This window comes from Caenimonas sedimenti, assembly GCF_007833165.1.
In the GTDB taxonomy this organism is placed as follows: Bacteria; Pseudomonadota; Gammaproteobacteria; order Burkholderiales; family Burkholderiaceae_C; genus Ramlibacter; species Ramlibacter sedimenti.
Genome location: NZ_VOBQ01000005.1, coordinates 112,611 through 168,454, shown reverse-complemented (window position 1 = coordinate 168,454; position 55,844 = coordinate 112,611). Strand labels below are relative to the sequence as shown.

The window sequence follows — 55,844 nt, the reverse complement described above, 5'->3', positions numbered from 1 at the left end:
AACTCAATCTCGACCCGCACACCACGCTGCGCGAGGTGGGCCGGGTTCTCGTGCCGGAAGGCAAGGTGGTGATCTGCTGCCTGAACCCGGCCAGCCTGTGGGGCTTGCGGCAGCGCCGGGCCCACCTGTACCGGCGCTTCGGTTTCGGTGAACTGTTCCTGCCCGACGCCGGCGACTTCATCGGTTACCGGCGGCTGCGCGACTGGCTGCGGCTGCTGAGCTTCGAGGTCGAGTCCAGCACGTTCGGCTGCTGGCGGCCCGCGATGTCCAGCGACAAGTGGCTGGATCGCTGCGACTGGATGGACCCGCTGGGGCAACGCTGGTGGCCCATCTTCGGCGCCGTCTACTTCATGGTCGCCGTGAAGCGGGTGCGCGGCGTCCGGATGATCGGGCCCGCCTGGAGGACCTCGAAATCCATCGCGACGGCTCCCGTCCCGCTCGCCAACCGCAACCATCCCGCGCACCGCAGCGGCCCCGATCTCCCCGTATGAACCCAGTTGAAATCTATACCGATGGCGCCTGCAAGGGCAATCCTGGCCCCGGCGGCTGGGGCGTCCTGATGCAATCCGGCGCGACACGCAAGGAGCTCTATGGCGGCGAGGCCAGCACCACCAACAACCGCATGGAGCTGATGGCCGTGATCCAGGCGCTGGAGGCGCTGAAGCGTCCCTGCGCCGTCACCCTCTACCTGGACAGCCAGTACGTGCTGAAGGGCATCACCGAGTGGATGCCGGGCTGGAAAGCCAAGGGCTGGCGCACCGCCAGCAAGCAACCCGTGAAGAACGTGGAACTCTGGAAGCGCCTGGATGATCTGCTCCAGCAGGGCGGTCACGTGGTCGACTGGCGCTGGGTGCGGGGCCACAACGGCGATCCGGGCAACGAGCGGGCCGATGCACTCGCGAACCTGGGTGTCGGCCAGGCGCTGGGCCGTTGAGCTTCCGTTAGCATGCCAATGTAAAGTTGGAGCAAAAGCGGCACTGAACGTGCTTCTCGCCGCCTGCGTGGTGGAAGCTGCATAGGCAGCAAATCACCCTCCTGTTACATTGGGAAACGGGCGGCCAGACCCGTGCGCGCGCCTGCATCAATCATTTTCGACGGACTCAGCATCGCAATGGCTTCGAAGGCAATTTACACCGTGGTCGCCGTGGTCGGCATCGCCGCCGCATCAGGCGTCGCCTGGTGGGTCCAGAACAAGCCGGCAGGACAGGCCGCCCCCGGTGCGGACCGGCCCGCCGCGGGCGCGTCCGCGCCGGGCGGCACCGCCGCCCGCCCTCCGGCCGTCGAAGTCGCGCGCGTGGAGCAGGCGCGGATCACCGATGACGCGCAGACCGTGGGCAGCCTGCGGTCGCGGCAGAACGTCATGCTGCGCCCGGAAGTGAGCGGCCGGGTGACCGAACTCAATTTCCGTGATGGCGAACGGGTGCGCAAGGGCCAGTTGCTGGTGCAGCTGGACGACCAGCTGCCCCGCGCCCAGATCCAGCAAGCCCAGGCCGAACTCTCGATCGCCCGTGCGAACCACAAGCGCAACCAGGAGCTGGTGGCGCAGAACTTCATCGCGCAGCGCGCGGTGGACGAAAGTGCGGCCAACCTGCAGGTCGCGGATGCCAAGCTCGCGCTGGCCCAGGCCACGGCTGCGCGCCTGCGCATCCTGGCGCCGTTCGACGGCGTGGCCGGCATCCGCACGGTGAGCGTCGGCGACTACCTGAAGGATGGCGCGGACATCGTGAACATCGAGGACCTGGAGGCGATCTACGTCGACTTCCGCATGCCCGAGCGCTTCCAGGCCAAGATCCGCCGTGGCCAGCGCGCCGTGGTGAACATCGATTCGCTGCCGGGCCGCCGCTACGTGGCGCAGGTGCAGGCCATCGACCCGCTGGTGGATGCCAATGGGCGCTCCATCGGGATCCGCGGCTGCATCGACAACCGCCAGCTGCAACTGCGCCCCGGCATGTTCGCCCGCATCACCACGGTGTTCGGCGAGCGCGAGAACGCGCTGTTGATCCCCGAGGAGTCGCTGGTGCCGCAGGGTGGCCGGCAGTTCGTCCTGAAGGTCGTCGACGGGCCCGACAAGGACACCCGGATCGCCCGCCGCATCGAGGTGAAGGTCGGGATCCGCCGGCCGGGCAAGGTCGAAGTGCTGGAAGGCTTGCAGGCGGGCGACATGGTGGTCACCGCCGGGCAGCAGCGGGTCCAGCGCGACGGGATGCCGGTGCGCATCGTCGAATTGAACAGGCCGGCCGCGGAGATGCGCGAAGGCGCGGGTGGCGGTGGCGCCGGTGGCGCCGGCGCCGCAGGTGCCGTGCGTCCGGCCAGTGCCCCCGCCGACGGCACGCGTCCCATGGCGCCCGCTTCGGCGCCGGCGCCCGCGATGGCCCAGGCCGCGCCTTCCGCGCCCCGAGGCCCGCAGGGCGCGGGCGGCGGAGCCAGGCCGCAGGCCACCGGCCCCGATCCTTGCGTCGTCGCTGCCGCGGACACGCCACGCCCCCAGCGCGGCGCCCGCCCCGCCGGCGGCTGACCGGAAGAGCGCATGCAACTCGCCGAAATTTCCATCCGCCGCCCGGTCTTCGCGACGGTGCTTTCGTTGCTGATCGTGCTGGTGGGCGCGGTGAGCTTCAACCGGCTCACGGTTCGCGAATATCCCAAGATCGACGAGCCCGTGGTCACGGTGAGCGTGCGCTACCCCGGCGCTTCGGCCGAAGTGATCGAGTCGCAGGTGTCGAAGCCGCTCGAAGACTCCATTGCCGGCATCGACGGCGTCGACGTCATCACCTCCATCAGCCGGGCCGACCAGAGCCAGATCTCGGTGCGTTTCCGGCTCGAGAAGGACGCGGATGCCGCGGCGGCCGAGGTGCGCGACCGCACCTCGCGCGTTCGCAACCGCCTGCCCCAGGCGATCGAAGAGCCGGTGATCGCCAAGGTGGAGGCCGACGCCTTCCCCGTGATCTTCCTGGCATTCTCCAGCGACACCCTGAGCCCCCTGCAGATCAACGACCTCGTGAACCGGATCGCCAAGCCGCGGCTGCAGACGGTGACCGGCGTGGCCGACGTGCGCATCTATGGCGAGCGCAAGTACGCCATGCGCGTCTGGCTCGATTCCGAGAAGCTCGCCGGCTACCGCTTGACTCCGCAGGACGTGGAGGACGCGATCCGCCGCAGCAACCTCGAATTGCCTGGTGGCCGCATCGAGTCGCAGCAGCGCGAATTCAGCGTGACTTCGCAGACCGACCTGGTGCGCCCGGCGCAGTTCGGCGACATCACCATCAAGAGCGTCAACGGCTTCCCGGTGAAAATTCGCGACGTCGCCCGCGTCCAGGAGGCCGCGGCCGACGAGCGCAGCGCCGTGCGGCTGAACGGCCGCCCGGCCATTTCCGCCGGGGTGATCCGCCAGGCCACCGCGAACCCGCTCGACCTGTCGAACGGTGTGCGGGAGATGATCCCCAAGCTGAAACAGGACCTGCCAGCCGACGTCGGCATCGACATCGCCAACGACAACTCGGTGTTCATCGACCGGTCGATCAAGAACGTCTACCGCACCATCATCGAAGCGATCGTGCTGGTGGCGCTGGTGATCTTCGTCTTCCTGCGCACGTTCCGCGCGTCCATCATCCCCATCGTCACGATTCCGGTCAGCCTGGTCGGCACCTTCGCGATGATGGCGCTGGCGGGCTTCTCCATCAACACGCTGACGCTGCTCGCGCTGGTGCTGGCGATCGGGCTGGTGGTGGACGACGCCATCGTGATGCTGGAGAACATCTTCCGGCACATCGAGGAAGGGCTCGACCCGTTCTCCGCGGCGATCAAGGGCGCGCGCGAAATCGGCTTCGCCGTGATCACGATGACGATGACGCTGGTGGCCGTGTATGCGCCGCTGGCGTTCACGCCGGGCCGCACGGGCCGCCTGTTCGTCGAGTTCGCGCTGGCGCTGGCCGGGGCCGTCGTGGTGTCCGGCATCGTCGCGCTGACGCTCACGCCGATGATGTGCTCGCTGCTGCTGCGGCACAACCCGAAGCCGTCGTGGTTCGACCGCACGATGGAGAAGAACCTGGACCGCCTCTCCGACGGTTACGGACGCATGCTGCGCTGGATCGTCACGACCGGCTATCACCCGAAGCCGGGCGAAAAGGGGGCCGGGGTGCTGGCGCGCCGCTTCTTCCTGCAGGCCCGCTGGATCGTCGTCGGCCTCATGCTGCTGAGCGGCATCGGCATCTTCATCGTCTATCCCAGCATGCGCTCGGAGCTGTCGCCGCTGGAAGACCGGGGCGTGCTGTCGGCGACCATCACCGCGCCGGACGGTGCGACGCTCGAATACACGAATCGGTATGCCATGGAGCTGGAGCGCCTGGGCACGCAATACAAGGAGTTCGACCGCATCTTCGGCAACGTGGGCAATCCCTCGGTGTCGCAGGGCAACGTCACCTACCGCACCGTCGACTGGGACGAGCGCAAGCGCTCGACCATCGACCTCGCGCGTGAACTGGGTCCCAAATTCTCCGCCCTGGCCGGCGTGAACGCCATCCCCGTGACGCCACCGTCGCTGGGCCAGGGCTTCCGGGAGCGGCCGGTCAACTTCGTGATCCAGACCTCCGACAGCTACCAGAACCTGAGCCGCGTGGCCCGCGAGATCATGGACGAGATGGCGAAGCAGCCGGGCATCCTGCAGCCTGACGTCGACCTGCGCCTGAACAAGCCGGAGTTGCGCATCGACATCGATCGCGAGAAGGCCGCCGACCTGGGCGTGCCGGTCGACGTGGTGGCGCGCGCCATCGAAACCATGCTGGGCGGACGCAACGTGACGCGCTACAAGCGCGACGCCGAGCAGTACGACGTGATCGTGCAGGTGCAGTCCGCCGGCCGCACGACACCGGAGAACATCGACGCCATCTACGTGCGCGGCCGCAACGACACCGTGATCCCGCTCTCCGCGCTGGTCAAGACGCGCGAGAGCGTGAGCCCGCGGGAGCTGAACCACTTCGGCCAGCGGCGCTCGGCGACGATCACCGCCAACCTGTCGCCCGAATATTCGCTGGGTGAAGCCTTGAAGTTCATGGACGCGACCGCGGCCAAGGTGCTCAAGACCGGTTACAGCACGGACCTGAACGGCACCTCGCGCGAATTCCGCAACTCGCAGGGCGCGCTCGCCATCGTCTTCCTGCTGGCGCTGGTCTTCATCCTGCTGGTGCTGGCCGCGCAATTCGAGAGCTTCGTCGATCCGCTGGTCATCATGCTGGCCGTGCCGCTGTCGATGATCGGCGCGCTGCTGGCGCTGAAATGGTCGGGCGGTTCACTCAACGTGTACTCGCAGATCGGCCTGATCACGCTGGTCGGCCTGATCACCAAGCACGGCATCCTGATCGTGGAGTTCAGCAACCAGCTGCGCGAACACGGCATGGAAACCATCGACGCGCTGATCAAGGCGAGCACGCAGCGCCTGCGGCCGATCCTGATGACCACCGGCGCCATGGTGCTGGGCGCCTTGCCGCTGGCGATCGCCACCGGGGCCGGCGCCGAAAGCCGCCAACAGATCGGCTGGGTGATCGTGGGCGGCATGTCGCTCGGCACGCTGCTCACCGTGTTCGTGGTGCCGACGATGTATTCGATCTTCGCGCGGGCCAAGGTGCCGGGCGCCAAGACGGCGGTGGTGGTGGAGACGCCGGCACATCCGCACGACGACCTCGTCGCCAAATGAGCGGGGCGCCTTAAAGCGCGCCCTCGAACATCATCACGTCCACCTCGTCGCCGGCCGCAACGTTGCCCTGCTCGTGATGCAGAACGATGAGCCCGTTGGCCTGCACCATTGAACTGAGGACACCCGAACCCTGGTTGCCTGTGATGCGCACCTGGAGCGCGCCATCCGGGCCGGTCGAAACGACGCCGCGCTGATATTCCGTCCGGCCCGGCTTCTTGCGCAGCGCCTCGGCGCTGCGTGCCCTCAACAGCGGTGGCTGCGTGACCGTCGCACCCATCATCCGCAACAGGGCAGGGCGCACGAAAGCGAGGAAGGTCACCATCACGGCCACCGGGTTGCCCGGCAACCCGAACAGGACTGCGGAGCCGATGCGGCCCACCGCCATCGGGCGGCCGGGGCGCATGGCGATCTTCCAGAAGGCGACGTCGCCCAGCTGCTTCATCATGGCCTTGGTGAAGTCGGCTTCGCCGACGCTCACGCCGCCGCTGGTGATGATGGCATCGGCGCGGGCGGCGGCCTCCCGGAAGGCCGCCTCGAGCAGTGCCGGCTCATCACGCACCACGCCGAAGTCGATGACCTCGCAGCCGAGCCGCGCCAGCATGCCATGGACCGTGTAGCGGTTGCTGTCGTACACGGCGCCTTCGCGCGGTGCCTCGCCCAGGCTCAGGATCTCGTCGCCGGTGGAGAAGTACGCCACCCTCGGGCGCGGCGTGACCGGCACCTGCGCGATCCCCAGGCTCGCGATCAGCCCGCACGCCGCGGGACCCAGCCGCTCGCCGGCACGCAGGGCGGGCCGGCCCTGCATCACATCTTCACCCTTCAGCCGGCGGTTGTCGCCGGGCTGCAGCAGCTTCGCCGGGATCTGGACGCGGCCGTCCCCCGTGAGCCTGGTGAACTCCTGCGGCACCACCGTGTCCAGCCCCATGGGCATGATCGCGCCCGTCATGATCTTCACGCACTGTCCGGCGCCGGCCTGCCCCGCCCAGGCCTTGCCGGCCAGGGCGGTGCCCGCCACTTCGAGTTCGAGGGCGGTTCCACCGGCCAGCAGCGCGCCGTCGAAAGCGTACCCATCCATTGCGGAGTTGTCGTGCGGCGGCACCGAGACCGGAGAGATGACATCCGCAGCCAGTACCCGGCCCAGCGCGTCGATGACGGCCACGCTTTGGGTTTCGCGCAAGGGGTCGACCAGGTGCGCCAGGAAGTCGCCAACGCCGGCCGCGCTCAGCGCCTGGGGGTCGTAGCCCTGCAGGTGCGCCGCGATCTCGTCCAGCGACTTCGTCACGGCCGCTCGAGCTGGTGCAGTTCGGCCAAGGTGTTTGCGTTGGCGAAGGCACGTGCGTCCCCGGGGCGGTCGAACGGCACCACGACGGTCTTGTGCGTCGCGGTCCAGGCGTCGATCTTGCGGCCGCCCGCGTGGGTGAACTGCACCACGCTCTCCATCAATTCATGCCGCAACAGGCAGAACACCGGCTGCGTGCGGATGGCACCGTCGGCCTCGGCTGCCGCCGCCATCGCGATCTCGGCATCCTCGCGCTCGAGCGCTTCCGCCAGCCGCTCCACCAGGTCGGCTGGGAACAGCGGGGTGTCGCAGGGAACGGTGACCAGGAACTGCGTCTCGCAGCGCTCCAGCCCCGTCAGGAAGCCGGCGAGCGGGCCGGGGTAATCGGAGAGTCCATCGGGCCAGACCGGCACGCCGAAGGCCTCGTAGGCCGACAGGTTGCGGTTGGCGTTGATCATCACCTCGCCCACCTGCGGGCCCAGCCGCATCAGCGTGTGCAGGGCCAGGGGCATGCCGTTGAAATTCTGCAGGCCCTTGTCGACGCCGCCCATGCGGCTGCCGCGGCCGCCGGCGAGGATGACCCCGGTGATGTCGTCGCGGGAAATCATCCGCCGATGTAGCTCATCTCGACGCGGCGCTGGCCCGTGCCGGCGTCGGCGGGGAGGGTGCCGCGCAGTTCGGAATAGCGGTCGGCCCGGCCTTGCCAGATGTGGCCGATGGCCGACGCCAGCTCGTCGTCGCCGGCGCCACCGCGCACCAGGGCGCGCAGGTCGTAGCCGTTGCTCGCGAACAGGCAGAGATAGAACTTGCCCTCGGTGGACAGGCGGGCCCGGTTGCAGTCGCCGCAGAAGGCCTGCGTGACGCTGCTGATCAGGCCGACCTCGCCGGAACCGTCGGCATAGGCCCAGCGCTCGGCGGTTTCGCCGGGGGCGGCGGCATCCAGCGCGACCAGCGGCAGCTCCGCGGAGATGCGTTGCCGGACTTCGGCGGAAGGCAGGACTTCATCCATTCGCCAGCCGTTGGTCGCGCCGACATCCATGTATTCGATGAAGCGCAGCACCACGCCCGTGCCCTTGAAGCGGCGCGCCATCGGCAGGATCTCGTGGTCGTTCGTGCCGCGCTTCACGACCATGTTGACCTTGACCGGCCCCAGCCCGGCTGCGCGCGCGGCATCGATGCCTTCCAGCACCTGGCCTACCGGGAAGTCCACATCGTTCATGCGCCGGAACACCGCATCGTCCAGGCCGTCGAGGCTGACGGTCACGCGTTGCAACCCGGCCTCCTTCAGCGCCTTGGCCTTGCGCGCCAGCAGGGAGCCGTTGGTGGTCAGCGTCAGTTCGGGTGGCTCACCATCGGCGGTGCGCAGCGCGGCCAGTTGCGCAACCAGGATTTCCAGGTTCTTGCGCAGCAACGGCTCGCCGCCGGTCAGGCGGATCTTGCGCACGCCATGGGCCAGGAACTGGCGGGCGATGCGGGTGATCTCCTCGAAGCTCAGCAGCGAGGCGTGCGGCAGGTACTGGTAGTCCTTGTCGAACACTTCCTTGGGCATGCAGTAGCTGCAGCGGAAGTTGCAGCGGTCGGTGACGCTGATGCGCAGGTCACGCAGCGGCCGCCCCAGCGTGTCCGCCAGCAAGCCGGTGGCCGCGATCGGCCGCGCGGGCACGCTGGCCGCCAGCGCCGCGAGGCGCTGGTCGACGAGGGGGATCACGCGTTCGGCCATGCCGATATTGTGGACCAGTGAGCTATTGCGCGAAATGTCCGAGGTCAATGACCGCGAAGTGAACAACTAGACGCAACGCGCGCCGTCGACTTCGATGCATACCCCCGAGATGAACGCGGCTTCATCGCTGGCCAGGTAAAGCGCCGCATTGGCGACGTCCAGCGCCGTGGAGAAGCGCCCCAAGGGGATGCTGGCCAGGAATTTCGCCCGCCGGGCGTCGTCCACCGGCCCGCCCGCGAATTCGGCGGAAAGGCCAGTGTCCGGGTTGAACACGGGGTTGATGCAGTTGACGCGGATGTTCTCCGGCCCGAATTCGGCCGCCAGCGACTTGCTGGTGGTGATGACGGCGCCCTTCGAACCGTTGTACCAGGTGAGCCCCGGGCGGGGCCGGAGGCCCGCCGTGGAGGCGATGTTGATGAATGAGCCGCCCTTGTTGGCGCGGAACGCCGGCACGGCATGGATCGTGGAAAGGTAGATGCTCTTCATGTTGATCGCATAGACCTTGTCGAACTCGTCCTCGCTCACTTCCAGGGCCGGGCGGTTGCGGTGCGTCCAGCCGGCGTTGTTGACCATGACGTCCAGTTTGCCGTGGCGTTGCACGGCGGCTTCGACGAGGGCCTTCACATCGGCGGATTTCGTGACGTCGGCGGCGAAGAAGCTGGCCCGCCCGGCCGCGGCCCGGATCGCGGCCACGACCTTCTCGCCGCGCACGGCATCGATGTCGTTGACGATGACCTGGGCGCCCTCGGCCGCCAAGCGGTGCGCGATGCCTTCACCGATGCCGCCCGCCGAGCCGGTGACGATGATGGATTTGTCCTTGACCCGCATGAGATCTCCGTGTTGGTTAAAGCGTACGCCCGCGTGAAAACTACTCGCGCCTCGAAAGAATCGCCAGGGCCCTGTTACAAGCCCTGGACCCGCGGCTGTCTCTGCCACAAGCTTCGGCTGGTCGCCAATCTTAGAGGCTGGAGTACCACATGCCCATGGCCATCCCGAGACCATTCACCTTCTTGCTGCTGGCTGCCGTGCTGGCGGCCGGTCCGGCGCACGCGCAGGACACCGCGGAATCCAGACAGCTGGCGCCGGGGTTCACCACGCGACCCGCCGCGACCCGGCTGGTCGTCCTGCCGGCCGACATGGAGCTGTTTTCGATCAGCGCTGGCGGCGTGACCGAACCGCGGGCCGACTGGACCGAGGCGGCGCAGAAGCATTTCAGCGATGCCCTGCAAGCGCACAAGGGCCGCCTGGGCGTGCAGGCGCCCGCGCCCACACCGGCGCAGATGGACGAATTCTCGGACGTGCTGGCACTGCATCGCGCGGTGGCGGACGCCGTCTTCATCCACCACACGCAAAGCTCCATGCGGCTGCCGACCAAGCAGCGGCGGCTCGACTGGTCGCTGGGCAGCGAGTCGGTTCAGGCATTGCGGGAGCGGACGGGCGCCGACTACGCGCTCTTCACCTGGATCCGCGACAGCTATGCCAGCCCCGAACGCAAGGCGACGATGGTGGCCATGGCGCTGCTGGGTTCCTTCATGCTCGGCGGCGAACAGGTGGGTTACGCCTCGCTGGTGGACCTGAAGACCGGCCGCGTGGTGTGGTTCAACGAACTCAGCAGGATGTCCGGCGACCTGCGCGAGCCCCAGCCTGCCGCCGAAACCGTGGAGGCCCTGCTGAAGGGTTTCCCCAAGCAGCAATGAACGCAACATCCGACGCTTCCCGCCGCGGCTTCCTGCGCTCCGCATGCCGCCATTGCCTGGGCCTGGGCGCCCTGGCCGGACTGCCCGCGCTCGCGCAGGACCTGAAGAGCGGGGTGCTGCCGCCCCGCTTCGCGCGCCCCGCCAAGGACACCGACGAGGGCGGACTGTGGGGCCTCATGGACCGCGAGGAGACGCGCATCAAGCGCAGCCCGCTGGTGATCCGGGACCAGGCCCTCACGACCTATCTGGCAGACCTGGTCTGCAAGCTCACCGACGGCCATTGCCCCGACATCCGCGTGCACGCGCTGCGCATGCCGCACTTCAACGCCACCATGGCACCCAACGGAATGATGGTGGTCTGGACCGGCCTGCTGCTGCGCGCGGAGAACGAGGCGCAGCTGGCGGCCATCCTCGGCCATGAGCTGGGCCATTACCTGGAACGCCACACCGTCGAACAGTTGCGCGCCGCGAAGGACCGCGCGGTGCTGGCGCAGCTGGCGGGCCTGGTCGGCGGCATCGGCGGCGTGGTCGGCCAGGTCGGCCTCATGGCGAACGCATTCGCTTTCTCGCGCGAACATGAGTCGCGCGCCGACCGGCTCGGCATGCGGCTGATGCAGCAGGCGGGCTATGACGGCCGCCAGGCCGCCCTGGTCTGGGACAACCTGCTGGCGGAGATGAAGGTGACGGGGGGCGCCGATGCCGGCAAGAACAACGACCTGCTGGCGACCCACCCGGCAACCTCGGAACGGCGCGACGAGCTGCTGACGCTGGCTGGCGCGCGGGGCGGGGAGCAGGGCGAGGAGCGCTATCGCAAGACGATGGCGCCGCTGCGCTTCGGCTGGCTGCAGGACGAGATCAAGCGCGGCCAGTACGAGGAAAGCCTGATCCTGTTCGACCGCATGCTGAAGCGCGATGCCGCCGACGCGGAAGTGCTCTACGCCCGGGGTGAGACCTATCGCGTGCGCGATGAATCGGGCGACAGCGCCCGGGCCGTGACCGACCTGCGCGCCGCCTCCGAGGCGAAGGGAGCGCCCGCCGTGGCCTTCCGCTCCCTGGGCCTGGTGCACAAGCAGCGCAACGAGAACGGCGCCGCGCTGCAGGCCTTCCAGCAATACCTGGCGCTCGCGCCGCAGGCGGGCGACGCCGGCCTGGTGCGCAGCTACCTCACCGAGCTCAAGCCATGAAGAAGATCCTTGCACCGCTGCTGCTGGCGGCCGCGTTGTCCGCCTGCACGTCGGTGGCCAAGATCGAGGGCGACCAGGTCGTCAACGAGAAGCTCGCCGTGCACGTGTCCGACGCCTGGAACAAGGTCGACGACCCGTGGGAGGCCGACCCGTACGACACCTGGACGCGTGAAGGCTTGCCGCTGGACCACCTGCGCTTCTGGGGCGGCGTGCGCGAAGGCCAGCCGCTGATGACGAAGCCGATGGTCTTCCTGCGCAACGACGACCAGAAGGAGCGGCGCATCCCGACCTTCCGCGCGGGCCTGCCGCCGGAGAAGCTGGTGAGCCTGTTCGAGGAGCTGTATTCCACCGCCGGCGCCGTCACGGTCACACGCGTGGATCCCGCGACGTTCGCGGGGCAGAAGGCCGTGCGCTTCGAATTCACCGTCACGCGCCGCATCGACGACCTGACGATGCGCGGCGTCGGCTGGGTGACGGTCAAGCGCAGTCCGGTCTATGGCGACGAACTCTATGCCGCCACCTTCGTTGCGCCGAAGCTGTCGTTCTTCGAGCGCATGCTGCCGCTGGCGGAAGCTGTCGTGAGAACCGCGAAGATCAAGACGCCGTCACATCGAATGTAAGAGTTTGCATCTAGAATCCAGCTCAACAATAGGGGGGGATTCATGCGAAAGATTCTGCATCGGGCAGCGTTTGCCCTGGCGATTGCTTTGGCTGCGGGCGCTGGAAGCCCGGTTTGGGCGCAATCGCGCAACCTGGCGCCCGGCTTCACGGTTCGCGCGCCGGCCACCAAGCTCGTGGTGGTGCCAGCGGACATGGAACTCTTCTCGCTCAGCGCCGGCGGCGTTGCCGAGCCCCGCGCCGACTGGACCGCGACGGCGCAGCAGCATTTCCGCACGGCGCTCCTGGCGCAGAAGGACGTGGTCGGCACGGACCTCGTGGAATTCAAGGACAAGGACATGGACGAACTCGTCCCCGTCAACACCTTGCACGGCGCCGTGGCCCAGGCCGTCTGGCTCCACCACATGCTTGGCATCGCCAAGCTGCCCACCAAGGAAGACCGGCTGGATTGGTCGCTGGGTGAGGCAGTCAAGCCCCTGCGGGACAAGTCCGGCGCCGACTACGCACTCTTCTTCTGGATCCGCGACAGCTATGCGAGCCCCGAGCGCAAGGCGGCCATGGTCGCCCTCGCCATCGTGGGCATCGGCATCACCGGTGGCATCCAGATCGGCTACGCGTCCCTGGTGGACCTGCGCGACGGCCGCATCGTCTGGTTCAACAACCTGGGCCGCGCCTTCGGAGACCTGCGAGAAGCGAAGCCGGCTGAAGAGACCGTCGAAGCGCTCCTGAAGGGCTTTCCCGCGCGCCGGCCATGACGCCGGCGCAGGGGCGCCGCGGCTTCCTTCGTTCGGCCTGCCGGCATTGCCTGGGCCTGGGCGGGCTGGTCTCGGCAGCGGCGATGGCGCAGCCCACCGACAAGCTGATTCCCGCACGGTTCTCCCGTCCCGCGCTGGATACCGACGAAGGCGGGCTCTGGGCGCTGATGGACCGCGAGGAGACGCGGCTGCGACGCAGTTCCTTCGCCATCCGCGACGAGGCACTCCACAAGTACGTGCGGGATCTGGTGTGCCGCCTCGGCGGCGAGCACTGCGCGGACGTGCGCGTGCACCTGGTGCGCTCGCCGCAGTTCAACGCCACCATGGCGCCGAACGGGATGATGACCGTCTACTCGGGTCTCTTGCTGCGCGTCGAAAATGAAGCGCAGCTGGCCGCCGTGCTGGGGCACGAGCTGGGTCACTATTTCGAGCGGCACCTTGTCGAGACCTTGCGCGACCGCAAGAGCCGGGCGGCCGCCGCAACTGTCCTGGCCATGTTCGGTCTGGTCGGCGGCCTTGCGAGCCTCGGGGTCCTGGCCAGCCATTTCGGGTTCTCCCGCGATCAGGAGGCACGGGCCGACCAGGTCGGCATGCGCCTGATCCAGGCCGCCGGCTACGACGGACGGCAGGCGGCGCTGATCTGGGACAACCTGCTTGGCGAGTTGAAGATCACGGGCGGCGAGGAGGCCGGCAAGCGCAGCCCGATGTTCGCCACGCATCCGCCGGTGGAAAGCCGGCGCGACGACCTCATGAAGCTCGCGGGCGATGGCGGCGGTCGCCTTGGCGTGGCGGAGTTCGACCATGCCGTGGCGCCGCATCGCTTCGAATGGCTCGAAGAGGAGATTCGCCGGGGGCAGTTCGAGGAAAGCCTGGTGCTTTTCAACCGCCTGTTGAAGCGCCGGCCCGGCGACGCGCAGGTGCTGTTCGCGCGCGGGGAAGTGCGTCGGCTGCGGGACAAGCCGGAAGACCTGTCGCAGGCCTTGCAGGACCTGCAGGCAGCGACGTCCGAGGCGGAATCGCCCGTGTTGGCGTGGCGTTCTCTGGGGCTGGCCCACCGGCGGCGCTCCGACGCCGCCGCCGCGGCAGAAGCCTTCCAGAAGTATCTCGCGCTGGTGCCCGAGGCGGGCGATGCCAGTGTCATTCAATCCTATCTGACGGAAGTCAAACCATGAAAAACATCCTTCTGTTCATCGCCGTCGCCTTGCTGGCCGGCTGCGCCTCCGTGGTCAAGGTGGAAGGCGACCAGGTGGTCGCCGATCGCTTGAACGTGAAGGTCGGCGAGGCCTGGAACAAGATGCCGTACTCGCACGGGCCCTTCGAGACCTGGACACGCGAAGGGCCGAACCTGGACCAGTTGCGCTTCTGGGCGGGGATCAAGTCCGGTCAGGCGCTCGCGAAGGAGCAACGGGTGCCCTCCGGGCAGACGGCCCCGAGGGTCCCCACTTACACGAGCGGCATGGCGGCCGACCAGTTGGTCAACCTCTTCGAAACCATGTACGCGTCGGACGGCTCGCTCGTCAAGGTTGTCAGGACCGAGTCCAGCACATTCGCCGGTGCCCCCGGCTGGCGTTTCGAGTTCACCATCACCCGCAAGGGCGACGACCTGCTGATGCGGGGCGTGGGCTGGGTCAGCGTGCGCAACAACGAACTGTTCGCCGCGACCTTCACCGCGCCGCAGCTCACCTTCTTTCCCAGGCTGGTGCCCAAGGTCGAGAGTGTTGTCGCCTCCGCGCGGATCAAGGGCTGAGGCTCACCCGTGCCGGATCGCGACCGTCTTCAGCGTCGTGAACCCATGCAGCGCCTCGAAGCCTTTCTCGCGCCCATGGCCGGATGACTTGACGCCGCCGAAGGGCAGCTCCACGCCGCCACCGGCGCCGTAGTTGTTGATGAAGACCTGGCCGCTGCGCACCCGCTTGGCCATGCGCAGCATGCGGCCGCCGTCGCGCGTCCAGATGCCCGCGACCAGGCCGAACTGCGTGGCGTTCGCCAGTTCGACCGCGTGGTCCTCGTTCTTGAAGGACATCGCGGCCAGCACCGGCCCGAACACCTCTTCCTGCGCCAACCGGTGCGACACCGGCACGTCGCGCAGCAGCGTCGGTGCCTGGTAGTAGCCACTTTCCGGCGCCTCGTCCACCACTTCGCCCTGCGCCACGACGGGAATGCCGGCGTGCTGCGCATCCGAGAGGAAATCCCACACGCGCTGCTGCTGGGTGGCACGGATCAGCGGGCCAACGTCGAGGTCCATCGCGGCGGGCCCGACGCGCAGGTTGGCGAACGCCACGCCCAGGCGTTCCAGCAAGGGCTCGTAGAGCGACTCTTCGACCAGCAAGCGCGAACCCGCGGAGCAGGTCTGCCCCGCGTTCTGCACGATGGCGTTGATGACCACGGGCAGCACGGCGTCGACGTCGGCATCGGCGAAGACGATCTGCGGGCTCTTTCCACCCAGCTCCAGCGTGACCGGGCAGTGCCGCTCGGCGGCCGCCTGCTGGATCAGCGTGCCGACCTTGGGGCTGCCCGTGAAGCTGATGTGGTCGACGCCGGGGTGGCGCGCCAGCGCATCGCCGACTTCATGGCCGAAGCCGGTGACGATGTTGATGGCGCCGGCAGGGAACCCCACCTCCGCCGCGAGCTGCGCCACGCGGATCAGCGACAGGCACGCATCCTCGGACGGCTTGACCACGCAGACGTTGCCCGCCGCCAGTGCCCCGCCGACGCTGCGGCCGAAGATCTGCATCGGGTAGTTCCAGGGGATCACGTGGCCCGTCACGCCGTGCGGCTCGCGCCAGGTGAAGACGGAGTAGCCGTCCTGGTAGGGGAGGGTTTCGCCGTGCAGCTTGTCGCAGGCGCCCGCGTAGAACTCGAAGTAGCGGGCCAACGCCGTGGCGTCGGCCTTGGCCTGCTTGGTCGGCTTGCCGCAGTCGCGCTGTTCGATGGCGGCCAGCTCGTCGGCGTGATCGCCGATCTTGAGCGACAGCCGCATCATCAGGCGGCCGCGCTCGGCGGCGCTGAGCTTGCTCCAGACACCTTCAAAGCAGTGACGTGCCGCCTTCACCGCGGCGTCGATGTCTTCGGCTGTGCCGCGCTGGATGGCGTCGTAGGTCTGGCCGTCCGATGGGTCGATGACCGGGATCGTGCGCTCACCGCTCGAGCGGACGGCGGCATTGGCGATGTAGTGGTGCTGCATCCCAACATTCTGCCTCCTGGGCGAACCAGCCGCCTGGTCCAGGAAGTCGACAGCGCGCGGGTGCGCGCGCTACGCGCCGACTGGCACGTACTGGGCTGCGTTGTCCGCCAGCCAGCGCTCCGACGAGGTGCTGTCGTGCTGGTTCGGATGGAAGTCGCGGCGGAAGTAGTCGCGCCAGGGGCCGTAGCACTGGCGAACCAGCCCGCGCTGGCCGAAAAGATAACTGGCGCCGCTTTTCCACGTGCTCCACTTCCAGAGCGTGCCATCGTGCTGCAGGTTGTTGAAGGTCTGGCGCAAGGTGTCGATGAGGAAGACGGTCGTCAGGCGCCGCATCCACTTGATCCGCCATTCGTGGCTGCCGCCAAGCGCGACGTAAAGGTCGAACGCCGTGCTCTTGTGCTCGGATTCCTCGGCGCTGTGCCAAAGCCAAAGTGTTTTCAGGCGGTCGTCCTGGTCGCCCAGCAGGTCGGGGTTCTTCAGCATCCAGTCGGCGAAGATGGCGGTGAAGTGCTCGTTGGCGGCGGTGATGCCCAGCCAGTGGCGCACGTCCACGCCTTCCATCATTTTCAGGCGTTCGCGCGCGCGCGGCTCCCAGTCGTTCACCAGGCCCAGCTTGGCCAGGTGCGCGTTGTACAGGCTGTGCAGCCGGCGATGCGTGGCCTCCTGGCCGATGAATCCTTGCACTTCGGTCTTGAACTTCTCCTGCTGGTCGGCCGGCAACTGCTTGAAGCCGTTGCGCACGGAGTCGATGAAGAACTGTTCGCCGACCGGAAAGCTCATCGATAGCGCATTGAACAGCGCGCTTCGGAAGGCGTCGCCCGCGCACCAGTGGCGGGCGATGGGCTGTTCCATGTCCACGAGCAGGCGGCGGACGACAAGATCGGTCATGATGAGCTTCTTTTCGATTTGGTACGGACTGGTACCATGATGGCATGAATCAACTGGTACCGTCAAGTACCGAAACCGGGCACTACAGCCGGCTGCTGGAAGGCATGGCGCATGCCGTGGCCGCCAAAGGCTACGCCGAAACCACGATCGCAGACATCGTGGCGGAGGCCAGCGTCTCGCGGCGGACCTTCTACGAGCACTTCACGACCAAGGCCGAATGCCTGATCGCGCTGTACGAGGCCGCCAGTCACAACGCGCTGAAGGTGTTGAGCGACGCGATCGATCCTTCGCATGGCTGGGAGGAGCAGGTGGAGCGCGCGCTCGGGGCTTATCTGGGCTGCATGTCGGTGAATCCCGTGCTCATGCGGACCTTGTTCATCGAAATCCTCGGATTGGGTGCCGAAGGTCTTGCTGCACGCCGTCGCGTGAACCAGGAGATCGCCGACTACATGCTGGGCGTGGTGAACGCGGGTCGCGCGGAGAAGCTGTCACCGCAACTCGCGATGGCGGTCGTGGGCGGCATCCATGAACTGGTGCTGCAGGCGATCGAGGATGGGAAGGTGACGGAGCTGCCGGAGTTGACGAAGACGGCGACGCGGTTGGTGAAGGCGGTGACGCGGCCATAGAAAAAGCGGCCGGCGGGCCGCTTTCTCCTGGATCCCTGCCTGCGCAGGGATGACACCTAACTGTGGAACTTCACCACCAACGGCACGATGAGCAGCGCCACGATGTTGATGATCTTGATCAGCGGGTTCACGGCCGGACCGGCGGTGTCCTTGTAGGGGTCGCCCACGGTGTCGCCGGTCACGGCGGCCTTGTGCGCTTCCGAACCCTTGCCGCCGTGGTGGCCGTCTTCGATGTACTTCTTGGCGTTGTCCCAGGCGCCGCCGCCCGTGCACATGGAGATGGCGACGAACAGGCCCGTCACGATGGTGCCCATCAGGAGGCCGCCCAGCGCTTTCGGGCCGAGGATCAGGCCGACCAGGATCGGCACCACCACCGGCAGCAACGACGGGATCATCATTTCCTTGATGGCCGCCTTGGTCAGCATGTCGACCGCCACGCCGTACTCGGGCTTGGCCGTGCCTTCCATGATGCCTTTGATGTCGCGGAACTGGCGGCGCACTTCGACCACCACCGCACCGGCCGCGCGGCCGACCGCTTCCATCGCCATCGCGCCGAACAGGTAGGGGATCAGGCCGCCGATGAACAGGCCGACGATCACCATCGGGTCGCTCAGGTCGAACGTGATCTGGCGGCCGTAGCTTTCCAGCTTGTGGGTGTAGTCGGCGAACAGCACCAGCGCGGCCAGGCCGGCGGAACCGATGGCGTAGCCCTTGGTCACGGCCTTGGTGGTGTTGCCCACGGCGTCCAGCGGGTCGGTGATGTCGCGCACGCTGTCCGGCAGTTCGGCCATCTCGGCGATGCCGCCGGCGTTGTCGGTGATGGGACCGTAGGCGTCCAGCGCGACCACGATGCCGGCCATGCTCAGCATCGAGGTCGCGGCGATCGCGATGCCGTACAGGCCGGCCAGCTGGTAGGCCGCGATGATGGCGGCGCAGACGAACAGCACCGGCCAGGCGGTGGAGCGCATCGAGACGCCGAGGCCCGCGATGATGTTGGTGCCGTGGCCCGTGGTGGAGGCTTGCGCGATGTGCTGCACAGGCGAGTACTGCGTGCCGGTGTAGAACTCGGTGATCCAGACCAGCGCGCCGGTCAGGATGAGGCCGACCGCGCAGGCGCCGAACAGGCGGATCTGCGTGCCGGTGGACGTGATCGCGTTGTCCGGCATCATCCAGACGGTGACGGCGTAGAACGCGATCAGCGACAGGATGCCGGCGATCGCCAGGCCCTTGTAGAGCGCCGGCATCACGTTCTTCATGCCGGGCGAGGCCTTGACGAAGAAGCAGCCGATGATGGACGCGATGATGGACACGCCGCCGAGCGCCAGCGGATAGAGCACGGCGTTGACCGCGGCGCTCGTCACCAGCAGGGCGCCCAGCACCATGGTTGCGATCAGCGTCACGGCATAGGTCTCGAACAGGTCGGCGGCCATGCCGGCGCAGTCGCCGACGTTGTCGCCGACGTTGTCGGCGATCACGGCCGGGTTGCGCGGGTCGTCTTCCGGAATGCCGGCTTCCACCTTGCCCACCAGGTCGGCACCGACGTCGGCCCCCTTGGTGAAGATGCCGCCGCCCAGTCGCGCGAAGATCGAGATCAGCGAAGAGCCGAAGGCGAAGCCGATCAGGGGGTTCAGCAGGTCGGCCAATTTCTTGTCCGGGGTCAGGTTGCCGTTGCCCACCAGGAACCAGTAGAACGCCGTCACGCCCAGCAGGCCCAGGCCCACCACCAGCATGCCGGTGATGGCGCCGCCGCGGAAGGCGACGTCGAGCGCCGGGCCGATGCCGCGGGTGGCGGCTTGCGCCGTGCGCACGTTGGCGCGCACCGAGACGTTCATCCCGATGAAGCCGCAGGCGCCCGAGAGCACCGCGCCGATGATGAAGCCGATCGAAGTGGTGACGTCGAGGAAGAGGGCGATCAGGATGGCCAGCACCACGCCGACGATGCCGATGGTCTTGTATTGCCGGGCCAGGTACGCCGCCGCGCCGGCCTGGATGGCCGCCGCGATTTCCTGCATGCGGGCGTTGCCCGCGTCCTGGGAGAGGATCCAGCTTCTGGCCCAGAAGCCATAAGCCACGGCCGCGAGGCCGCACACAAGCGCCAAGATGAGCGCCGAGTTGCCAGTCATTGAAGTTTCTCCTACGGTTGCCTTGAAGTCGTCGAGGGGCGCCACGCGAGCGGCGCCACCGCTGCGTTGCTTCCTCGTGACTCCATCCATGGGAGACGATTGGCCAACGCGCAGACTATAAATGCAAAGGCGTGACGGATTTGCGTCAGGGCCGGGAAAGCGCGCGGTGGCAAACTAAAATCCGGGTTTCCCCTGATTCGCCGCTTTCTTCTACTTACAACGAAACCATGTCCCTCGACCTCGTCACCCCCGGCAAGAACGTCCCCGAGTCCTTCAACGTGATCATCGAGATCCCGATGAACGCCGACCCCGTGAAGTACGAAGTGGACAAGGAGACGGGCGCCATCTTCGTGGACCGCTTCATGAGCACGTCCATGCATTACCCCACCAACTACGGCTACGTGCCCAAGACCATCAGCGGCGACGGCGACCCGGTCGACGTGCTGGTGATCACGCCCGTGCCGCTGATCCCCGGCGTGGTCGTCCCGTGCCGGCCGATCGGCATCCTGAAGATGCAGGACGAAGCGGGCGACGATGCCAAGGTGCTGGCCGTGCCGGTCGACAAGGTGCTGGCGATCTACACCCACTGGCAGAAGCCGGAAGACATGAACCCGCTGCGGCTGAAGACCATCTCGCATTTCTTCGAGCACTACAAGGACCTGGAGCCCGGCAAGTGGGTGAAGGTGCTGGGCTGGGAAGGCCCGGAGTCGGCGAAGCAGGAAGTGCTGGACGGCATTGCCAACTACAAGAAGCAGCACGCCTGACGCATGTGGAGCGCGCGCGCCCTGTTCCAGGAAGCCCTGATGGTCCACGTGGTGGACGTCGGGGCCGCCTTGGCCGAGCATCCGAACTACCAGCCGCTGATCGACGCCGGGGCGGCGCGGCTCTCGGGCTTCGAGCCGACGCCGGAAGAGTGCGAGAAACTGAATGCGAAGTACGGCGCGCCGCACCGCATTCACCCGGTGTTCGTCGGCAATGGGCAGACCCAGACGTATCACGAGACCAACGTCGGCCTCACCGGCTCGCTGTTCGAACCCCACAATGAGCTGAACTCGAAATTCCAGCAGCTGGCGGAGCTGATGCAGGTGGTCGCCAGGCACGAGGTCCAGACGACCCGCCTGGACGACGTGGAAGGCCTGGTCGACGTCGACATGGTCAAGATCGACGTCCAGGGTGCGGAGCTCCAGGTGTTCCAGCATGCGCCGCGCGTCCTGTCGGAGGCCGTGCTCATCCAGACCGAGGTGGAGTTCGTGCCGCTCTACAAGGACCAGCCCCTGTTCGCTGACGTCGATGCGCATCTGCGGGCGGCCGGGTACCAGCTGCACACCTTCCTGGGCTTCGGGTCGCGCGCGTTCAAGCCGCTCGCGAAGAACAACCAGCCCTACGACGGCTTTCGCCAGATCCTGTGGTCGGACGCCGTCTACGTGCGCGACTTCATGCACCTCGACCGCCTGGCGGACGGCAAGCTGAAAAAGCTGGCGGTGCTGCTGCACGACGTCTACCAATCGCCGGACCTTTGCCATCACGTGCTGGAAGCGCTCGACCGGCGCGGCGGCGGCCAGCGCTACGCGCCGCGTTACCTGCAGCAGTTGACGGCGCCTGCGCCACGCCCCTAGTCTTCACGGCACGAATGCGAGCGCTTGACGCCGCATTCACGCATCGATGCCATGATGGCCCCCCAACAGAGGGAGCGATCATGAGCGGCAATCTCCAGAAACGTTGGAACGCCCGCAGCCGCTTGTGGGCGGCATGGGCAGCGGTTGCATTGGCAGCCTCCGCCTGTGGCGGTGGCGGTGGTGGTGGCGAATCGCCCGCCCCGCCGGCGCCCGCCCCGGCGCCTGCACCGGGGCCTGGCCCCGCCCCGGCCCCCGCACCAGGTCCCGCTCCGGCTCCGACACCCGCGCCTTCTCCCGCTCCCGCTCCCGCCCAGGTTCCCGTCGGCATCAGCCTCTTCGCCGGCGAGGAAGGAGGCCCCGGCGACATCGACGGCACGGGCCGTGCCGCGCGCTTCGGCGACATCAGCGCCATCGCCATCGACGCCGCCGGCAACGTGCTGGTGGCCGACGGCTCGAACGCGAAGATCCGCAGGGTCACCCCCGCAGGCGTGGTCACCACCCTGGTGGCCAGCACGGGTGGCCTGGTGGACGACGTGGCGGCGCATCCCGACGGCAGCGTCTACTTCGTGGCCAACGGCTCGCTGGTGCGCGCCGGCGCGGCCATCACCACGGTGGCAGCCGGCAGCAGCGCGTTCCACGCTTTGTCGGTGGCGATCGCGCCGGATGGAACGGTCTATTTCGCGAGCCGGGGGCAGGTCATGAAGATCGCACCCGGCGGCGGAACGCCCACCCAGTTCTCGAGCATCGGCTTGACCGGCATGACGGTCGGCGCGGGCGGTGTGCTGCACGGCGTCCTGGACGGACGCGTCGTCATGCGCCTGGCAGCGGACGGGACAGGAACTCCGCTGGGCGTGTTGAACGGCGCCACGGGCGAGACCGCCCAGGACGGCACGCCATTGCGATTCGGCACGCCACAAGGCGTGGCGGTGGACGCCGCAGGCAACGTCTATGTCGCGGAGCGGCGGATCGCGAACGATACCACCGGTCAGTTGCGCCGGATCAGCCCGGCGGGCATCATGACCAGCCCGCTGGGCACGCGCGAACTGTTCGCGGGCGGCTCGCGCGCCGACGTCGCTTTCGATGCCGCGGGCAATCTGTACTTCTCGAGCGGATGGGGCGTCGCCCGGATGACGCCGGCGGGCGCCGTCAGCGCCTTGGCGGGCACCTATCTTCCGTTGGCGGACCCGTCGCTGGCGCCGATCTCCGCAGTCCAGCTGGCAGTGGCTCCGGCGGGTCATGTCTTCACCCTGGAGCTCGTGGGCACCAGGGTGCGGATGCGCAAGTACGAGCCCAATGGGACGCGCTCGGCTTTCGGGGCTGATGGCGAAGGCGTTCTGTTGCCGGAGTTTCCCATTCCTCCATCAGGCAACCTGGGCCTGGCGGTCGGCGCGGCAGGCGACGTCTACGTGGCGGCGCCGAGGATTCGCACCTTGAGCGTGTTCGGCGGCACCATCCGGGCGGCGGAGGGCGGTGCGCTGTACCGCGTCTCGCCGGCCGGCGTGCTGACCACCCTGCAGGAGAGCAGCCCGGGCGTGGCCGACTTCGTGCCGTCCGGCCTGTCCATCGACTCCGCCGGCAATCTCTACTACCTCGACTACGCCGACAAGTTCCTGCGCCGGCGCAGCCCGGACGGCACCGTCGCACGGCTGGGGAACGCGCCGGTCCCGGTGGTCGAAGGCCTCGGCCCGGGCGAGACGCAAGTCGCGGTGTCTCCGGCCGGCAAGGTCTGGCTGCTGAACACCCGAACGGGCGCCTTCAGCACGCTCGATGCGAGTGGGGCGTATGTCGCGGTGCCGCTCGTTGCGATGACGCTGCCAGGCGGGACGCAGGTGCTGCCCCAGCTCAATGGGCCGACGAATCCCGTCGCCGACGCCGCCGGGAATCTGTATTTCCTGGACTTCGGCAAGCTGGTGCGCGTGGCGCCGGACGGGGCCACCCGCGTGCTGGCCGGCTCGGAGCCATTTCGCTTCCAGCCGGCGCCGCTGCGCATCGGCGACCTGACGGGCGGGATCGGTGCGGCGGACGCGCTGGCCATCGGGCCGGACGGGGTGCTGGTCCTGCACAGCGGCGGTGCGCTGGTGCGCGTGCGCACCGAGTAGGCGCCGCTCAGGCCCGGTGTGGATCCGGGTAGATCAGTCCCTTCAGCCCGAAGAGCCCGAAGCGGTCGAACGGCTTCCAGGCGCCTTCGGCCTGCGCGAGCCGGTCGGCCACAGCCCACCAGGCCGCGGGGTTCAGCCCGATCCCGATGTGGCTGGCCACGACCTCGATGTTCTCCACCTCGCCGTGGTCCGGCCGCTGGATGCTGCCTTGCCACGCGACGATGCCGTCGCTGCGCGAGTAGATGCTGGTGGTCGGCACGGGTGGCGCCTCTGGCAGGTCGAAGTTGTCGTGCTCGCGCGCGATGTCGCGCCCGCTCGTGAGTTCGTAGATGCGCCAGGCGTTGGTGGACTTGGGCGGCCCGGCGAAGGGCGAACCCAGCGTGATCACGCAGCGCACCAGGTCAGGCATCTCCTTGGCCAGCTCGCGCGCGTAGACCCCGCCGAGGCTCCATCCGATCAGGCTGACCTTGCGGCCGCTCTGCGCGCAGGCTTCCTCGAGGCTGCGCTTCGCCGCTTCCAGCACCCCGGCGCGCGGCCCGAAGTTGAAGCCCTGGTTCCAGCCCTGTGTGTCGTAGCCCATGGCGCCGAGATATCGCCGCAGCGGGACCGTGGATGCATCGCTCGCCGACAAGCCCGGAAACACCATGACAGGGTGGCCGTCGCCGGCAGGTGCGCGCTGCAGCGCGGGCCACGCCGGGAGCAGGGCGCCGAATTCCCAGGGTGCCCGGAATTCGAGCGCCAGGAGGGCGAGGCTGGGGGGTGGGAGGTCTTCGTTCGCGTTCCGTCTCGTTGCCATCAGCATGGAGCGACTGCTTTCCTGCTTGTTGTCGTGCCTCAGACGGTAGCAGCTTTGCGCCGTTTCGCCGCTGGCGCTTTCGCGGGTTTAGGGAGGGCCCTCGGCTTTCGGGTCGCCTTGGCGACCGGCGTCCTCATGGTTGACCCTGATACGGCGGGCATGTCGATGGGCGGCGGCGGGGCGGCGAAGAGCCCACGCGCCTCGTTGAAAGCCGTCTCCAGCGCGTCCGCGAGCTGCTGCAGGTCGGGCACGGCCTCGCGCCCCGCAATGAGCCCGAAGTCGACGCGGCCGGCATAGGTCTGGATCGTGATGTTCAACGCCAGGCCATGCATGACGATCGACAGCGGATGGAAGGTGATCATCTTCGCTCCCGCGAGGTACAGCGGCACCGGCGGGCCGGGGACGTTGCTGATGGCCAGGTTGGCGATGGCCGGCAGCCGCTCCGTGATGCCGGACCGGCCATAGGTCTTGAGCGCGATCTTGCCGGCGCCGCCCACCAGCCACGGAGCGAGGAGCGATGGGTAGTCGGTCGGCAGCACGGACTTCAAGCCCGCCAGCGCCTGCTTGACCTTGGCAGTGGAGGCCTGGATCGCGTTCCAGCGCTTCAGAGGGTTGGCCAGGTGCGTGCCGAGTTGCACCACGGAGATCGACGCCTGGTTGTTCAGCTCCTTGTTGCTCTCCTCGCGCAGGCTGACCGGCATGGCCGCCACGAGCGGCTTCTTCGGTATGCCGCCGTGGTCCGCCAGGTAGCTGCGCAAGGCGGTCGCGCAGATCCACAGCACGACATCGTTGAACGAGCCGCCCGCGGCCTTGCCCATGGCCTTGCATTCGGCCAGGGGCAGGCTCGCGGTGGCGAAGCTGCGCTGGCTCGTGATGCCCACGTTGAAGATCGTCTTGGGGGCGAGCTGCACGGGCAACCGGCTGCGCAGGCCCTTCAGGCCCTTGTTGCCACTGCCGCTGGCGGACCGCTTCATCACCGCGCCGCCCAGGGACGTGGCAGCGACGGGCAGCGAACGCGCCAGCTTCGCGTACTGCGCGAGCGAGTTGGAGAAGACCGCACCGATCATCTCGCCGATCTTCAGGTCCTTGCCGGTGCGGCGCTTGCGCGCGGGGTCCGCGGGTTCCACCTCGCGCGGCTGCGGCGTCAGGTCCAGGATGGCGTTGGCGAGCACCGTGCCGCCCTTGCCGTCCAACGCGGCGTGGTGGATCTTCGAATAGAAGCCCACCAGCTTGCCTTCCACCGCCATGCCCTTGGGCGCGGCGATGTTGTCGAACACGTGGAACTCCCACAGCGGATGCTCCCGATCGATCAGCTGGCCGTGCAGCCTGGCCGCGGCCGCTTCGGCCTGCTTCACCGTGAGTCGGGTGCCGGGGACCTTGCGGATGTGGAAGTTCAGGTCGACGTCGTCCGCCTCCACCCAGATCGGGTGTCCCAGGTCAAACGGCATGAAAGCCAGGCGCCGGCTGAAGATGGGCGCGAGATGCAGTCGCCTGGCGAGATGCTGCTGCACGGCCTTGTGGAAGCTGCCCTTGAAAGCCTTCGGCATCTCGTAGAGATGCAGGGAGCCCACATGCATCGGCGTTTCCGGGGTCTCCAGGTAGAGAAACGTGGCGTCGAGACCGCTGAGTGATTTCATGGTTGTCCGGAAGAGCTCCGCCGACCATAGCGCGTGCCAGCTGGCGCCAGATCAGGGTTTCTCACGAGTCCTCTCGGTTCGCCGGAACGGGCTGCGCTCGTCGAGGTGCTCCAGGTAGTTCTCGATGCCCTGGCCCTCGCGCGCGAGAAACTTCTCGACGGCGTCGGCGAAAGCCGGATGCGCCAGCCAGTGCGCGCTGGTCGTCTTCACGGGCATCAGGGCGCGTGCCATCTTGTGCTCGCCCTGCGCGCCGCCTTCGAAGCGCTGGAAACCATTCGCGATGCACCACGCAAGGGGCTGGTAGTAGCAGGCCTCGAAGTGCAGGCAGTCGACGCGCTCCAGCGCACCCCAATAACGGCCATAGGCGACCCCGTCGGCGATGGCGATCAGGCTGCAGGCGATCCGCCTGCCCCCGCGCTCCGCGATGAACAGCAGCCAGTTCTCCGGCATGGTTGCCGCCATGCGTGCGAAGAATTCGGGCGTCAGGTAGGGCGCGTTGCCGTGTTCGAGATAGGTGCGCTCGTAGCAGCGATAGAAGAAGTCCCAGTCGGCCGCGGTGATGTCCATGCCCGACGCGTGGCGGAAGGTCACCCCGGCCTCGGCCACCTTGCGCCGCTCCTGGCGGATCTTCTTGCGCTTTTCCTGGGCGAGGCTGGCGAGAAAGGCATCGAAGTCGGCATAGCCCGCGTTGGTCCAGTGGAACTGCACCGTATGGCGAAGCATCAGCCCTGCGCTTTCGCATGCCTCGACGTCCTGGTCCGCCGTGAAGAGCAGGTGCAGGGAGGAGAGCCGCAGCTTCTTCGCTTCCGCGAGCAGTGCCTCGACGAGCGCCGCCCGGGCGGAGCCGTCGCGCGCCAGCAGGCGCGGTCCTGGCACGGGCGTGAATGGCACCGCGACAACACCCTTGGGGTAGTAGCGCAGCCCATGTTGCTCGTACGCGTTGGCCCAGGCCCAGTCGAAGACGTATTCGCCATAGGAATGCGCCTTGGCGTACAGGGGGCACGCTGCCTGCAGCGAGTCGCCTTGCCATAGGGTCACGAGGAGCGGCGTCCAGCCGGTGGCCGCCGTCGCGCTGCCGCTTTCGTGCATGGCCAGCAGGTATTCATGGCGCATGAACGGTGATCCGCCGTTTCCCGCGACGAGGTCGTTCCACGCGGCCGCGTCCACTTCCCCCGGCGAGCGCAGCACGCGGGTAACATATTCCTTGGCTTCGCTTCCCACGGCTCGCATGTCTCTCACCATCTGTACCGCCCAGCTCAACGTCACCGTGGGTGACATGGCGGGCAACGCCCAAAAAATCATCGCCGCGGCGCGCGAAGCCTACACGCGCGGCGCGCGCCTGGTGCTCACGCCCGAGCTGTCGATCTGCGGCTACCCGGCGGAAGACCTGCTGCTGAGGCCGGCCTTCATCGCCGCCTGTGATGATGCCGTGAAAACGGTGGCCCGCGAGCTCGCGGGGTTGCAGGGGCTCCATGTGGTCGTCGGCCACCCGCGGGGCGGGGACTTGCGCAGCAAGTCGGTGCAGGTGCAGTTGCGCTGGAACGCCGCCAGCGTGCTGCACGAGGGCCGTTCCATCGAGACCTACGCCAAGCGCGAGCTGCCCAATTACCAGGTGTTCGACGAATACCGGTACTTCACGAAGGGGCAGGGCACCTGCGTGTTCCAGGTCGAGGATGTCAACGTCGGCCTGCTGATCTGCGAGGACGCGTGGTTCGAGGAACCGGCGCAGCTCGCCAAGGTGTCTGGCGCGACGCTGCTCGTGGTGCCCAACGCCTCGCCGTACCACATCGGCAAGGAGAACGAGCGCATCGACCGCATGGCCGAACGCGCGCGCGCCGTCGACCTGCCGCTGATCTACGCGCATCTGGTGGGTGGGCAGGACGAGGTGATCTTCGATGGCGCCTCCTTCGCCGTGAACGCCGACGGATCGCTGGCCGCGCGGGCGCCGGGGTTCAAGGAGGACATGTTCTACGTGCAGGCGGTCGCCGGCACGAATGGCGTGCAGCTGAGCGGCCCGCTGGTGCCCGACCATCCACCCGAAGCGGACCTGTGGGACGCGCTGGTGCTGGGCGTGCGCGACTACATCGGCAAGAACGGCTTCCCCGGCGTGCTGCTCGGCCTGTCGGGCGGGATCGACTCCGCGCTGGTCATGGCCATCGCGGTGGACGCCCTCGGCAAGGACAGGGTGCGGGCCGTGATGATGCCTTCGCCGTACACGGCCGACATCTCCTGGATCGACGCTCGCGACATGGCCAAACGGCTGGGCGTGCGTTACGACGAGATCTCCATCAAGCCGATGTTCGAGTCGTTCAAGGCCGCGCTGGCGACCGAGTTCGCCGGACTGCCAGAGGACACGACCGAGGAGAACATCCAGGCCCGCATCCGCGGCGTGCTGCTGATGGCGCTGTCCAACAAGTTCGGCAGCATCGTCCTCACCACGGGCAACAAGAGCGAGATGGCCACGGGGTATTGCACGCTGTATGGCGACATGGCGGGCGGCTTCGCCGTGATCAAGGACCTGCTGAAGACCACGGTGTTCAAGCTCGCCGCCTGGCGCAACGCCAACGATCCGTATGGGACGGGCGCCAACCCCATCCCGGAGCGCATCATCACGCGGCCGCCCAGCGCCGAATTGCGCCCCGACCAGGTCGACCAGGACAGCCTGCCGCCTTACGAAATCCTGGACGCGATCCTCGCCCGCTACATGGAGAACGACCAGGGCGTCGAGGAGATCGTCGCGGCCGGCTTCGACCGGGCCATCGTGGAGCGGGTGGCGCGCCTGATCCGCATCAACGAATACAAGCGGCGGCAGGCGCCGGTGGGCATCCGGGTCAGCCACCGGAGCTTCGGCAAGGATTGGCGCTATCCTATAACGGCCAAGTTCCGAGCCTGACACCCAAAACGAATGGAGTTCACCCAATGAAACAGATCACCGCCATCGTCAAGCCTTTCAAGCTCGAGGAGGTGCGCGAGGCGCTGGCCGAATGCGGCGTCACCGGCCTGACGGTGACCGAGGTCAAGGGCTTTGGGCGCCAGAAGGGCCACACCGAACTCTATCGCGGGGCCGAATACGTGGTGGACTTCCTGCCCAAGGTGAAGGTGGAGGTCGTGGTGAAGGACGACGATGCCGACCGTTGCGTCGATGCCATCGTGAAGGCGGCGCGCACCGGCAAGATCGGCGACGGCAAGATCTTCATCACCAGCGTGGAACGCGTCGTGCGGATCCGCACGGGTGAAGTGGACGAGTCGGCCGTCTGAGCCGTCCCCAGCCTAGATCTGCGAGACGTCCATGCCGGCCGGACTGGCGCCGGCCGCCTGCACCAGCCGCGGCAGCAGCGCCGCCGCATCGGTGCCGATGGTGAGCAGCTCCATCTGCCAGTCGCTCAGGAAGCCATGGCCCACGCTCTGCTGCAGGAAGGCGAGCAGGCCGTCGTAGTAGCCCGCCTGGTTCAGCACGCCGACCGGCTTGGCGTGGAAACCAAGCTGCCGCCAGGTCCAGGCTTCGAAGAATTCCTCGAAGGTGCCGATGCCGCCGGGCAGCGCCAGGAAGGCGTCCGCATGCTCGGCCATCATGCTCTTGCGCTGGTGCATGTTGTCGACGATGTGCAGCTCGGTGCAGTCGCTCTTGGCCCATTCGCGTTCGACCATGGAGCGGGGGATGACGCCGATGACCCGTGCACCCGCTGCCAGGGCCGCGTCGGCCAGCACGCCCATCAGCCCATTGTTGCCGCCGCCGTACACCAGCTGGCCGCCGTGCGAGCCGATCCAGTGGCCGACTTCGGAGGCCACGGCGGCAAAGGCCGGGTCGGCGCCGGGGCGCGAGCCGCAATAGACACACAGCGAGAACGCGGGTTTCATTTGGACGGGCTTGCGGAGACCAGGCGGGTGCCGGCCATCGCATCGTGCCAGAACTGCCGCTGGGGATGGAAGCGGCTCAGCAGCGCCCAGAAAGCGATCCACCCGGCGCAGACGACGGCGATTTCCCAGCGCGTGAGTTGCGCCCCGCGGGCAAGGGCCAGCGGGGGCAGCAGCCAGATCGAGCAATAGACATAGCGCGTGGCCGCGCGGCCGAGGGTGAGACGTTGCCCATGGCGGTCCACGATCGCGATGCGCCAGGTCCGCATCGGCAAGGTCTGGCCCTTGTGCCAGCACCAGGTGCAGTAGGCGCCCATGGCGAGCGCCACGAACACGGCGAGCGCCTCACGGTACTGCAAGGCGTGGCGCATCTGGGTGACCACCGAGAAGACCAGCGCGGCGACCAGCGCCACCGCGAACAGCAGGATGCCTTCATACAGCCAGCAGGCCATGCGGCGCCGCAAGGGCGGCGCGGGCAGGAACACCGGCTCGCTCAAGGGTTGCCGGGGAGGGCGCCCGGCTGGGGCAGCAGGGTGTTGTGGTCGACCTGGGCCGGCGCGCCGGCGATGCGCGGCGCCCGCGGGTCGTCCTTGCGGGACTTGGGCACCTTGGTCAGCTTCTGCGGTGGCACGGGCTGCAGCGCCGCGGCCGTCGAAGGCGCAACCGGCTTGGCCGCGGCGGCGCCGGCGGCCAGCTTGCGTTTTTCTTCCGGCGAGAGGTTCTGGTAGGCCTCCCACTTGGCTTTCTTGTCGTCCACCGGCAGCGTGCTGGTCTCGGCGAAATTCAGGCGGGCCTGGGACCGCTGCTGCGGAGACAGCGCAGCCCACTCGGCCATGCGCGTGTGCAGCCGGGCCTGCTCGCCCGGCGGCATGGTTGGGTATTTCTGCGACACGGCGAGCCACTTGCGCTTGTGCGCTTCGCTCAGCTGGCTCCAGCTGCCGGCGAGGGGCTCCAGCGACGCGCGCTGGGCCGGCGTCAGTTCGGCCCAGGCCGGCTTGGCTTCCGCCTTGGCCTGGGCGATCTTCACGGGTGCCGGCCGGTTCCGGCCAGAGGCCGAGGAACTCATGGGCGGCAGTTCCACCTGTGCCTGCAGCGCGGCGGGCCACACGGCAGCGGCGCCGAAAAGGCAGGCGCCCGCGCATGCGAGCGCGGTGAAGCGCCTGGCCATGCGGGCGGGCTGGGTCACAGGAGGTGCGCTTTCTCAGTCCCGGCCGGACTTCAGGAACTGGACGAAGCCTGGGTCGGCGTAAGCCGCCGGCGGCAGGTCGTCGGTGAGCAGGGCCTGATCGACTTCGGCCACTTCGGACGCGCGGTATTCGTTCTGCGCCACGTGCAGCAGCACCAGCCCGGCCGCCAGCACGAGCAGCGGCAGGGCCGAGGCGATGCGGCGGCCCCAACCGAACTCGTCGCCGTCGCCGAGGCCCAGTGCGGCCGTGCCGCCGTTGTGGACGACCAGCGGAGCGTTCTTGTGCTGGATCGCGAGCTTGCGGCGCTCGAGGGCACGCACGCGCGCGGCACGCAGGCGCTCGCGCACTTCATACGGCAGCTCGGCCGTGGCATCCGAGAGACGCGCGGCGACCGCCTGGCCGAACTGATCCGCCTTCTCCTGGGCGTGCAGATGGTCCGTGGTGCTCATGGTTGAATTCCCTTTGCCTTCAGTGCTTTGCTGAGGGCCTGAACCGCCCGTGAGCAGTGTGTCTTGACACTGCCTTCCGAGCAGCCCATGGCCGCCGCCGTCTCGGCCACGTCCATGTCCTCCCAATAACGCATCAAAAACGCTTCGCGTTGACGGGCGGGCAATTCCTGGATCTGTACTTCGATCTCTCGCAAGATCTGCGCCCGGCGGGTGGAGTCCTCAGCGCTCTCGACCTTCTGTGAATGCTCAGGCGAGGAATAAGTTTCCAGCAGGTCGAAGTCGCCGTCCTCGCCCGCGGCTTCGAAGTCGCTGAGATTGGAGAACAAAGCATTACGCGTCTTCTGGCGGCGGAACCAGTCGAGCGTGCAGTTGGACAGGATCCGCTGGAACAGCATCGGCAGTTCGTTCGCGGGCTTCTCGGCGTAGTGCTCCGCGAGCTTCATCATGCTGTCCTGCACGATGTCGAGCGCCGCCTCCTCGTCGCGCACGTGGTAAACCGAGCGCTTGAAGGCCCGTTTCTCGACGCTGTGGAGGAAATCGGAAAGTTCGCGGTCGGTAGCCAAGGCGTCCGGAAATGGGACAGGAATGCGGGGCGCAGTCTCTGATTAACCGGAAATTATGGCACCCCGCCACCACCGCTTTTTGCAAGTCTCTGTTGCAGTGCGATAATGCCGCTGCAAGTCAAAAGGCAAACGAGCCCGGATCCGGCGGCGCAATCAGCCCGCCCATGGCCCGAGGTTCTAAGTCCCGACACTGCTTCACAAGAGCGTGTGAAGGGGCACCCCAAGGTTCTTCTGTGGAAACCCGAAAGGTTGATCGAAATGGAAATCTCCAAGGCGGAAATCTCCGCCGCTGCCGCCACGTCCGGCAGCAACTCCCTCGAACTCCGCGGCGCTGAAATCCTCGTCAAGGCCCTCCAGGCCGAGTCGGTGAAGTACGTCTGGGGCTATCCCGGCGGCGCGGTGTTGCACATCTACGACGCTTTCTACAAGCAGGACACCATCCAGCACGTGCTGGTGCGCCATGAACAGGCAGCCGTTCATGCGGCCGATGGCTACGCCCGCGCCACCGGTGACGTCGGCGTCGCGCTGGTCACCTCCGGCCCTGGCGTCACCAACGCGGTCACCGGCATCGCCACCGCGTACATGGATTCGATCCCGATGGTGATCATCACCGGGCAGGTCCCGACGGCCGCGATCGGCCTCGATGCCTTCCAGGAATGCGACACCGTCGGCATCACGCGGCCCATCGTGAAGCACAACTTCCTGGTGAAGGACGTGCGTGACGTCGCGCTGGTCATGAAGAAGGCCTTCCACATCGCCCGCAGCGGCCGGCCCGGGCCCGTGGTGGTGGACATCCCCAAGGACGTCTCCTTCAACAAGACGGCCTACACGGGCTACCCCGAGAAGGTGGAGATGCGCTCGTACAACCCCGTGCGCAAGGGCCACGGCGGGCAGGTGCGCAAGGCGGTGCAGCTGCTGATGGCGGCCAAGCGGCCCTACATCTACACCGGTGGGGGCGTCATCCTCGGCAACGCGACGGAAGAACTGCGCACGCTGGCCAGCCTGCTGGGCTTTCCGGTCACGAATACCCTCATGGGCCTGGGCGCGATGCCGGGCAGCGACCCGCAGTTCCTTGGCATGCTGGGCATGCACGGCACCATCGAAGCCAACAACGCGATGCAGAACTGCGACGTGCTGCTGGCGGTGGGCGCGCGCTTCGACGACCGCGTGATCGGCAACCCGAAGCACTTCGCCTCCAGCGACCGCAAGATCATCCACATCGACATCGATCCTTCCAGCATCTCCAAGCGGGTGAAGGTCGACATCCCGATCGTCGGAGACGTGAAGGATGTGCTGGCGGACCTGATCGCGACCGTGCGCGAAATGGGCGCCAAACCCGACGCCGGTGCGCTCGGCGCCTGGTGGGAAACCATCGCCGGCTGGCGCAAGCGCGACTGCCTGAAGTACGACCGCGGCAACAAGGAAGTGATCAAGCCGCAGCACGTGATCGAGACGCTGTGGAACATGACCAAGGACGCCGACACCTACGTCACGTCCGACGTCGGCCAGCACCAGATGTGGGCCGCGCAGTTCTACAAGTTCAAGGAGCCGCGCCGCTGGATCAACTCCGGCGGCCTCGGCACCATGGGCGTGGGCATTCCCTACGCCATGGGCATCAAGCTGGCCAAGCCGGACAGCGAGGTGTATTGCATCACCGGCGAAGGCTCGGTGCAGATGTGCATCCAGGAGCTTTCCACCTGCCTGCAGTACAACACGCCGATCAAGATCGTCTCGCTGAACAACCGCTACCTGGGCATGGTGCGCCAGTGGCAGGAACTCGACTACGAGGGCCGCTACAGCCACAGCTACATGGACGCTCTGCCCAATTTCGTGAAGCTGGCCGAGGCCTATGGGCACGTCGGCATGCTGATCGAGAAGCCGCAGGACGTGGAGCCGGCGCTGCGCGAAGCGCGCAAGCTGAAGGACCGCACCGTCTTCATGGACTTCCGCACCGACCCGACGGAAAACGTCTGGCCGATGGTGAAAGCGGGCCAGGGCATCACCGAGATGCTCCTGGGCTCCGAGGACCTTTAAACCCGTAACGCGGCGAATCTATTGGCCGCCGAGCCGCCCGGTTACCGCCGGGCGGGGAGGGCGCCCGAAATGAGGAGCCGGAGGAAAACATGAAACACATCATCGCAGTGCTGCTGGAGAACGAGCCCGGCGCTCTCTCCCGCGTGGTGGGCCTGTTCTCGGCCCGCGGCTACAACATCGAATCGCTCACGGTGGCACCGACGGAAGACCCGTCGCTGTCGCGCATGACGATCCAGACCACCGGCTCGGACGACGTGATCGAGCAGATCACCAAGCACCTGAACCGGCTGATCGAGGTCGTGAAGGTGGTCGACCTGAGCGAAGGCGCGTATACGGAGCGCGAGCTCATGATGGTCAAGGTGCGCGCGGTCGGCAAGGAGCGCGAGGAGATGAAGCGCATGGCGGACATCTTCCGCGGCCGCATCATCGACGTGACCGAGAAGAGCTACACCATCGAGCTCACCGGCGACCAGGGCAAGAACGACGCTTTCCTGGTGGCCATCGACCGCAGCGCCATCCTCGAGACGGTGCGCACCGGTGCTTCGGGCATCGGCCGCGGCGAAAGAATCCTGCGCGTCTAGGCCGCGCCCCATTTCAACTCAAGCGAATTTCTAGGAGAGACTCATGAAGGTGTATTACGACAAGGACTGTGACCTGAGCCTGATCAAGGGCAAGACGGTCGCGATCATCGGCTATGGCTCGCAGGGCCATGCGCACGCGCAGAACCTGAACGACAGCGGCGTGAAGGTCGTGGTCGGCCTGCGCAAGGGCGGCGCTTCCTGGCCCAAGGTCGAGAAGGCCGGCCTGAAGGTGGCTGAAGTCGCCGATGCCGTGAAGTCCGCCGACGTCGTGATGATCCTGCTGCCCGACGAGCAGATCGCCAACGTGTACAAGAACGACGTCGAGCCGAACATCAAGCAGGGCGCGTCCCTCGTGTTCGCGCACGGCTTCAACGTGCACTACGGCTTCGTGACGCCGCGCGCCGACCTCGACGTCTGGATGGTCGCGCCCAAGGCGCCGGGCCACACCGTGCGCGGCACCTACGCGCAAGGCGGTGGCGTGCCCCACCTCGTGGCCGTCAGCCAGGACAAGAGCGGCAAAGCCCGCGACCTGGCGCTGTCCTATGCCATGGCCAACGGCGGCGGCAAGGCCGGCATCATCGAGACCAACTTCCGCGAAGAGACCGAGACCGACCTGTTCGGCGAGCAGGCCGTGCTGTGCGGCGGCACCGTGGAACTCATCAAGGCCGGCTTCGAGACCCTGGTGGAAGCCGGCTACGCGCCGGAGATGGCGTACTTCGAGTGCCTGCACGAGCTGAAGCTGATCGTGGACATGATCTACGAAGGCGGCATCGCGAACATGAACTACTCGATCTCGAACAACGCCGAGTATGGCGAGTACGTCACGGGCCCGCGCATCGTGACGGATGAGACCAAGAAGGTCATGAAGCAGGTGCTGAAGGACATCCAGTCCGGCGAGTACGCCAAGAACTTCATCCTGGAAAACCGCGCCGGCGCTCCGACGCTGCTGTCGCGCCGCCGCCTGATGGCCGAGCACCAGATCGAGACCGTGGGCGAGACGCTGCGCGCGATGATGCCTTGGATCAAGAAGAACAAGCTCGTCGACCAGACGAGGAACTGAGCCGGCAGCTCTGGCAGAAAAGCGGCCCACCGGCCGCTTTTTCTTTGGCCTTTACACTCCACCCATGCACGACTCCCAGCCCACGCCACAAGAAGGCATCGTGGTGCGCAAGCGCCGCAAGGGCATCTACATCCTCCCGAACCTGTTCACGCTGGCGGCGCTGTTCGGCGGTTTCTATGCGGTCGTGATGGCGATGAATGGCCGCTTCGATCTCGCGGCAGCCGGCGTCTTCGTCGCCATGGTCCTCGACAGCCTGGATGGCCGGGTCGCGCGCATGACCAACACCCAGAGCGCCTTTGGCGAGCAGATGGATTCCCTGTCGGACATGGTGTCCTTCGGCGCGGCGCCCGCGTTGATCGCTTATGAATGGTCGTTGAAGGGCCTGGGCCGGTGGGGCTGGATCGCGGCCTTCGTCTACTGCGCGTGCGCGGCCTTGCGCCTCGCGCGTTTCAACGTGAACACGGCCGTCGTCGACAAGCGCTACTTCCAGGGCCTGCCTTCGCCCGCCGCGGCGGCGCTGATGGCCGGCTTCATCGGCCTGATGACGGACCTGGGCGTGAAGCCCTACGACGTGCCCTGGGTGATGTTCGCCGTCGCGCTGTACGCCGGCCTGACGATGGTGACCAACGTGCCGTTCTACAGCTTCAAGGACGTGCAGATGAAGAAGAGCGTGCCCTTCGTCGTGATCGTGCTGATCGCGCTGGGCATCGCCATCATCAACATCCACCCGCCGATCGTCCTGTTCGCGCTGTTCGTCATTTACGGCCTCTCGGGTTACGCGGTGTATGGCTGGCGTAAGCTCAAGGGCCAGCAGACCAGCGTCATCAGCACGTCGACCGACGAGCCAGACGAGCGCGGCCTGCATCGCTGAAGTCTGTGATACATTCGAAGTTCATGACGCGAATTGCCCTGGCCCTACTGCTATCCCCTCACGGGCGGAGACGGTAGAGCGCGCGCGCATTTCCCGATCGACGGCCCGTATGCACCAGCAGCGGGCCGTTTTCTTTTGGGGCTGCTGGTCCACCTTCCAGACGAGAGAGAAGCCATGCCGATGTTGAAGAACCCCGCCAGCAAGTACCGCCAGTTCGCCCCGGTGGGCCTGAAGGACCGCACCTGGCCCGATGCCGTGGTGACCCGTCCGCCGGTCTGGTGCAGTGTCGACCTGCGCGATGGCAACCAGGCGCTGATCGAGCCCATGGACATCCCGCGCAAGCTGCGGATGTTCGAGACGCTGGTGGCGATCGGCTTCAAGGAGATCGAGGTCGGTTTCCCGTCGGCCTCTCAGGTGGAGTTCGACTTCGTCCGCAAGCTGATCGACGAAGACCTGATCCCGCGCGATGTCACCATCCAGGTGCTGACCCAGGCGCGCGAAGAGTTGATCCGCAAGACCTTCGAAGCGCTGAAGGGAGCGCGCCGGGCCATCGTCCACCTTTACAACGCGACCGCGCCGGTGATGCGCAAGGTGGTGCTGGGGCTGGACGAGGACGGCATCGTGCAGCTGGCGACCAGCCAGGCGCGCCTGTTCCAGGAGCTGGCCGCGCAGCAACCGGAAACCGACTGGGTCTTCCAGTACTCCCCCGAGATGTTCTCCGGCACCGAGCTGCCTTTCGCGAAGCGCGTCGTCGACGCGGTCACCGAGGTGTGGCAGCCCACGCCGGCGCGCAAGTGCATCGTCAACCTGCCTTCGACGGTGGAGCATTCCACGCCGAACATCTTCGCGGACATGATCGAGTGGATGCACCGCCACCTGGCGCGCCGCGACGCCATCGTGCTTTCGGTGCATCCGCACAACGACCGCGGCACCGGCACGGCGGCCGGCGAGTTCGCCGTGATGGCCGGCGCCGACCGGCTTGAAGGCTGCCTGTTCGGCAACGGCGAGCGCACTGGCAACCTCGATCTCGTGAACGTCGCCCTCAACCTCTACAGCCAGGGCGTGGACCCCGGCCTGGACTTCTCCGACATTGACGAGATCCGCCGCACCGTGGAGCATTGCAATCAGCTGCCGGTGCATCCGCGCCATCCGTACGTGGGCGACCTCGTCTACACGTCGTTTTCGGGATCGCACCAGGACGCGATCAAGAAGGCTTTCTCGGCGCGCAAAGAGACCGACATCTGGGACATGCCCTACCTGCCGCTGGACCCCAAGGACCTGGGCCGCAGCTACGAGGCGGTGATCCGCGTCAACAGCCAGTCGGGCAAGGGCGGCATCTCGTACCTGCTGGAAGCCGAATACGGGGTCGAACTGCCGCGCCGCCTGCAGATCGAGTTCAGCCAGGTGGTGCAGGGCGTGATGGACTCCGACGGCAAGGAACTGAACGCCGCCGACCTGTGGAAGCTGTTCGAGCGCGAATACGGTCTGGCCGATGCGGCGGCGCCCCAGTACCAGGTGATCGATTCGGCGGGTGGCGCGGCCGGAGAGATGCTGAGCCTGGCGGCGGAGGTCCGCCTGGGCGCGGAGGTGCTCTCGTTCACCGGTGCCGGCAACGGCCCCATCGATGCCTTCGTCGAAGGGCTTGGCCACGCCACCGGCGAAGCCATCCGCGTGCTCGACTACCATGAGCACGCCATCGCGTCCGGCGCCGATGCGCGCGCCGTGGCGTATCTCGAATTGCGGGTCGGCGAGCGCACGTTGTTCGGCGTCGGCATGGATGCGAACATCGTTTCGGCATCGCTGAAGGCGATCGTTTCCGGCTTGCAGCGCGCGCGCTCGGCCAACTCTCGTGAGGAAAAATCATGGCAGACCAGCTGATCATTTTCGACACCACCCTGCGCGACGGCGAGCAGTCGCCGGGTGCGTCCATGACCAAGGACGAGAAGATGCGCATCGCGCGGCAGCTCGAACGCCTCAAGGTGGACGTCATCGAAGCAGGCTTCCCGGCCAGCTCGAACGGCGACTTCGAGGCCGTGCAGGCCATCGCGAACGCGATCAAGGACTCGACGGTGTGCGGCCTGTCGCGTGCCAACGACCGTGACATCTCGCGCGCCGCCGACGCCCTGAAGGGCGCTGCGCGCGCGCGCATCCATACCTTCATCGCCACTTCGCCTCTGCACATGGAGAAGAAGCTGCGCATGACGCCCGACCAGGTGTTCGAACAGGCGAAGCAGTCGGTGCGCTTCGCGCGCAACCTGTGCGGGGACATCGAGTTCTCGCCCGAGGACGGCTACCGCAGCGACGTCGACTTCCTCTGCCGGGTGCTGGAAGCCGTCATCGCCGAAGGCGCGACCACCATCAATGTGCCCGATACCGTGGGCTATGCGGTGCCCGAGCTGTACGGCGAGTTCATCCGCACGCTGCGCGAGCGCGTGCCCAACAGCGACAAGGCGATCTGGTCGGTGCACTGCCACAACGACCTCGGCATGGCCGTTGCCAATTCGCTGGCGGGCGTGAAGATCGGGGGCGCGCGCCAGGTGGAGTGCACGATCAACGGGCTGGGCGAGCGCGCCGGCAACTGTTCGCTGGAAGAGATCGTCATGGCCGTGAAGACCCGCAAGGACTACTTCGGCCTGGAACTCAACATCGACACCAAGCACATCGTCGCGGCCAGCCGCATGGTCAGCCAGACCACCGGCTTCGTCGTGCAGCCGAACAAGGCGGTGGTGGGCGCGAACGCCTTCGCGCACGCGAGCGGCATCCACCAGGATGGCGTGCTGAAGGCGCGCGACACGTACGAGATCATGCGGGCCGAGGACGTCGGCTGGAGCGCCAACAAGATCGTGCTGGGCAAGCTGTCGGGCCGCAATGCGTTCAAGGCCCGCTTGCAGGAGCTCGGGGTGCAGCTGGAAAGCGAGCAGGAGGCCAACGCGGCGTTCGCCAAGTTCAAGGAGCTGGCCGACCGCAAGAGCGAGATCTTCGACGAGGACATCCTGGCGCTGGTGAGCGACGAATCGGTGACCCACGAGCAGGAAACCTACCGGCTTGTCTCGCTCCGGCAACACAGCGAGACCGGCGAACGGCCGCACGCGGTGGTCGTTTTCTCGGCCGAAGGCAGGGAAGTGCGTGGCGAATCCGATGGCAACGGGCCGGTCGATGCGTCGCTCAAGGCCATCGAGAGCCACGTCCAAAGCGGCGCCGAAATGGTGCTCTATTCGGTCAACGCGATCAGCGGTTCCACAGAGAGCCAGGGCGAAGTCACGGTGCGTTTGCAGAACTCCGGGCGCGTCGTCAACGGCGTCGGCGCGGACCCGGACATCGTGGTCGCATCCGCGAAGGCTTATCTCAGCGCCCTGAACAAGTTACAAAGTAAAGCTGATCGGGTGGCAGCTCAAGGCTAGGGTAACTACTTATAATTGACGCAACAGCTTAGGTTACCTTCCTAAGTGCTTGATTGGATGTAACTTTTGCTGGCTCGTCCATGAGACCGCCAGCTCAAGCGTTCAACCTGGAACCACCAGATGACGTCGTTTGGAGTGACCGAGTTTTGAACAGATTCGTACAGACCGTTGCATTGGGCGCTCTCCTGATCGCGTTGGCCCCGCTGCAAGCCGAAGCCCGCAGCCCCAAGAAGGAAGCCGCCAGCGCGTCGAAGCCGGCGCGCGTGAGCAAGACCTTCATTGCCGGCAAAGTGCAGCGCCGCTCGGTGGTGCGCCTCGCTCCCGCCGCCCCGCCGCGCCCTTCGTTCGGGCAGCTCGCCGGCCTGCACACCACCCCCGATGACCTCGACCTCAAGTCGAGCGTGGCCCTGGTGATCGACCAGGACACGCACCAGGTGCTGCTGCGCAAGAACGACGCCGCGGTCCTGCCGATCGCATCGCTGACCAAGCTGATGACCGGCCTGATCGTCAGCGAGGCGCGCCTGCCGATGGACGAAGCCATCACCATCACGCAGGACGACGTCGACACCGAGAAGGGCAGCAGCTCGCGCCTGAAGGTCGGCACCACGCTGACGCGCGGCGAACTGATGCACCTGTCGCTGATGTCCAGCGAAAACCGCGCCGCGCATGCGCTGGGCCGCACCTATCCGGGCGGCATGAGCGCCTTCGTGGACGCGATGAACACGCGCGCCCAGCTGCTCGGCATGCGTGACACGAAGTACGTCGAGCCGACGGGCCTGTCGAGCCGCAACCAGTCCAGCGCACAGGATCTGGTGCGCCTGGTGAGCACCGCCGCCACGGACCCCATGTTGCGCGAGTACTCCACCTCGCACGGCCACGCGGTCGAGGTCGGCAACAAGACGCTGAAGTACAACAACACCAATCGCCTGGTGAAGAATCCGGAGTGGGACATCGGCCTGCAGAAGACCGGCTACATCTCCGAGGCCGGCCAGTGCCTGGTCATGCAGGCCAAGGTGGCGGGGCGCAAACTGATCATGGTGTTCCTGGATTCCGCCGGCAAGCTGAGCCGCATCGGCGATGCCGAACGTGTGCGCCGCTGGGTCGAGACCCATCCGCTGCCCGCGCAGCTGCAGCTGCCTGCCGCGGGCGGCAGCAACACGGTGATCCGCCAGGTCAACGGTTGACACCAGCTTTCAAAATGCAAAAGCGGCCCGCGGGCCGCTTTTTTCATTGGACCAGCGTCCTTCAGGCTGCCAGCCGCTGCCCACTGGACTTGTGCCCCAATGCCGCCGAGATCTCGTTGGCGGTCGCCTGCAGCTTCGCCAGCCAGGCCTCGTCCAGGCGGTCGGCTGGGGCCGAGATCGACAAGCCCGCCACCAGCTTGCCCTGGTCGTCGTGGATGCCGGCGGCCATGCAGCGCACGCCGAGTTCCAGTTCCTCGTTGTCGCGGGCAATGCCGTACTGGCGGGCCTTCGCCAGCTCGCGCTCCAGGATGGGCAATTGCGTGATGCTGTTCTTGGTGTGCCCCGCCAGGCCGGTGCGTGTCGCGTAGGCGCGGATGCGCTGCGCGTCGTCCACGGCCAGGAACAGCTTGCCGGTGGAGGTCAGGTGCAATGGCGCCCGGCCGCCGATGGCGCGCACCACCTGCATGCCCGAGCGTTCGCTGTAGGCGCGCTCCACATAGACGATCTCGTCGCCCTGGCGCACGCTCAGGTTCACCGGTTGCTGGATCTGCTTGTGCAGCTCGCGCATGGGCGTCAGGGCGGCATCGCGGACGTTCAGCCGCGCTTTGACCAGGTTGCCCAGTTCGAGCAGGCGCATGCCCAGCCGGTAGTTGCCGGCTTCGGGCCGGTCGACAAAGCGGCCCGTGGCCAGGTCATTCAGGATGCGGTGCGTCGTGGAGGGATGCAGGCCGGTGCGCTCACTGATCTCCTTGAGCGTCACGGCTTCCTCGCGCGAGGCGAGCACGTCGATCAGCGCGAACATGCGCTCGATCACCTGGATGGTGGGGGTGGCGACGGCGTTGGGGTCGGTTTTTCTCATGGGCGTTCGCTTCGCCCTATTTTATCTTGTGAAATCAGAAGGCCGCTGGCGATGGTGCCCACTGGCCGTCGACCAGCACTTCATGCGGGCTGAACTTGGCCTTGTAGCTCATCTTCGAACTCTCGTTGATCCAGTAGCCAAGGTAGACGTGGGGCAGCTTGAGCCGGCGTGCCTGGTCGATCTGCCACAGCACGCTGAACGTGCCGTAGCTCGCCGCGGCTTCGGGCTCGTAGAACGTATAGACCGCCGAGATTCCGTCGTTCAGCACATCGAGGATGGACACCATGCGCAACGCGCCGGGGCTCCCGTCGTCCAGCTTCTCCCGGAACTCCACGAGCCGCGAGTTGACCCGGCTCTGGAGCAGGAACTGCGTGTACTGGTCGATGCTATCGTGGTCCATGCCGCCGCCCGCGTGCCGGCCCGTCTGGTAGCGCAGGTAGAGGTGGTAGTGCTCCGGCACGAAGCAGAGCTTCAGCACGCGCGCCTGCAGGTTGCCATGGCGGCTCCAGGCACGCCGCTGGCTGCGGCTGGGAACGAACTCGTCGGCCTTGACGCGCAGCGGCACGCAGGCGCGGCAGCCGTCGCAGTAGGGCCGGTAGGTGAACATGCCGCTGCGGCGAAAGCCACCGGTCACCAGGTCGGAATAGGCGTCGTTGTGAATCAGGTGGCTGGGGGTCGCCACCTGCGAACGCGCTTGCCTGCCGGGGAGATAGCTGCAGGGATAGGGCGCAGTTGCATAGAACTGCAGCGTCTGGAGCGGTAAATCCTTGAGGTGCGTCACGCGCGGTAGATTGTTACGGCAGGACTTCGTTCCAGTATACGGGCTCGAATCGCCACTCGATAGGACGGCGCGCTACTTCTGCGGCGACATGTTGCACAAATTCCGCACGCGGAATCTCGCGGGCGCCGAGCGAGGCAAGGTGGCGCGTGTTCTGCTGGCAGTCGATGAGCCGGACGTCCTGGCTGCGCGCCAATGCAACCAGCCCCGCCAGTGCCGCCTTCGAAGCGTCCGGCACGCGCGTGAACATCGACTCGCCGAAGACCGCACGCCCGAGGCCGACGCAGTACAGGCCGCCCGCCAGTTCGCCGTCGATCCAAGCCTCCACGCTGTGCGCATGGCCTGCGCGGTGCAACGCCTGGTAGGCCTCGACCATGGCGGGCACGATCCAGGTTCCGGACTGCCCGAGCCGCCGGCTGCCGGCACAGGCGCGGATCACCGATTCGAAGGCCGTGTCGATCCGCACTTCGAGGCGCCCGGCGTCCAGCCAGTGCGACAAGGTCTTGCGCAGCGAGCGGTGCAGCTTGAACTCCGGGGGGAACAGCACCATGCGTGGATCGGTGCTCCACCACAAGATCGGCTGGCCCTCGCTGAACCAGGGGAAGATGCCGCGCGCGTAGGCCCGCCGCAGGGTGTCGGTGTCCAGTGCCGCGCCGGCGGCCAGCAGGCCGGGCGCCGGCTGCGCGGCGTCCCAGGCGAGCTCGGGGTCGGGAAAGGGGTCGCCGGGGTTCAGCCAGGGCAGGTGCATGGAGGCAAGGGGAAGATTCGCCCTTGCATTGTCGCGGGAAGGCCCGGCGGCCGGGGGGGTCAGGTCTCGGGCCGCAGGACGCGGCCATCCTGCCCAGGTTCCAGGATCAGGCGGGCACCGACGGAATACCCGGTTCCGTTGGGTTCGACGCGCATCACCTCGGCCTCGCAGCGCAGGGGGAAATTGGCGCCGTCGAGCATGTACTCCACGACCACCGAAACGCGTTCACCGAGCGCATAGGCCTTGTCGCTTTCGAAGGCGATGCCGCTCGCGCTGATGTCCAGCGTGGTCATCGGGTGGCCATCGACGCGCAACGGCATTTCGGCGGCCACGCGGCCGGCTTCGCGCCGGTTGATGGGCAGCCAGATCGGAATCCGGGGGCTCGCTTGGGCGGAAGGCATCGTGCTGCTCCTTGGAGATGAGGGCAGGAGACACTGTTATCGCTGAGGCATCGGAGGGTTGTCGTACGCTGCCGCGCGCTCGCGTCGGACTGCACCCCAGGAAAAGAAAAAGGGGTCACGCATGCCGCGTGACCCCTTCTCGTGATCTGGCTCCTCGACCTGGGCTCGAACCAGGGACCTACGGATTAACAGGCCCGAGCCAGACTCCACATGACACAAGAATACACTAAAGCCCACGGAAACGGAGGGCCGGTCATATGGCAGCGAAAGAGCAACTTGAAAAGGTGCGCGGACTATTGCAAGCGATCAGAGCGATGACTACGGGCTCATTGACCGAAAATCCAGCCTGGGGCAGCATCAACTTTAGGGATGCCGAGGCACCGTTGGATCTCATCCAAAGCCTGGCGGGCCATCTTCAGCAGCTTCCGATAGAGCTGATTCCGGAGCCAGTGATGAATGAAATCATCGATCGGCTCACCAGAGTCAGGGACGCAATGAATTCCATCGCAGCTTTTGACTTGGCCAAGAGCGCGAACCCCAATGGCGAACGAGCGGCCTTTTCAGAGCGGGTCCGTGAGGCAGGGACGGCGCTGCTTGTTGTGGTGCAAGGCTGGATTCCCTTCTTGGCTTACCAGAAAGGCGACATTCAAAAGAATATTAACGACTTGAGTCAGGCCGTTGAAAATGCCCGCGCCATTCTTGACAAGGCTCGCGTTGACACGGTCGCAAAGGCAGGCGAGGTCGACACAATCGTGCAGGCAGCGCGTGAAGCATCCGCAGCGGTCGGGGTGGGTCATTTCACAAGCGACTTCTCAGGCGAAGCAACCCGCTTGGATGGCCTTGCAGACACTTGGCTGAAAGCGACGGCATGGTTCGCTGGAATTACGCTCTTGGTCGCTATAGTCTTTGCGGTGCTACCCATGGACCCGGCCGCTAGCAGCTCCTACGTTGTGCACTTCGTCAGCTCCAAAGTGGTCGCCCTTGTAGTACTCCTATCGGCCACGTTCTGGTGTGGCCGAATCTACAAGGCGACCAAGCACCAGGCAGCGGTGAATCACCATCGCGCCAACGCCTTGAAGACGTTCCAGGCGTTCGTAAACGCTGGCAGTAGCGAAGCTACCCGAGACGCCGTTCTGTTGGAAACGACGAGGTCGATCTTCGCAATCTCACCCAGCGGCTATTTGGACGGGGCTGACTCGGTCGGTGACCCAGGCTCGCGCCTTCTGGAGGTCATCCGACCTTCAGGCAAGACCTAAGCAGATGCGGCCAGCCTAGCCTGCACAAGGCCGCCTGGCGTGGCGTGGGCGGCTGACATGGTCGACCCAGGTGCTGTGCGCCCGAGAGAGGCCCGGTATTCCTCCCGCAACGCGTGCAAGCGCGGATCACGAGCCGCCTGTAGCTGCGCGCGGTTTCGGGAGCGGTAACCGCCGGCACGGAGCGCCTTGATTTCGGTGTGCCAGTCGTGTGTGTTCATGCCTTGAATGGTGCCGGGCGGGAGCGGCAAGCGCGATGATGCAGGTCGCGAATTCTCTGTGTGGTTTTACTCTTCGAGCCTCTAGGAGGGCGCCATTCTCGTCACGCTTCCAGCTGGCGTACAAGTTCCTCCATGCGAGCGCGCAGAAGCTGCGCCTCGGCCCGGTGTGCTCGGGTGTCTCCTCCGCGTTTGCCGATGAAGGTGATCCTGCCGCTCAAAGTGACAAGCTTGTTTTGAACTCTGCGCAGTTCAGCGGCCAGGGCTTTGTTGTCGCCGTCTGGCTTATCGACTTCACCCTGAGAATCCATAAACGACGCTATGTTCGTGGTGACCCAAGGTAGATCATCGCCTTGTTGAAAAGCTGATCGACTCGGATTCGCATTTGCATGAGCTCATCTTGCATCGCCTGCGGCTCCGGTGCCTGCTCACGGCGTACCAGCATCCAAGCATCGGCCACAAGACGCTCTTGTCTCAAAAGGGCCTCGTGAGCCGCTTTCCATTCATCGAAAGGATCATCCGTCTTGTTGAGGTCGGACATGTGCGGATTATGTGCGTGTTCAGTCCCGTGATGCAACGGAGAGATTAGGACCCGAAGGGCCGCGAGGCCCTGGGCCAAGCACTCTTCAGCGCGAGCCAGTCTTGCGATGGGGTCTGGTTCCGTGTGCCGTTCCGCTAAACAGGCTTCGATTGCGTCCGCGCGGATGCGGCGGCGCCGAGGCTCCAGACGCTCCTTTGCATGGATTGCTTCTTCGGGCGTCGACGCCCAGCCGACTGCCGGCCCCCGCCCTTAGAGCGCCAGGTCGCAAGCAGCGGGGTGATGTCGTTGGGTGAGCCGCCGATGCGAGCGCGCAGAGCGCGGACCGAAACACTCTGCCCTTCACGTTCCAGCGCCTCCGCAGCGGCTGAAACCTCTTCATAATGCATACGCTGCTGACGTCTCACCTTCGCTACCCTTGTACCGCTTTTCCGGCGAATCGTAGCCGAATAGGTACCGGAACGCCGCCCCAAATTGACTGAGCGGCAGGGCTAAGCAGGCGCCGCACTCTGGACCACGCACCACCAGGCCTGCGGCAGCTCGCGGACGTCGCCCTTCTTGGCGGACAGGGTGGTCCCGTGCAGCAGCAGCCCGCCCTTGCAGGGCCGCAGGCGCACTCTGTCCAGCGCGTCGAGCGTCGGGTAACCGCTGGGGTCCATCAGGCGCGCGTGGATCGCGCCGTCGGCGCCCGCCCAGAATTCCAGCGTGCCGGTGCCGGCCAGGTGCACGTGCTCGGCCGGCAGCTTTTCGCCCATGGCCCGGAGTCGATAGACGGTCCACAGCACGCGCAGCTTCGGCGGCCGCGTAGTTGGCTCGGCAGCGGCCGGGAGGATGCTCGGATCACCCACTGGACAAGTATCCAGTAGCCTCCGGGAGGCTAGACATTTACGCTGCCAGCTCGCGGGGTGTGCTGGAAATCGGACCTTCAATCCGGCCCAACACAAATTCCGCCAGACATTGCAGAATTGGCGAATGGAGCTGATGAACCCCGCCGAGCGGCATGCCCAAGCTCTCGAATCGGAGCGGAAGGCTTGGATACTCGTGGCCGACAAGCTGCCTGGCGCGCCAGGTCATGACCCCAACCTATGGGAATTGTGGAAGGCCACTGTTGAAGTCGCAGACGAAGCCAAGCGCGCGCTGATGATTCCCGGTCGACGCTCCGGCGCGGGGGCGGAGAGCGTCCTGCAACACCTCGCCCATGAGGCCGATTTCAAGCCGTTCAAGGGCGGGCCGGGTTAGGGCGGCTACTTGTCGAGTGCGCGCTCGACCTTCTTGCGCGAGTTGCCAACGGTTTTCACGGCGCGCTTCACTTCGGAGGCCGAGGCGCCGGTCTTCTTGGCCTCGTAGGCGACTTCGTGCTTCTGGCCGCCAGCGACCTTCGCGCGGTCCTGGGCGCGGCCACGGGCGGATTTCTTCGCTGGCTTGGTGTTCATGGTTGCCATGATGGTCTCCTGTGTGATGGCCGAAGCCTGGAGCGACTGGAAGGTCGACTCTGCAGGATAGGGTTGGCATCGTTCGTCGGACGCTGCCTCAGCGCCTGAACCGCTCCGGCGGCACCGCCCCGGTACACCCACTGCCTCGCTTCCCTCCCTCTACCGTCGGCTGGCAAGCAGCCGCTGATATCGGTTGTGATAGTGGAGGGCCGAGCATCCGCGCGGCAGGTGCGCCTGTCTCGACCCACATATTCCACTTTTCGGGATTGATGTACAAGTTGCCATCGGGCCCAACAATGCAATGCACGCCGTCACGCCACAAGCCCTTTCGGCGCCTCGCGTGGATTGCATCCGGTGTGTCGCCCGTGACCTCACAATGTTTGCGCAGGCGTATCCAGCGATAGTTGCCCCTGGTGGCTTCATCAGGGTCCTTGGGCGGGGTCATGGGCCAACCATAACAGCCGAACCCCATTAACAACTCACTCTTTATTTTTGAGCCGCAGCCAAGGCCAGCGCTTGGAAGCCCTGCGCCCACCGCATGAACAACTCCGCGCGAGGGCTTCCTCGAAGCGAATCTCCAACGTGATCCATTTGTTCCATGTAGACCTCAGCAAATCGGCGCGCGTCCGGGTGAGTGATGATTAGCGCCTGCATCACTGCCAACATTGCAGCAGACTGGGCGAACAAGTCGTCCAAGAGGCCTGTGATTTCAGAACTTCCGTTCACTACATGGCCCTCGTGCGCAATGGGCGCCGTGTGAAATCGCGCAACCGGTCACTCGCCTCGGCCGTATTCGTCACGACTTCGTTGAGTCGCCGATCCAGCTTTTCGAGTTGCGAGCAGATGTCCCGATTACCACCACCGCCACGCATCATCGCGAACGTGTCCTGCGCATTGAAGATGTACGAAGGCGGCGTGTACTCCAGCTCCGGGCCACGCTCGCCCACCAGGCGCAAGCCACCGCCGTGCGAGCCGCCGCCGGCATACCCCGGCACGGAGTAGCCATAGCGCTTCAGGTGGTCCGCAATTTCGGCCGCACTGAGAGGGAACACCGTCGCCAGATCGGTGGGCGTCCAACCGAACGTGCCCATCCACTGCGCCACCTTCGCGGTGGAAGCCGTCGCGTTCTCAGGCGCCCAATCCAGCGAGTTGAGCATCGAGGCCATGGTCGCGGAGCCAACCTTGATTGGCGCCTGGCCGGAGGAGACCGGGCCGAAGACGGCACCACCGCTGGAAGGAAACGGACCGAAATCCACGCTGCCGCTGCCGACAGGCCCGAACACGGCACCGCCGCCGCCCGACCCCGAGCCCGACCCGGGCGAGACACCCAAGAGCACGCCCAGGGCGCGCACCGCATCCGCCACCGAGCTGATGCCAGCACTGATGACCGTGGACAACTCCACCTGGCGCCGCCAGTATTCGAGCGTTTCGTCGAGCTGCCGCACCTGCTCTTCCGACGCCTTGAGCTGCAGCTCCGCCGCGCTCAACTGCGGGCCCGCGATGTCTTCCAGCGCCCGAAGCTGGTTCGCCAGCGACAGCCGGTCGAAGTCGCGCTCGGCGCGCGAGCTGTACCGCTTGCCTTCCAGGCCGTTGATGGCCGCATCGATGGCCTCTTGCAGCGCGTCCGACTCGGGCAGGTAGCCCGTGCTGCGGGCCGTGCCGAGCGCCTGATCGATGAAGCTGCGGCCGGCGCCGGCACGCGAACGGCTGGCCGCCTCGACCGTGTCGAAGAGCGAGATGCTGCTATCCTTGAGCAGCTCGAAGAGGCCTCGCAGGTCGCTGACGCGCTCGGCCGCCGCCTGGCGCGCCGCCTCGGCCACGGCCCGCTCAACACTGACGGCGCGCTCCAGCACGTCGAGTGCACCCTGCGTGCGTTCGCGCGCGGCATCGGCCGCCTGCTGCACGGCGTCCGCGGCGTTGGGGGCAGAGTCCGCCAGCAGCGCGAACTGCTCGTTGACACTGAGGAGCGCCGCATAGAGCCGCTTGCCGGGGTCGTCGGTGCGGCCGGCGAAGGCTTCGGTAACCTGGCGGAACTGCTCTTTCGTCGCGTTGAGGATCTGGTCGACCGTGAAGTTGGCGCCGGCCGCCGACAGCACGCCTTGAATGTCCGTCGCCGCCGCGCGCCGTTGCTCCTCGCCACTGTAGAAGTTGCGCACGAACGAGCCGAAGTTGCTCTTGATCGCCGAGGCCGACTCGAAGGCTTCCTGTGCATCACGGATGGCATCCGCAGCACCTGGAACGGTGTCGACCAGCCGGGCGAAGGCTTCATTGACGCTGAGCAGCGCCGTGTAGATGCGCACGCCGGCTTCGTCGGTGCGCCCCTCGAAGGCCTCGACCACCTGGCGGAATTGCGACTTCGTGCCGGCGAGGATTTCCTCGACGCTGAAGGACGCACCCGCGTCAGCCAGCACCCGCTGGATGTTCCGCGCCGTCTGGAGACGCTGCTCTTCGGCGCTGAAATAGTTCGTGTAGTACGTCTGCAGGTTCGACAGCAACAGGTCCATGCCGCCGGCCGCATCGCCCAGCGCCGCGGCCAGGTCGAAGCTCATGTCGCGCAGATGGTCGAAGGGCATGAGCTGGGTCGCCATGCGGAATTTCTCGACCGAGACCACCATTGCGTTGACCTGCGCGAGCAGCGCGTCGACCTGCGAGCCAGCGAGCGCATCGATGTCCACGTCGCGCAGCAGCTTGGCGACGGACTCGGGGATGTCGGTGGCGGCCTGGATCGCCTGCAGGGTGGCTTGCTTCAGCTCCTCCTGATAGGCAGCGGTCGCCTCCTCGGGAGTCATGTCGCCGCGGCGATTGTTGTACCCCGAGCCCTCGGCAAAGCCCGGCCCCCAGCCCTGGCCGAAGACCGCACCACCGCTCAACTGGCCGCCAGCGTAGGCGAAGCCCTTGCCGCGCTCCGACGACTCCAGGCCCGTCACGAAGCGGGCGAGGATGGCGGAGCTGCCCAGCGCGGCCAGCGTGGCGTTGATCGCCTCGGCGGTGATGCCCGCTTGCTGGCCGGCGGTGCCCAGCTCGCCACCGGAGGGGCCGGAGACGAGCCGGTCAAATTCGTATTGGCCGCCGGAGCGAGTCTCGCCTTTGGTCTTCTCGGCGATGGTCGCGATGATGGCGATGCCGGCGGCGATGGGACCGAGAGCGCCTGCCAGCGTCCCCAGGCCACCGGCTATATTGCCGGCGCCGAGCGCCGTGATGCCGGCGTCCAGGCCGCCCATCAGGCCGGCTTCACCAAAGATGGAGCCGAAGCCAGCGTTGAGCCCCGCACCGAAGACGCCTCCACCGCCAATCCCGCCGAAGCCAGGCAAGAGCGGTACGCCACCGAAGGGATTGCCGCCACCGCCCCCGCCGAAGAGCGAGGCCAGGCCCATGCCAGCACCGCCCCGCGCGCCCAGCACCTGGGACACCGCCGAAGCGGGAGAACCGATCACATTCGCAGCGATGTCAATAACCCATGGGCGAACGACCATGGAGTACAGAAGGTCGAAGACCGACGCCTTGAGCGTGTCGCCAATGCGCTTGAAAGCATCCACGCCGCTCTGGCTCACGTCGGTCCAGACGCGGCGCGCCGTTTCATCGATTGAGGTGAGCGTCTCGACGTAGCTTTGACGGATGCGGTCCGTCTTCAGAAGCTGCAGCAGCTTCTCGCGCTGCTCGATCTCGTTCTGCAACTGCCTCGCAGCATCGTTGCCAGGATTCTCGCGCTCCAACCGATCCTTGGCGCGAGCGACGGCGACCATCTCGACAGCCTCGGCGAGTGAAACATTCTCTCGGGCTGCGACCTCAGCCGCCTGCTGCTCTGCCTCCAGCCCGCGCACGCGCTCATGCAAGCCTTGCAACCGCTGCTGGTCAGCCCTTTCCAGCTGAATTCCGAAGGCTCTGATGCCTGCGTTCTCTTCCTCCCACCGATCCGCAATGATCTTGGCGTTCTGGAGTTCCGCCTCAGCACGGATTTCGCGGTCTTTCGCAGCCTGCATCTCCAGAGCCGTCAGCGTGACCATTCCCTTCAACGCATCGTATTGCTCCGCCGTCAGGTCCTTGCGCTTTTCCGTGAGGCCCGCGAGCGCCTCGAATTCATATCGCTGCACCTCTGTCAACTTTCCACCAGCCGCGGCCTCGGCTTTGAGCAGGTCCAGCCGCTTCTGAATTTGCGCGTTGAGAGACTCGTAGGCGGAAGCCGCCTTCCTTGGCGAATCAGTGTCGACGATGGGCGCGCTTTCCCTGGGTATCTCCCCAAGCAATCGCGGATCGTCGGCCATACCGCGGGCGGCGCCATTGAGAAAAACCGTGTCGATCCGCCTGCGCGCGTCAGCCAGCTCGCGCTCCACCTTCGTCCGACGCACTTGCGCAAGCTCCTGCGCCGCCAGCTCGTCGAAAGAGGCCGCCTTGCGCCCGCCGGAGCCGGCGCCAACCAACTTCGCGAGCTGCTTCTCGAGCCGCGCGATGTTCTCCCGCTCGCGAGTGAACGCGTTGGACTCCCCGACGCCGGCGAACTTGCCGACCTGCGAGGCCAGAATCCCAGCCGGGTTGCCGCTGATACCGAGCCGATTAGCCTCATTGACCAACCGCCCCAGCATGACGACGAAGTTGTCGCCCTCTTTGCGGCTGCTGATGAATGTCTCAGCCAGCTTGTTCAGCGGGCCAAGCAGGTTGTTGACAATGGAAAGCTTGGCGCCCTCAGAAATCAGGTCCAGGCGCTTCAGGTTGTCATTGAACCTGGCGGACGCCTTCGCCACGTCTTCACCTATAACCAGCCCCAGCGTCTCGGCCTCTGTGCGGAGTTTGCGCAATCCAGCACTACCCTGGTTGAGCAAAGGAATCAGGTCCTCGCCGGCCTTGCCGAAGATTTTGATGGCGAGCGCCGCCTTCTCGGGTCCGGCTCGGAAGCCGGCGAACTTGTCGGCCAGCTCGGTCAGCACCTTGTCGCTGCCCTTGAGCGAACCATCCAGCTCGCGGATGTTGATGTTCAGAGCCTTGAAGACAGCCGACTGCTCTTTCGCGCCGCCGGCCGCCTCCGACATGTTGACGGCCAGCTTCTTCACGCCCGTCGCGATCGCGCCCAGTGGCGTACCGACGACCTCGCCCGCGTAGCGCAGCGCACTCAGTTCCTTGACCGCAATTCCGCTTTTCTCCGCCAGGTCGTCGAGCTGGTCGGCGGTGTCGATAGCGCCCTTGAGGCTTTGTCCGGTGAACGCCGCGGCAATGGCAACGCCTAGAGTGCCGAATCGCGCACCGGCAGCAGTGACGGACTCCTGCAGGCCTGCAACCTGCTGCTGCGCCCCGGCAATGTTTCGCTTGGCGGACGCCCACATTGCGCCGGTCCGATCCTCCCCAGAGAGGACAATCTTTGCGTCAGCCGTTCCGATCATGGAGCGCTTTCATTTGGTCGAGAATGCCGTTGTGGTTGGGGCGCCTGTCTGCAAGCTAAAGGCCGTCCTAGCGCCCCTGTGTGCAACTTCCCACTGGAGAACGACTTCCGGGACGTTGCACAAGGATGACGACCATGGTCAACTCGACACGACGGGAGAGCTATGGCCGACTTCTCGCCCCCCATCCATCGCGCATCGCATTTTTTTGCGAAGCGCATGCCGATCCCCGCTCACGCGGTCGCCTTGCTGAGGCCGCGGTGATCGATGGCCTTCGCCGCGAAGTCGTGACGGCACTTCATCGACATGCCATCCACCTTGAAGCTCATCTCCGACTCGATGACCGGGCCCTCGTTGCCGTCGAGGTAGCAGTACTCCACCGTATCCACCTGCGTGGAGCTGGCGGCGGCGTACCAGGTCGTCGCGCTGTTCGCGTCGAGGATCGGCTCGACAACCGGTTCGACCGCGGTGCGGCCACCGGTACGGAACTCGTTGACTTCCGCCTTCGTGGCCGGCACGTAGTTGGAGCTGGTGAGCTGGTAGGCGGTCTGCTCCAGCGCCGCCGGCACGATCAGGTAAGCCGGCGCGAGGTTGAGCTCCTCGTTTTGCAGGCCCTTTTGCTTGCGCATCGCCGCGCGCATGGCGCTCAGGGCGCCGACGGCCAGGGCCGAGCCAGTCAGCAGGTTTGCGTGGTCAGCGTGAAACAGCGCGGTGCCGTCGCCCATCGCGGCGTTGGCCGTGAGCTGGCTGTACACCGTGCGGTTTTCGAGCCGCGCGGCTGAGAAGCCGAAGGCGGTGACCATGCGGTCGAAGCCGCGCAGGTCGTCGTTCACCATGGCCTGGCGGCTCAGCGAGACGATGCGCCCGTAGGTGAGCAGGCTGTAGACCTCTTTGCCGTCCTGCATCTGGCCGTAGGTGAACTCGCCGTGCTCGTTGACCTGCAGCAGGTCCGGTGCGCCGGAAATCTGCACCACAGTCATGCTCTTGAAGTCGGGCGCGTTGGGGGCCTTGCGGGCCCATTGGCGGTAGCTGCCCGGGTTCTCACCGTAGGCACCGCGCATGCGCTTGTTGGCGACGTTCGCCAGCAGAGAGGCGAAGTCGCTCACGGTCTGCATGCCCCCAGCGCCGGAGCGAAACTGCATCACGCTGGCAGCCAGCGACATGCGATCGAGGCCACGCGTGTTGACGCCGTGCATGTCGAGGAACTCGCGTCCGAGCTCCAGCAGCGTGAAGCCGCGATACTGCCGGCCGTTGTCGGTGAGCTCAGCTTCCGGGGCCATCCGATGCAGAATCGCTTCGGACATGCCAGCGAAGCGCGTCTGCTTCTCGTCGCGAACAGTGGAGAGTTTCGTCATAGGTCGAGTGGTTTTCAGGTTTGAGAGCGACGGCTTCTCAGACATCCAGCATCAAGCCAGCGTCCCGCGCACGCTCGATGAGGTCGTTTCGCTCCGCATCTAGGGCGGCAATCTTTTCGTCGACTTTGTCGACGGCTGCGCCGCGCTGCGCAAGAGGCAGTCCCGGCGGACCCACAGGCCATTCGACGATTTCGTCCACAGCCTTGGCAAGCGCAACTTTCAACTGGTCGCCGAGCGCGGCACAGAGTACGGTGTCGACATCCGGCAAGGCGATTTCCTGGCGGACCAGACGCTCATTCAGCAGGGTCGAGGGAGTCTGGATGAAGGACGCGAGTCGCCCGCGCAGGGCACCTGGGAACGCGGCGGCCTTGGCGTCGATCCATTTGCTCAGCATTGCCTTCACGTCCGCCCTGGCAGCGGGGCCTCCGAAAATCGCCTGACGCTCCGCGCGGCAGGCCTGAAGGTCCGTGGTAAGCGACACGATCTTCGCCTCGATGTCGATGCGCGTCTTCTTGGCCTGGTCGAAATTGAACATGCTCGCGGCTCCTTTGATGAGTTGCTTGAGTGACATGAGCCCAGGTTAGAAGCGAGCGCCGGAACAAAAAAGCACGGAATTTTTCTTCCAGATTTAATTCCGCAACGGCCACGGAAGCGGACCCGCCGGCCCGCTTGCCCCAGCCCAACTCGCGAGGGCGAGACCACCATGTGTGGAATCCAATGCCGCCCGCGCACCTTTGGCAATCTGCCTCTCCTGCAGCGCCTCACCCGCATTCAGCTCAGTTGCACGGTAAAGAGCTTCATCGAAGGCGCTTTTGATGTCGTGCAGCCCGGCCTCCCGCAGCCTCGCATAGCGACAGCGTTCGATGAACTCGCGCCAATCCTCTTCGAGGCCGCCGCAGTCCTTCAGGTAGGCCGCATCCCGGCCGGACTGCGCGAGCGCTCGAACGATCCAACAATCACGCTCGAAGCGCCGCCCGGCGCCGACAGCTCTGCAGAAAATTGCCGAGGCATCCAGTGAGGGCACAGCGCGCGCCCGACCCGCTGCCGACCAGCGACCAATCTCAGCAATGTCCCTTGCAGTGGCCCTGCCGGCTTCCAGCCGGCGCAGGACGCCATCGCGCGCGATCAGTGCATCGTCGGCTCGCGCGCTCAATCCGCATCCTCCTCAGAATCGTCCTCTAAGGGATCGTCCCCGGCATCTGCGAGCAGCGCATCGAGCCGAGTGGTCACCAGCTTTGCGGTTGTTCGAATCCACTCGTTGCGCGCCGCGGCGATCACAGTCGCAATGGTGATCTTCGCCTCGTCAGGCAAGTCCGGGCAGGCCTTTCGCAGCGCCGCTTCGAGTTGCTCGAAGCGCTCAACCACAGAGCCCCCAGCCATCCCGAGCACGTCGGCCAGCAGGCCGACCGGCGCGAACTCGCCAGACGCCACCGCGTTCTTCTGGTCCTGGCCGATGCGCTGGCTGCGCGCGAGCGCGGCGCGCTCTTGCACCAGGTCAAGGCCGCCGGACTCACCCAACCGACCGGCGGCCATCTCACGCAGGCGCTCGCAGTAGGCGACAAGCATGTCGCCGGCCGCCGCGCTGGGACCAAGCGCAGCGGCCTTGACGAACTCAGACACCGCCTGCTGAGAAACACCCACGAGCACGCCGAACTCCGCCTGCGTCATGCCCCTGGATAGGTCCACTATGCCTACCACACAACCCCCTTAGGGAGCCCACGCAACAGCGCCAGAGGGCGGTTCGAATTACCCGCATCGGGGGCCGCTGGGAAGGACCCAGGCTGCTCGTACGTGACGAC

General features: G+C 66.4%; 54 protein-coding genes (1 of these 54 only partly in view). 25 read left to right on the top strand and 29 right to left on the bottom strand.

The genetic code is table 11. The features are described from left to right. The 4 genes from FN976_RS08175 to FN976_RS08160 all read left to right on the top strand — a co-directional run. Positions 1–491: the 3' portion of a class I SAM-dependent methyltransferase gene (locus tag FN976_RS08175; protein WP_145892564.1), read on the top strand. Its footprint begins 280 nt before the window's first position; 491 of the gene's 771 nt are visible here — the last part of the coding sequence; the start codon falls outside the window, past its left edge; the stop codon is at positions 489–491. Further along, entirely contained in the window at positions 488–934 is a 447-nt protein-coding gene (rnhA, locus tag FN976_RS08170) for a ribonuclease HI (RefSeq protein WP_145892513.1), read from the top strand. The genes FN976_RS08175 and rnhA overlap by 4 nt, the downstream gene beginning before the upstream one ends. Before the next feature lie 177 nt (positions 935–1,111). Further along, entirely contained in the window at positions 1,112–2,515 is a 1,404-nt protein-coding gene (locus FN976_RS08165; protein ID WP_145892512.1) for an efflux RND transporter periplasmic adaptor subunit, read from the top strand. A gap of 12 nt (positions 2,516–2,527) precedes the next feature. Beyond that, positions 2,528–5,686 carry an efflux RND transporter permease subunit gene (locus FN976_RS08160; RefSeq protein ID WP_145892511.1) on the top strand — a complete coding sequence of 1,053 codons (3,159 nt, stop codon included), beginning with the start codon at positions 2,528–2,530 and terminating at the stop codon, positions 5,684–5,686. Between the two features lie 10 nt (positions 5,687–5,696). Here FN976_RS08160 and moeA read toward each other — a convergent pair whose 3' ends face one another. The 4 genes from moeA to FN976_RS08140 all read right to left on the bottom strand — a co-directional run bounded on the left by moeA (position 5,697) and on the right by FN976_RS08140 (position 9,513). Then, complete coding sequence (moeA, locus tag FN976_RS08155; protein WP_145892510.1) at positions 5,697–6,968, bottom strand: molybdopterin molybdotransferase MoeA; 1,272 nt, start codon at positions 6,966–6,968, stop codon at positions 5,697–5,699. Next, on the bottom strand, positions 6,965–7,573 hold the full coding sequence (gene mobA, locus FN976_RS08150; protein WP_145892509.1) for a molybdenum cofactor guanylyltransferase MobA: 609 nt from the start codon (positions 7,571–7,573) through the stop codon (positions 6,965–6,967). Before mobA ends, moeA begins: the two co-directional genes overlap by 4 nt. After that, entirely contained in the window at positions 7,570–8,685 is a 1,116-nt protein-coding gene (moaA, locus tag FN976_RS08145) for a GTP 3',8-cyclase MoaA (RefSeq protein ID WP_145892508.1), read from the bottom strand. Before moaA ends, mobA begins: the two co-directional genes overlap by 4 nt. 66 nt (positions 8,686–8,751) lie before the next feature. Continuing rightward, positions 8,752–9,513: an SDR family oxidoreductase gene (locus tag FN976_RS08140; RefSeq protein WP_145892507.1), complete on the bottom strand. Its 762-nt coding sequence runs from the start codon at positions 9,511–9,513 to the stop codon at positions 8,752–8,754. Positions 9,514–9,668: 155 nt separating this feature from the next. On the opposite strand from FN976_RS08140, the gene FN976_RS08135 reads away from it, so the two are divergent. Genes FN976_RS08135 through FN976_RS08110 form a run of 6 tightly spaced genes read left to right on the top strand, consistent with a single transcriptional unit; the run spans position 9,669 to position 14,686 of the window. Further along, positions 9,669–10,382, top strand: coding sequence for a hypothetical protein (locus FN976_RS08135; RefSeq protein ID WP_145892506.1), 714 nt, complete (start codon positions 9,669–9,671; stop codon positions 10,380–10,382). Continuing rightward, positions 10,379–11,566, top strand: coding sequence for a M48 family metalloprotease (locus FN976_RS08130; protein WP_145892505.1), 1,188 nt, complete (start codon positions 10,379–10,381; stop codon positions 11,564–11,566). Before FN976_RS08135 ends, FN976_RS08130 begins: the two co-directional genes overlap by 4 nt. Then, a complete protein-coding gene (locus FN976_RS08125; protein WP_145892504.1) occupies positions 11,563–12,186 on the top strand; it encodes a hypothetical protein in 624 nt (207 codons plus the stop codon). Before FN976_RS08130 ends, FN976_RS08125 begins: the two co-directional genes overlap by 4 nt. A gap of 42 nt (positions 12,187–12,228) precedes the next feature. Further along, entirely contained in the window at positions 12,229–12,939 is a 711-nt protein-coding gene (locus FN976_RS08120; RefSeq protein WP_145892503.1) for a hypothetical protein, read from the top strand. Then, on the top strand, positions 12,936–14,111 hold the full coding sequence (locus FN976_RS08115; protein ID WP_145892502.1) for a M48 family metallopeptidase: 1,176 nt from the start codon (positions 12,936–12,938) through the stop codon (positions 14,109–14,111). Before FN976_RS08120 ends, FN976_RS08115 begins: the two co-directional genes overlap by 4 nt. Next, on the top strand, positions 14,108–14,686 hold the full coding sequence (locus FN976_RS08110; protein WP_145892501.1) for a hypothetical protein: 579 nt from the start codon (positions 14,108–14,110) through the stop codon (positions 14,684–14,686). Before FN976_RS08115 ends, FN976_RS08110 begins: the two co-directional genes overlap by 4 nt. Positions 14,687–14,689: 3 nt before the next feature. On the opposite strand, the gene FN976_RS08105 is transcribed toward FN976_RS08110, so the two are convergent. Beyond that, positions 14,690–16,123: an aldehyde dehydrogenase family protein gene (locus FN976_RS08105; RefSeq protein WP_145892500.1), complete on the bottom strand. Its 1,434-nt coding sequence runs from the start codon at positions 16,121–16,123 to the stop codon at positions 14,690–14,692. A 69-nt stretch (positions 16,124–16,192) separates the two neighbouring features. Further along, positions 16,193–17,011: a metal-dependent hydrolase gene (locus FN976_RS08100; protein WP_145892499.1), complete on the bottom strand. Its 819-nt coding sequence runs from the start codon at positions 17,009–17,011 to the stop codon at positions 16,193–16,195. A 44-nt stretch (positions 17,012–17,055) separates the two neighbouring features. On the opposite strand from FN976_RS08100, the gene FN976_RS08095 reads away from it, so the two are divergent. Beyond that, positions 17,056–17,637: a TetR/AcrR family transcriptional regulator gene (locus FN976_RS08095; RefSeq protein WP_186510790.1), complete on the top strand. Its 582-nt coding sequence runs from the start codon at positions 17,056–17,058 to the stop codon at positions 17,635–17,637. 56 nt (positions 17,638–17,693) lie between these two features. On the opposite strand, the gene FN976_RS08090 is transcribed toward FN976_RS08095, so the two are convergent. Then, positions 17,694–19,760, bottom strand: a complete 2,067-nt coding sequence (locus FN976_RS08090) for a sodium-translocating pyrophosphatase (protein ID WP_145892498.1) — start codon at positions 19,758–19,760, stop codon at positions 17,694–17,696. Positions 19,761–19,987: 227 nt separating this feature from the next. Between FN976_RS08090 and ppa the strand changes: the two genes are divergently transcribed. From ppa to FN976_RS08075, 3 genes are all read left to right on the top strand, one after another. Further along, a complete protein-coding gene (gene ppa / locus FN976_RS08085; RefSeq protein ID WP_145892497.1) occupies positions 19,988–20,524 on the top strand; it encodes an inorganic diphosphatase in 537 nt (178 codons plus the stop codon). Between the two features lie 3 nt (positions 20,525–20,527). Next, on the top strand, positions 20,528–21,376 hold the full coding sequence (locus tag FN976_RS08080; protein ID WP_145892496.1) for an FkbM family methyltransferase: 849 nt from the start codon (positions 20,528–20,530) through the stop codon (positions 21,374–21,376). 80 nt (positions 21,377–21,456) lie between these two features. After that, positions 21,457–23,475, top strand: a complete 2,019-nt coding sequence (locus tag FN976_RS08075; protein ID WP_145892495.1) for an NHL repeat-containing protein — start codon at positions 21,457–21,459, stop codon at positions 23,473–23,475. Positions 23,476–23,482: 7 nt separating this feature from the next. Here the strand turns inward: FN976_RS08075 and FN976_RS08070 are convergent, their stop codons facing one another. From FN976_RS08070 to FN976_RS08060, 3 genes are read right to left on the bottom strand one after another with little or no spacing between them, the layout of a single operon-like run. Then, positions 23,483–24,277 carry an esterase/lipase family protein gene (locus FN976_RS08070; RefSeq protein WP_145892494.1) on the bottom strand — a complete coding sequence of 265 codons (795 nt, stop codon included), beginning with the start codon at positions 24,275–24,277 and terminating at the stop codon, positions 23,483–23,485. 32 nt (positions 24,278–24,309) lie between these two features. Further along, positions 24,310–25,908, bottom strand: a complete 1,599-nt coding sequence (locus tag FN976_RS08065; RefSeq protein WP_145892493.1) for a wax ester/triacylglycerol synthase family O-acyltransferase — start codon at positions 25,906–25,908, stop codon at positions 24,310–24,312. A gap of 51 nt (positions 25,909–25,959) precedes the next feature. After that, entirely contained in the window at positions 25,960–27,138 is a 1,179-nt protein-coding gene (locus FN976_RS08060) for a GNAT family N-acetyltransferase (protein WP_255440232.1), read from the bottom strand. Between FN976_RS08060 and FN976_RS08055 the strand changes: the two genes are divergently transcribed. Then, positions 27,137–28,801 carry an NAD+ synthase gene (locus FN976_RS08055; RefSeq protein ID WP_145892491.1) on the top strand — a complete coding sequence of 555 codons (1,665 nt, stop codon included), beginning with the start codon at positions 27,137–27,139 and terminating at the stop codon, positions 28,799–28,801. The two genes, FN976_RS08060 and FN976_RS08055, sit on opposite strands and share 2 nt — an antisense overlap. Positions 28,802–28,827: 26 nt before the next feature. Beyond that, positions 28,828–29,166, top strand: coding sequence for a P-II family nitrogen regulator (locus FN976_RS08050; RefSeq protein ID WP_145892490.1), 339 nt, complete (start codon positions 28,828–28,830; stop codon positions 29,164–29,166). Positions 29,167–29,178: 12 nt separating this feature from the next. On the opposite strand, the gene FN976_RS08045 is transcribed toward FN976_RS08050, so the two are convergent. The 5 genes from FN976_RS08045 to FN976_RS08025 are packed head-to-tail and all read right to left on the bottom strand — an operon-like array spanning position 29,179 to position 31,962. Beyond that, positions 29,179–29,766 (bottom strand): LOG family protein, encoded by a 588-nt coding sequence (locus tag FN976_RS08045; RefSeq protein WP_145892489.1) that lies wholly within the window; start codon positions 29,764–29,766, stop codon positions 29,179–29,181. Next, positions 29,763–30,260 carry an RDD family protein gene (locus tag FN976_RS08040; protein ID WP_255440231.1) on the bottom strand — a complete coding sequence of 166 codons (498 nt, stop codon included), beginning with the start codon at positions 30,258–30,260 and terminating at the stop codon, positions 29,763–29,765. Before FN976_RS08040 ends, FN976_RS08045 begins: the two co-directional genes overlap by 4 nt. Continuing rightward, a complete protein-coding gene (locus FN976_RS08035) occupies positions 30,257–30,949 on the bottom strand; it encodes a DUF3106 domain-containing protein (RefSeq protein ID WP_255440230.1) in 693 nt (230 codons plus the stop codon). Before FN976_RS08035 ends, FN976_RS08040 begins: the two co-directional genes overlap by 4 nt. Positions 30,950–30,964: 15 nt before the next feature. Further along, entirely contained in the window at positions 30,965–31,399 is a 435-nt protein-coding gene (locus FN976_RS08030) for a DUF3619 family protein (RefSeq protein WP_145892488.1), read from the bottom strand. After that, positions 31,396–31,962, bottom strand: a complete 567-nt coding sequence (locus tag FN976_RS08025; protein ID WP_145892487.1) for an RNA polymerase sigma factor — start codon at positions 31,960–31,962, stop codon at positions 31,396–31,398. The genes FN976_RS08030 and FN976_RS08025 overlap by 4 nt, the downstream gene beginning before the upstream one ends. A 258-nt stretch (positions 31,963–32,220) precedes the next feature. Here FN976_RS08025 and FN976_RS08020 point away from each other — a divergent pair, with 258 nt between their 5' ends. The 7 genes from FN976_RS08020 to FN976_RS07990 all read left to right on the top strand — a co-directional run bounded on the left by FN976_RS08020 (position 32,221) and on the right by FN976_RS07990 (position 41,093). After that, positions 32,221–33,996 (top strand): acetolactate synthase 3 catalytic subunit, encoded by a 1,776-nt coding sequence (locus FN976_RS08020; protein WP_145892486.1) that lies wholly within the window; start codon positions 32,221–32,223, stop codon positions 33,994–33,996. A gap of 89 nt (positions 33,997–34,085) precedes the next feature. Beyond that, positions 34,086–34,577 (top strand): acetolactate synthase small subunit, encoded by a 492-nt coding sequence (ilvN, locus tag FN976_RS08015; protein ID WP_145892485.1) that lies wholly within the window; start codon positions 34,086–34,088, stop codon positions 34,575–34,577. 43 nt (positions 34,578–34,620) lie between these two features. Beyond that, positions 34,621–35,637: a ketol-acid reductoisomerase gene (gene ilvC, locus FN976_RS08010; protein ID WP_145892484.1), complete on the top strand. Its 1,017-nt coding sequence runs from the start codon at positions 34,621–34,623 to the stop codon at positions 35,635–35,637. A 64-nt stretch (positions 35,638–35,701) separates the two neighbouring features. Then, positions 35,702–36,508 carry a CDP-diacylglycerol--serine O-phosphatidyltransferase gene (pssA, locus tag FN976_RS08005; protein WP_145892483.1) on the top strand — a complete coding sequence of 269 codons (807 nt, stop codon included), beginning with the start codon at positions 35,702–35,704 and terminating at the stop codon, positions 36,506–36,508. 180 nt (positions 36,509–36,688) lie between these two features. Next, positions 36,689–38,386, top strand: a complete 1,698-nt coding sequence (leuA, locus tag FN976_RS08000; RefSeq protein ID WP_145892482.1) for a 2-isopropylmalate synthase — start codon at positions 36,689–36,691, stop codon at positions 38,384–38,386. Beyond that, positions 38,371–39,909, top strand: coding sequence for a 2-isopropylmalate synthase (locus tag FN976_RS07995; protein ID WP_145892481.1), 1,539 nt, complete (start codon positions 38,371–38,373; stop codon positions 39,907–39,909). The genes leuA and FN976_RS07995 overlap by 16 nt, the downstream gene beginning before the upstream one ends. 80 nt (positions 39,910–39,989) lie before the next feature. Then, entirely contained in the window at positions 39,990–41,093 is a 1,104-nt protein-coding gene (locus FN976_RS07990; RefSeq protein WP_145892480.1) for a serine hydrolase, read from the top strand. Between the two features lie 61 nt (positions 41,094–41,154). Here FN976_RS07990 and FN976_RS07985 read toward each other — a convergent pair whose 3' ends face one another. The 4 genes from FN976_RS07985 to FN976_RS07970 are packed head-to-tail and all read right to left on the bottom strand — an operon-like array spanning position 41,155 to position 43,879. Further along, positions 41,155–41,952 carry an IclR family transcriptional regulator gene (locus tag FN976_RS07985; protein ID WP_145892479.1) on the bottom strand — a complete coding sequence of 266 codons (798 nt, stop codon included), beginning with the start codon at positions 41,950–41,952 and terminating at the stop codon, positions 41,155–41,157. Between the two features lie 34 nt (positions 41,953–41,986). Further along, on the bottom strand, positions 41,987–42,733 hold the full coding sequence (locus FN976_RS07980) for an arginyltransferase (protein WP_145892478.1): 747 nt from the start codon (positions 42,731–42,733) through the stop codon (positions 41,987–41,989). A gap of 13 nt (positions 42,734–42,746) precedes the next feature. After that, complete coding sequence (gene aat, locus FN976_RS07975; protein ID WP_145892477.1) at positions 42,747–43,478, bottom strand: leucyl/phenylalanyl-tRNA--protein transferase; 732 nt, start codon at positions 43,476–43,478, stop codon at positions 42,747–42,749. Positions 43,479–43,537: 59 nt separating this feature from the next. Further along, positions 43,538–43,879: a PilZ domain-containing protein gene (locus FN976_RS07970; RefSeq protein ID WP_145892476.1), complete on the bottom strand. Its 342-nt coding sequence runs from the start codon at positions 43,877–43,879 to the stop codon at positions 43,538–43,540. Between the two features lie 257 nt (positions 43,880–44,136). Between FN976_RS07970 and FN976_RS07965 the strand changes: the two genes are divergently transcribed. Continuing rightward, positions 44,137–45,135, top strand: coding sequence for a hypothetical protein (locus FN976_RS07965; protein WP_145892475.1), 999 nt, complete (start codon positions 44,137–44,139; stop codon positions 45,133–45,135). 534 nt (positions 45,136–45,669) lie between these two features. Here the strand turns inward: FN976_RS07965 and FN976_RS07955 are convergent. The 3 genes from FN976_RS07955 to FN976_RS07945 form a co-directional block, all read right to left on the bottom strand. Continuing rightward, positions 45,670–45,891: a hypothetical protein gene (locus FN976_RS07955; protein ID WP_145892473.1), complete on the bottom strand. Its 222-nt coding sequence runs from the start codon at positions 45,889–45,891 to the stop codon at positions 45,670–45,672. Positions 45,892–46,025: 134 nt separating this feature from the next. Beyond that, positions 46,026–46,277, bottom strand: coding sequence for a DNA-binding protein (locus FN976_RS29760; protein WP_145892472.1), 252 nt, complete (start codon positions 46,275–46,277; stop codon positions 46,026–46,028). A 102-nt stretch (positions 46,278–46,379) separates the two neighbouring features. Continuing rightward, a complete protein-coding gene (locus FN976_RS07945) occupies positions 46,380–46,736 on the bottom strand; it encodes a hypothetical protein (RefSeq protein ID WP_145892471.1) in 357 nt (118 codons plus the stop codon). A 124-nt stretch (positions 46,737–46,860) separates the two neighbouring features. On the opposite strand from FN976_RS07945, the gene FN976_RS07940 reads away from it, so the two are divergent. Further along, on the top strand, positions 46,861–47,127 hold the full coding sequence (locus tag FN976_RS07940; RefSeq protein WP_145892470.1) for a hypothetical protein: 267 nt from the start codon (positions 46,861–46,863) through the stop codon (positions 47,125–47,127). 5 nt (positions 47,128–47,132) lie between these two features. Here FN976_RS07940 and FN976_RS07935 read toward each other — a convergent pair whose 3' ends face one another. The 7 genes from FN976_RS07935 to FN976_RS07910 all read right to left on the bottom strand — a co-directional run bounded on the left by FN976_RS07935 (position 47,133) and on the right by FN976_RS07910 (position 55,713). Continuing rightward, on the bottom strand, positions 47,133–47,330 hold the full coding sequence (locus tag FN976_RS07935; RefSeq protein ID WP_255440228.1) for a DUF3606 domain-containing protein: 198 nt from the start codon (positions 47,328–47,330) through the stop codon (positions 47,133–47,135). A gap of 88 nt (positions 47,331–47,418) precedes the next feature. Then, positions 47,419–47,766, bottom strand: coding sequence for an excisionase family protein (gene xisR / locus FN976_RS29835; protein WP_489885404.1), 348 nt, complete (start codon positions 47,764–47,766; stop codon positions 47,419–47,421). A gap of 280 nt (positions 47,767–48,046) precedes the next feature. Further along, positions 48,047–52,693, bottom strand: coding sequence for a hypothetical protein (locus tag FN976_RS07930; RefSeq protein WP_145892469.1), 4,647 nt, complete (start codon positions 52,691–52,693; stop codon positions 48,047–48,049). Positions 52,694–52,923: 230 nt separating this feature from the next. Beyond that, positions 52,924–54,045 (bottom strand): phage major capsid protein, encoded by a 1,122-nt coding sequence (locus tag FN976_RS07925; protein ID WP_145892468.1) that lies wholly within the window; start codon positions 54,043–54,045, stop codon positions 52,924–52,926. A gap of 37 nt (positions 54,046–54,082) precedes the next feature. Then, positions 54,083–54,580 (bottom strand): hypothetical protein, encoded by a 498-nt coding sequence (locus tag FN976_RS07920; protein WP_145892467.1) that lies wholly within the window; start codon positions 54,578–54,580, stop codon positions 54,083–54,085. Positions 54,581–54,673: 93 nt separating this feature from the next. After that, a complete protein-coding gene (locus FN976_RS07915) occupies positions 54,674–55,198 on the bottom strand; it encodes a hypothetical protein (protein ID WP_145892466.1) in 525 nt (174 codons plus the stop codon). After that, entirely contained in the window at positions 55,195–55,713 is a 519-nt protein-coding gene (locus FN976_RS07910) for a hypothetical protein (protein WP_145892465.1), read from the bottom strand. Before FN976_RS07910 ends, FN976_RS07915 begins: the two co-directional genes overlap by 4 nt. Between the last annotated feature and the right edge of the window lie 131 nt (positions 55,714–55,844).

Bases quoted from the DNA above. Each gene is read 5' to 3' on its own strand.
- FN976_RS08075 (WP_145892495.1), top strand. From the start codon at position 21,457: ATGAGCGGCAATCTCCAGAAACGTTGGAACGCCCGCAGCCGCTTGTGG.
- xisR (WP_489885404.1), bottom strand. From the start codon at position 47,766: ATGACCCCGCCCAAGGACCCTGATGAAGCCACCAGGGGCAACTATCGC.
- FN976_RS08115 (WP_145892502.1), top strand. From the start codon at position 12,936: ATGACGCCGGCGCAGGGGCGCCGCGGCTTCCTTCGTTCGGCCTGCCGG.
- FN976_RS08135 (WP_145892506.1), top strand. From the start codon at position 9,669: ATGGCCATCCCGAGACCATTCACCTTCTTGCTGCTGGCTGCCGTGCTG.
- FN976_RS07965 (WP_145892475.1), top strand. From the start codon at position 44,137: ATGGCAGCGAAAGAGCAACTTGAAAAGGTGCGCGGACTATTGCAAGCG.
- FN976_RS08070 (WP_145892494.1), bottom strand. From the start codon at position 24,277: ATGCTGATGGCAACGAGACGGAACGCGAACGAAGACCTCCCACCCCCC.
- aat (WP_145892477.1), bottom strand. From the start codon at position 43,478: ATGCACCTGCCCTGGCTGAACCCCGGCGACCCCTTTCCCGACCCCGAG.
- pssA (WP_145892483.1), top strand. From the start codon at position 35,702: ATGCACGACTCCCAGCCCACGCCACAAGAAGGCATCGTGGTGCGCAAG.
- ilvC (WP_145892484.1), top strand. From the start codon at position 34,621: ATGAAGGTGTATTACGACAAGGACTGTGACCTGAGCCTGATCAAGGGC.
- FN976_RS07910 (WP_145892465.1), bottom strand. From the start codon at position 55,713: ATGACGCAGGCGGAGTTCGGCGTGCTCGTGGGTGTTTCTCAGCAGGCG.
- FN976_RS08060 (WP_255440232.1), bottom strand. From the start codon at position 27,138: ATGCGAGCCGTGGGAAGCGAAGCCAAGGAATATGTTACCCGCGTGCTG.
- FN976_RS08130 (WP_145892505.1), top strand. From the start codon at position 10,379: ATGAACGCAACATCCGACGCTTCCCGCCGCGGCTTCCTGCGCTCCGCA.
- moaA (WP_145892508.1), bottom strand. From the start codon at position 8,685: ATGGCCGAACGCGTGATCCCCCTCGTCGACCAGCGCCTCGCGGCGCTG.
- FN976_RS07920 (WP_145892467.1), bottom strand. From the start codon at position 54,580: ATGTTCAATTTCGACCAGGCCAAGAAGACGCGCATCGACATCGAGGCG.
- FN976_RS07995 (WP_145892481.1), top strand. From the start codon at position 38,371: ATGGCAGACCAGCTGATCATTTTCGACACCACCCTGCGCGACGGCGAG.
- ilvN (WP_145892485.1), top strand. From the start codon at position 34,086: ATGAAACACATCATCGCAGTGCTGCTGGAGAACGAGCCCGGCGCTCTC.
- FN976_RS07940 (WP_145892470.1), top strand. From the start codon at position 46,861: ATGGAGCTGATGAACCCCGCCGAGCGGCATGCCCAAGCTCTCGAATCG.
- FN976_RS08050 (WP_145892490.1), top strand. From the start codon at position 28,828: ATGAAACAGATCACCGCCATCGTCAAGCCTTTCAAGCTCGAGGAGGTG.
- FN976_RS08095 (WP_186510790.1), top strand. From the start codon at position 17,056: ATGAATCAACTGGTACCGTCAAGTACCGAAACCGGGCACTACAGCCGG.
- FN976_RS07985 (WP_145892479.1), bottom strand. From the start codon at position 41,952: ATGAGAAAAACCGACCCCAACGCCGTCGCCACCCCCACCATCCAGGTG.
- FN976_RS08055 (WP_145892491.1), top strand. From the start codon at position 27,137: ATGTCTCTCACCATCTGTACCGCCCAGCTCAACGTCACCGTGGGTGAC.
- FN976_RS07930 (WP_145892469.1), bottom strand. From the start codon at position 52,693: ATGATCGGAACGGCTGACGCAAAGATTGTCCTCTCTGGGGAGGATCGG.
- FN976_RS07970 (WP_145892476.1), bottom strand. From the start codon at position 43,879: ATGCCTTCCGCCCAAGCGAGCCCCCGGATTCCGATCTGGCTGCCCATC.
- leuA (WP_145892482.1), top strand. From the start codon at position 36,689: ATGTTGAAGAACCCCGCCAGCAAGTACCGCCAGTTCGCCCCGGTGGGC.
- FN976_RS08100 (WP_145892499.1), bottom strand. From the start codon at position 17,011: ATGACCGATCTTGTCGTCCGCCGCCTGCTCGTGGACATGGAACAGCCC.
- FN976_RS08045 (WP_145892489.1), bottom strand. From the start codon at position 29,766: ATGAAACCCGCGTTCTCGCTGTGTGTCTATTGCGGCTCGCGCCCCGGC.
- FN976_RS08125 (WP_145892504.1), top strand. From the start codon at position 11,563: ATGAAGAAGATCCTTGCACCGCTGCTGCTGGCGGCCGCGTTGTCCGCC.
- FN976_RS08030 (WP_145892488.1), bottom strand. From the start codon at position 31,399: ATGAGCACCACGGACCATCTGCACGCCCAGGAGAAGGCGGATCAGTTC.
- FN976_RS08020 (WP_145892486.1), top strand. From the start codon at position 32,221: ATGGAAATCTCCAAGGCGGAAATCTCCGCCGCTGCCGCCACGTCCGGC.
- FN976_RS08120 (WP_145892503.1), top strand. From the start codon at position 12,229: ATGCGAAAGATTCTGCATCGGGCAGCGTTTGCCCTGGCGATTGCTTTG.
- FN976_RS07935 (WP_255440228.1), bottom strand. From the start codon at position 47,330: ATGGCAACCATGAACACCAAGCCAGCGAAGAAATCCGCCCGTGGCCGC.
- FN976_RS08080 (WP_145892496.1), top strand. From the start codon at position 20,528: ATGTGGAGCGCGCGCGCCCTGTTCCAGGAAGCCCTGATGGTCCACGTG.
- FN976_RS08110 (WP_145892501.1), top strand. From the start codon at position 14,108: ATGAAAAACATCCTTCTGTTCATCGCCGTCGCCTTGCTGGCCGGCTGC.
- FN976_RS08160 (WP_145892511.1), top strand. From the start codon at position 2,528: ATGCAACTCGCCGAAATTTCCATCCGCCGCCCGGTCTTCGCGACGGTG.
- FN976_RS07955 (WP_145892473.1), bottom strand. From the start codon at position 45,891: ATGTCCGACCTCAACAAGACGGATGATCCTTTCGATGAATGGAAAGCG.
- mobA (WP_145892509.1), bottom strand. From the start codon at position 7,573: ATGATTTCCCGCGACGACATCACCGGGGTCATCCTCGCCGGCGGCCGC.
- FN976_RS08165 (WP_145892512.1), top strand. From the start codon at position 1,112: ATGGCTTCGAAGGCAATTTACACCGTGGTCGCCGTGGTCGGCATCGCC.
- ppa (WP_145892497.1), top strand. From the start codon at position 19,988: ATGTCCCTCGACCTCGTCACCCCCGGCAAGAACGTCCCCGAGTCCTTC.
- FN976_RS08140 (WP_145892507.1), bottom strand. From the start codon at position 9,513: ATGCGGGTCAAGGACAAATCCATCATCGTCACCGGCTCGGCGGGCGGC.
- FN976_RS07925 (WP_145892468.1), bottom strand. From the start codon at position 54,045: ATGACGAAACTCTCCACTGTTCGCGACGAGAAGCAGACGCGCTTCGCT.
- rnhA (WP_145892513.1), top strand. From the start codon at position 488: ATGAACCCAGTTGAAATCTATACCGATGGCGCCTGCAAGGGCAATCCT.
- FN976_RS08065 (WP_145892493.1), bottom strand. From the start codon at position 25,908: ATGAAATCACTCAGCGGTCTCGACGCCACGTTTCTCTACCTGGAGACC.
- FN976_RS29760 (WP_145892472.1), bottom strand. From the start codon at position 46,277: ATGCATTATGAAGAGGTTTCAGCCGCTGCGGAGGCGCTGGAACGTGAA.
- FN976_RS08105 (WP_145892500.1), bottom strand. From the start codon at position 16,123: ATGCAGCACCACTACATCGCCAATGCCGCCGTCCGCTCGAGCGGTGAG.
- FN976_RS07990 (WP_145892480.1), top strand. From the start codon at position 39,990: ATGAGACCGCCAGCTCAAGCGTTCAACCTGGAACCACCAGATGACGTC.
- FN976_RS08090 (WP_145892498.1), bottom strand. From the start codon at position 19,760: ATGACTGGCAACTCGGCGCTCATCTTGGCGCTTGTGTGCGGCCTCGCG.